The 57,671-nt window shown below is 45.1% G+C and carries 53 protein-coding genes (1 of these 53 running past the window's edge); 4 read left to right on the forward strand and 49 right to left on the reverse strand.

The window, feature by feature from the left end; translation table 11 throughout:
- Window positions 1-110: 110 nt before the first annotated feature.
- The 15 genes from G5B06_RS10335 to larE form a co-directional block, all read right to left on the reverse strand.
- Complete coding sequence (locus G5B06_RS10335; RefSeq protein ID WP_173762122.1) at window positions 111-461, reverse strand: hypothetical protein; 351 nt, start codon at window positions 459-461, stop codon at window positions 111-113.
- A 74-nt stretch (window positions 462-535) separates the two neighbouring features.
- Complete coding sequence (gene sigH / locus G5B06_RS10340) at window positions 536-1,129, reverse strand: RNA polymerase sporulation sigma factor SigH (RefSeq protein ID WP_173762121.1); 594 nt, start codon at window positions 1,127-1,129, stop codon at window positions 536-538.
- A gap of 30 nt (window positions 1,130-1,159) precedes the next feature.
- Window positions 1,160-1,885: a 23S rRNA (guanosine(2251)-2'-O)-methyltransferase RlmB gene (gene rlmB / locus G5B06_RS10345; protein WP_118064413.1), complete on the reverse strand. Its 726-nt coding sequence runs from the start codon at window positions 1,883-1,885 to the stop codon at window positions 1,160-1,162.
- Between the two features lie 10 nt (window positions 1,886-1,895).
- The gene (locus G5B06_RS10350) at window positions 1,896-2,321 is read right to left on the reverse strand and encodes a Mini-ribonuclease 3 (RefSeq protein ID WP_148447704.1); all 426 of its coding nucleotides are present in this window, start codon (window positions 2,319-2,321) and stop codon (window positions 1,896-1,898) included.
- On the reverse strand, window positions 2,306-3,715 hold the full coding sequence (gene cysS / locus G5B06_RS10355; RefSeq protein WP_148447702.1) for a cysteine--tRNA ligase: 1,410 nt from the start codon (window positions 3,713-3,715) through the stop codon (window positions 2,306-2,308). The genes G5B06_RS10350 and cysS overlap by 16 nt, the downstream gene beginning before the upstream one ends.
- A gap of 1 nt (window position 3,716) precedes the next feature.
- Window positions 3,717-4,208 carry a 2-C-methyl-D-erythritol 2,4-cyclodiphosphate synthase gene (ispF, locus tag G5B06_RS10360; RefSeq protein ID WP_148447700.1) on the reverse strand — a complete coding sequence of 164 codons (492 nt, stop codon included), beginning with the start codon at window positions 4,206-4,208 and terminating at the stop codon, window positions 3,717-3,719.
- A gap of 69 nt (window positions 4,209-4,277) precedes the next feature.
- A complete protein-coding gene (locus G5B06_RS10365) occupies window positions 4,278-5,543 on the reverse strand; it encodes a sn-glycerol-1-phosphate dehydrogenase (protein ID WP_173762119.1) in 1,266 nt (421 codons plus the stop codon).
- A 177-nt stretch (window positions 5,544-5,720) separates the two neighbouring features.
- A complete protein-coding gene (locus tag G5B06_RS10370; RefSeq protein WP_180215113.1) occupies window positions 5,721-6,092 on the reverse strand; it encodes a RidA family protein in 372 nt (123 codons plus the stop codon).
- A 93-nt stretch (window positions 6,093-6,185) separates the two neighbouring features.
- Window positions 6,186-7,652 (reverse strand): serine hydrolase, encoded by a 1,467-nt coding sequence (locus tag G5B06_RS10375; RefSeq protein ID WP_243278982.1) that lies wholly within the window; start codon window positions 7,650-7,652, stop codon window positions 6,186-6,188.
- A gap of 121 nt (window positions 7,653-7,773) precedes the next feature.
- Window positions 7,774-10,140, reverse strand: a complete 2,367-nt coding sequence (locus tag G5B06_RS10380) for an ATP-dependent DNA helicase (RefSeq protein ID WP_173762118.1) — start codon at window positions 10,138-10,140, stop codon at window positions 7,774-7,776.
- A gap of 184 nt (window positions 10,141-10,324) precedes the next feature.
- Window positions 10,325-10,546 carry an HPr family phosphocarrier protein gene (locus tag G5B06_RS10385; protein WP_021977558.1) on the reverse strand — a complete coding sequence of 74 codons (222 nt, stop codon included), beginning with the start codon at window positions 10,544-10,546 and terminating at the stop codon, window positions 10,325-10,327.
- A 263-nt stretch (window positions 10,547-10,809) separates the two neighbouring features.
- On the reverse strand, window positions 10,810-12,129 hold the full coding sequence (locus G5B06_RS10390) for an aspartate kinase (protein WP_173762117.1): 1,320 nt from the start codon (window positions 12,127-12,129) through the stop codon (window positions 10,810-10,812).
- Window positions 12,130-12,311: 182 nt separating this feature from the next.
- The gene (locus tag G5B06_RS10395; RefSeq protein WP_015525835.1) at window positions 12,312-12,593 is read right to left on the reverse strand and encodes a DUF2325 domain-containing protein; all 282 of its coding nucleotides are present in this window, start codon (window positions 12,591-12,593) and stop codon (window positions 12,312-12,314) included.
- A gap of 145 nt (window positions 12,594-12,738) precedes the next feature.
- Window positions 12,739-13,428 (reverse strand): tRNA (N6-threonylcarbamoyladenosine(37)-N6)-methyltransferase TrmO, encoded by a 690-nt coding sequence (gene tsaA / locus G5B06_RS10400; RefSeq protein WP_021977556.1) that lies wholly within the window; start codon window positions 13,426-13,428, stop codon window positions 12,739-12,741.
- 1 nt (window position 13,429) lies between these two features.
- Window positions 13,430-14,251, reverse strand: a complete 822-nt coding sequence (gene larE / locus G5B06_RS10405) for an ATP-dependent sacrificial sulfur transferase LarE (RefSeq protein ID WP_173762116.1) — start codon at window positions 14,249-14,251, stop codon at window positions 13,430-13,432.
- Between the two features lie 189 nt (window positions 14,252-14,440).
- On the opposite strand from larE, the gene G5B06_RS10410 reads away from it, so the two are divergent.
- On the forward strand, window positions 14,441-14,695 hold the full coding sequence (locus tag G5B06_RS10410; protein ID WP_173762115.1) for a hypothetical protein: 255 nt from the start codon (window positions 14,441-14,443) through the stop codon (window positions 14,693-14,695).
- A gap of 77 nt (window positions 14,696-14,772) precedes the next feature.
- Here the strand turns inward: G5B06_RS10410 and G5B06_RS10415 are convergent, their stop codons facing one another.
- The 17 genes from G5B06_RS10415 to ppdK all read right to left on the reverse strand — a co-directional run bounded on the left by G5B06_RS10415 (window position 14,773) and on the right by ppdK (window position 34,637).
- Window positions 14,773-15,516, reverse strand: a complete 744-nt coding sequence (locus G5B06_RS10415; RefSeq protein WP_173762114.1) for a DeoR/GlpR family DNA-binding transcription regulator — start codon at window positions 15,514-15,516, stop codon at window positions 14,773-14,775.
- Between the two features lie 70 nt (window positions 15,517-15,586).
- Entirely contained in the window at window positions 15,587-15,844 is a 258-nt protein-coding gene (locus tag G5B06_RS10420) for an HPr family phosphocarrier protein (protein WP_015525831.1), read from the reverse strand.
- 39 nt (window positions 15,845-15,883) lie between these two features.
- Entirely contained in the window at window positions 15,884-17,797 is a 1,914-nt protein-coding gene (locus G5B06_RS10425; protein ID WP_173762113.1) for a PTS fructose transporter subunit IIABC, read from the reverse strand.
- A 20-nt stretch (window positions 17,798-17,817) separates the two neighbouring features.
- On the reverse strand, window positions 17,818-18,729 hold the full coding sequence (pfkB, locus tag G5B06_RS10430; RefSeq protein WP_173762112.1) for a 1-phosphofructokinase: 912 nt from the start codon (window positions 18,727-18,729) through the stop codon (window positions 17,818-17,820).
- 267 nt (window positions 18,730-18,996) lie between these two features.
- A complete protein-coding gene (locus tag G5B06_RS10435; protein WP_173762111.1) occupies window positions 18,997-19,788 on the reverse strand; it encodes an aminotransferase class IV in 792 nt (263 codons plus the stop codon).
- Window positions 19,789-19,866: 78 nt separating this feature from the next.
- A complete protein-coding gene (pabB, locus tag G5B06_RS10440) occupies window positions 19,867-21,288 on the reverse strand; it encodes an aminodeoxychorismate synthase component I (protein ID WP_173772008.1) in 1,422 nt (473 codons plus the stop codon).
- A gap of 123 nt (window positions 21,289-21,411) precedes the next feature.
- Window positions 21,412-22,029, reverse strand: coding sequence for an anthranilate synthase component II (locus tag G5B06_RS10445; RefSeq protein WP_173772010.1), 618 nt, complete (start codon window positions 22,027-22,029; stop codon window positions 21,412-21,414).
- 123 nt (window positions 22,030-22,152) lie between these two features.
- Complete coding sequence (locus G5B06_RS10450; protein WP_021977547.1) at window positions 22,153-22,362, reverse strand: DUF1858 domain-containing protein; 210 nt, start codon at window positions 22,360-22,362, stop codon at window positions 22,153-22,155.
- A gap of 152 nt (window positions 22,363-22,514) precedes the next feature.
- Window positions 22,515-23,876: an MATE family efflux transporter gene (locus G5B06_RS10455; protein ID WP_118608273.1), complete on the reverse strand. Its 1,362-nt coding sequence runs from the start codon at window positions 23,874-23,876 to the stop codon at window positions 22,515-22,517.
- A gap of 39 nt (window positions 23,877-23,915) precedes the next feature.
- Window positions 23,916-24,380, reverse strand: coding sequence for a GtrA family protein (locus G5B06_RS10460; protein WP_173762108.1), 465 nt, complete (start codon window positions 24,378-24,380; stop codon window positions 23,916-23,918).
- Window positions 24,381-24,483: 103 nt separating this feature from the next.
- Entirely contained in the window at window positions 24,484-25,875 is a 1,392-nt protein-coding gene (gene pepV, locus G5B06_RS10465) for a dipeptidase PepV (RefSeq protein WP_021977544.1), read from the reverse strand.
- Window positions 25,876-27,141 (reverse strand): cytosine permease, encoded by a 1,266-nt coding sequence (locus G5B06_RS10470; RefSeq protein WP_059085206.1) that lies wholly within the window; start codon window positions 27,139-27,141, stop codon window positions 25,876-25,878.
- A 2-nt stretch (window positions 27,142-27,143) separates the two neighbouring features.
- A complete protein-coding gene (locus tag G5B06_RS10475; RefSeq protein WP_021977542.1) occupies window positions 27,144-28,301 on the reverse strand; it encodes a PucR family transcriptional regulator in 1,158 nt (385 codons plus the stop codon).
- A 5-nt stretch (window positions 28,302-28,306) separates the two neighbouring features.
- Window positions 28,307-29,338, reverse strand: coding sequence for a hypothetical protein (locus G5B06_RS10480; RefSeq protein ID WP_021977541.1), 1,032 nt, complete (start codon window positions 29,336-29,338; stop codon window positions 28,307-28,309).
- 203 nt (window positions 29,339-29,541) lie between these two features.
- Window positions 29,542-30,594: a 16S rRNA (cytosine(1402)-N(4))-methyltransferase RsmH gene (rsmH, locus tag G5B06_RS10485; RefSeq protein ID WP_173772011.1), complete on the reverse strand. Its 1,053-nt coding sequence runs from the start codon at window positions 30,592-30,594 to the stop codon at window positions 29,542-29,544.
- A 105-nt stretch (window positions 30,595-30,699) separates the two neighbouring features.
- Window positions 30,700-31,890, reverse strand: coding sequence for a hypothetical protein (locus G5B06_RS10490; protein ID WP_173772012.1), 1,191 nt, complete (start codon window positions 31,888-31,890; stop codon window positions 30,700-30,702).
- Between the two features lie 116 nt (window positions 31,891-32,006).
- Window positions 32,007-34,637, reverse strand: coding sequence for a pyruvate, phosphate dikinase (ppdK, locus tag G5B06_RS10495; RefSeq protein WP_059085207.1), 2,631 nt, complete (start codon window positions 34,635-34,637; stop codon window positions 32,007-32,009).
- 271 nt (window positions 34,638-34,908) lie between these two features.
- On the opposite strand from ppdK, the gene G5B06_RS10500 reads away from it, so the two are divergent.
- Window positions 34,909-35,787, forward strand: a complete 879-nt coding sequence (locus G5B06_RS10500; protein WP_015525818.1) for an aldose 1-epimerase family protein — start codon at window positions 34,909-34,911, stop codon at window positions 35,785-35,787.
- 89 nt (window positions 35,788-35,876) lie between these two features.
- Here the strand turns inward: G5B06_RS10500 and G5B06_RS10505 are convergent, their stop codons facing one another.
- The 4 genes from G5B06_RS10505 to G5B06_RS10520 are packed head-to-tail and all read right to left on the reverse strand — an operon-like array spanning window position 35,877 to window position 41,103.
- A complete protein-coding gene (locus G5B06_RS10505) occupies window positions 35,877-38,057 on the reverse strand; it encodes an alpha-galactosidase (protein ID WP_059085209.1) in 2,181 nt (726 codons plus the stop codon).
- 27 nt (window positions 38,058-38,084) lie between these two features.
- Window positions 38,085-38,927, reverse strand: a complete 843-nt coding sequence (locus G5B06_RS10510; RefSeq protein ID WP_021651004.1) for a carbohydrate ABC transporter permease — start codon at window positions 38,925-38,927, stop codon at window positions 38,085-38,087.
- Window positions 38,927-39,805, reverse strand: coding sequence for a carbohydrate ABC transporter permease (locus tag G5B06_RS10515; RefSeq protein ID WP_114001452.1), 879 nt, complete (start codon window positions 39,803-39,805; stop codon window positions 38,927-38,929). The genes G5B06_RS10510 and G5B06_RS10515 overlap by 1 nt, the downstream gene beginning before the upstream one ends.
- A gap of 2 nt (window positions 39,806-39,807) precedes the next feature.
- The gene (locus tag G5B06_RS10520; protein ID WP_173772016.1) at window positions 39,808-41,103 is read right to left on the reverse strand and encodes an ABC transporter substrate-binding protein; all 1,296 of its coding nucleotides are present in this window, start codon (window positions 41,101-41,103) and stop codon (window positions 39,808-39,810) included.
- Between the two features lie 461 nt (window positions 41,104-41,564).
- Here G5B06_RS10520 and G5B06_RS10525 point away from each other — a divergent pair, with 461 nt between their 5' ends.
- A complete protein-coding gene (locus G5B06_RS10525) occupies window positions 41,565-42,437 on the forward strand; it encodes an AraC family transcriptional regulator (RefSeq protein ID WP_022426301.1) in 873 nt (290 codons plus the stop codon).
- A 31-nt stretch (window positions 42,438-42,468) separates the two neighbouring features.
- On the opposite strand, the gene G5B06_RS10530 is transcribed toward G5B06_RS10525, so the two are convergent.
- The 8 genes from G5B06_RS10530 to G5B06_RS10565 form a co-directional block, all read right to left on the reverse strand.
- The gene (locus tag G5B06_RS10530) at window positions 42,469-43,863 is read right to left on the reverse strand and encodes a glycine--tRNA ligase (RefSeq protein WP_092069375.1); all 1,395 of its coding nucleotides are present in this window, start codon (window positions 43,861-43,863) and stop codon (window positions 42,469-42,471) included.
- A 193-nt stretch (window positions 43,864-44,056) separates the two neighbouring features.
- Window positions 44,057-44,815: a DNA repair protein RecO gene (recO, locus tag G5B06_RS10535; RefSeq protein WP_173722572.1), complete on the reverse strand. Its 759-nt coding sequence runs from the start codon at window positions 44,813-44,815 to the stop codon at window positions 44,057-44,059.
- Window positions 44,816-44,817: 2 nt separating this feature from the next.
- On the reverse strand, window positions 44,818-45,726 hold the full coding sequence (era, locus tag G5B06_RS10540; protein WP_173772018.1) for a GTPase Era: 909 nt from the start codon (window positions 45,724-45,726) through the stop codon (window positions 44,818-44,820).
- Between the two features lie 65 nt (window positions 45,727-45,791).
- Window positions 45,792-48,716 carry an insulinase family protein gene (locus G5B06_RS10545; protein WP_173772020.1) on the reverse strand — a complete coding sequence of 975 codons (2,925 nt, stop codon included), beginning with the start codon at window positions 48,714-48,716 and terminating at the stop codon, window positions 45,792-45,794.
- Window positions 48,717-48,857: 141 nt separating this feature from the next.
- Window positions 48,858-49,436, reverse strand: coding sequence for a DUF6553 family protein (locus tag G5B06_RS10550; RefSeq protein WP_173762103.1), 579 nt, complete (start codon window positions 49,434-49,436; stop codon window positions 48,858-48,860).
- A gap of 57 nt (window positions 49,437-49,493) precedes the next feature.
- Complete coding sequence (locus tag G5B06_RS10555; protein ID WP_330606448.1) at window positions 49,494-50,087, reverse strand: DUF5662 family protein; 594 nt, start codon at window positions 50,085-50,087, stop codon at window positions 49,494-49,496.
- Window positions 50,038-51,963 (reverse strand): Type II secretory pathway, pullulanase PulA and related glycosidase, encoded by a 1,926-nt coding sequence (locus G5B06_RS10560; protein WP_173772022.1) that lies wholly within the window; start codon window positions 51,961-51,963, stop codon window positions 50,038-50,040. Before G5B06_RS10560 ends, G5B06_RS10555 begins: the two co-directional genes overlap by 50 nt.
- Window positions 51,964-52,025: 62 nt before the next feature.
- A complete protein-coding gene (locus tag G5B06_RS10565; protein WP_148447671.1) occupies window positions 52,026-52,781 on the reverse strand; it encodes an exodeoxyribonuclease III in 756 nt (251 codons plus the stop codon).
- Window positions 52,782-52,982: 201 nt separating this feature from the next.
- On the opposite strand from G5B06_RS10565, the gene G5B06_RS10570 reads away from it, so the two are divergent.
- Window positions 52,983-53,357: a DUF1292 domain-containing protein gene (locus G5B06_RS10570; protein ID WP_173762101.1), complete on the forward strand. Its 375-nt coding sequence runs from the start codon at window positions 52,983-52,985 to the stop codon at window positions 53,355-53,357.
- Window positions 53,358-53,450: 93 nt separating this feature from the next.
- Here the strand turns inward: G5B06_RS10570 and G5B06_RS10575 are convergent, their stop codons facing one another.
- From G5B06_RS10575 to G5B06_RS10595, 5 genes are all read right to left on the reverse strand, one after another.
- Entirely contained in the window at window positions 53,451-53,963 is a 513-nt protein-coding gene (locus tag G5B06_RS10575) for a deoxyuridine 5'-triphosphate nucleotidohydrolase (RefSeq protein WP_021977113.1), read from the reverse strand.
- Window positions 53,964-54,007: 44 nt separating this feature from the next.
- Window positions 54,008-54,499, reverse strand: coding sequence for an anaerobic ribonucleoside-triphosphate reductase activating protein (nrdG, locus tag G5B06_RS10580; RefSeq protein WP_148447665.1), 492 nt, complete (start codon window positions 54,497-54,499; stop codon window positions 54,008-54,010).
- Between the two features lie 3 nt (window positions 54,500-54,502).
- On the reverse strand, window positions 54,503-56,596 hold the full coding sequence (locus tag G5B06_RS10585) for a polyribonucleotide nucleotidyltransferase (protein ID WP_114001447.1): 2,094 nt from the start codon (window positions 56,594-56,596) through the stop codon (window positions 54,503-54,505).
- A gap of 195 nt (window positions 56,597-56,791) precedes the next feature.
- Window positions 56,792-57,058 (reverse strand): 30S ribosomal protein S15, encoded by a 267-nt coding sequence (gene rpsO / locus G5B06_RS10590; RefSeq protein WP_114001446.1) that lies wholly within the window; start codon window positions 57,056-57,058, stop codon window positions 56,792-56,794.
- Window positions 57,059-57,213: 155 nt separating this feature from the next.
- Window positions 57,214-57,671, reverse strand: the 3' portion of a protein-coding gene (locus tag G5B06_RS10595) for a bifunctional riboflavin kinase/FAD synthetase (protein ID WP_173772024.1). The gene runs 442 nt beyond the window's last position; the window shows 458 of its 900 coding nt (coding positions 443-900); its start codon lies beyond the right edge, outside the window; it ends in the stop codon at window positions 57,214-57,216.

Genomic DNA, 57,671 nt, shown 5'->3' on the forward strand with positions numbered 1-57,671 from the left:
CTAAAGATCTTCCCTCCCCCTGCATAGCAGGGGGTTTATTTTTACTGTCACACAAAAAAGATCCCACAGAACTCGCTTTATCCGGCAATTCTGTGGGATTTCTCTATTCTTTATTCTTCCGTTGTCTCTTCTGCTTTTTCTTCTGCCTCATCAGCTGCAGTTTCCTCTGTTTCCGCTTCCGTCTCTTCTTCCTCAGCTGGCGCTTCTTTTGCATCTTCTTCTGTCTCTTTGGAAACTTCTACAGTCTCAGATGCGGTTTTGTCCCAGTCCTGGAAGACTTCTTTCTCTTCTTTTTCTTCTTTCTTCTCGTCCTCTTCAATATCATCGAGATCATCGAAGTCATCTTCAAAATCGTCTTCACATACAGATTTTCTGGATATAATCGCTGCAATAGCTCCTGCTGCTGCCGCGGTAAGAGCTCCTACTGCAACCAGTCCCCAGTATTTATTGATCTTTGCCATAATTGGTCTCCTTTCTTGTTCCGCTGTTTTTAACATCATTTTAATACTTTTATATCCAAAAGAAAAGAGGGGAATTAACTTTCTCCAAAACAGCGTTTCATTTTTTTGCGGATCCTTCGCAAGGCATTATCAACAGCCTTCGGCGTTTTGCCCAGGATTTCCGCGATCTCCACATAGCCGTTTCCTGCAGCATACAGCTGAAACACCTGATTTTCCAGAGAACTTAAGCTCTTTTTCATTTCTTCTTTCAGCGCTGTTACATTTTCCCGGTCAATCAGGATTGCTTCCGGATTATCATGTTCCGCACAGGAATCTCTGAGATTTTCTTCCATTTCCCTGTCACTTAAGGATATATACGTATTCAGCGGCTGGTGTTTCTGACGGTTTGAACTTTTGATCGCACTGTAGATCTGTCTGTCAATACACATATTCGCAAAGGACTGAAAGGATGATTCCCGGTCAGGCTGATAATCCCGGACTGCTTTAAACAGTCCGATCATACCTTCCTGGATCAGGTCATCGGTATCCCCGCCAATAAGGAACATGGCTCTTGCCTTTTTTCTGACCAGACCTTTGTACTTTTCCATCAGATAATCTGCAATCATGGATTCTCCGGCACGAAGTCTCTGGATGAGAACTTCGTCCTCTGTCTCATTATATCGGCACATTTTTTCTCCGAACAGCTTAAGCTGTATCTGTTATTTCGCCATTCTCTGTCTCACGATCTCAAATGCAAGTACTCCTGCTGCTACAGAAGCGTTGAGGGAATCAATGTCTCCATTCATCGGGATCGCGGTAGTAAAATCACATTTTTCCTTTACAAGACGGCTGACGCCATTTCCCTCATTTCCGATCACAAGGCCGATGGGTCCTGTCAGGTTCTGGCGGTACATCACTTCTCCGTCCATATCCGCGCACACAAACCAGATTCCTTTTTCTTTCAGCTCGTCAATGGTCTGTCCAAGATTGGCAACCTTGGCAACCGGTGTATAATTCAGGGCACCGGCAGAAGTCTTTGCAACGGTAGCTGTCAGACCTACTGCTCTGTGTTTCGGGATAATCACTCCATGGGCACCGGCAAGGTTGGCAGTACGGATGATTGCTCCCAGATTATGGGGATCTTCAATATTATCAAGAAGAATAATAAAAGGAGGCTCCCCTTTTTCTTCTGCTTTTTTCAGGATGTCTTCCACAGTAGAATAGTCGTAAGCCGCAACCTGTGCGATCACGCCCTGATGAGCACCTGTCTCACTCATGGAATCCAGACGTTCCTTCGGAACAAATTTCACAATGGTATCATGTTTTCTGGCTTCTCTTGCGATAGTACGGACCGGGCCGTCCTGGCAGCCATCCAGAATAAACAGTTTATCAACACATTTGCCGGAACGAAATGCCTCAAGTACCGCATTTCTTCCTTCTATCATTTCAGTCACTTTAAACTTCCTCCTTCTCAAGTCCTGCGTGGACCAGCTCCAGTATCCTTGAAAAATCCTCTTTCAGATAAAGATATCCCATCAACGCCTCAAAACCTGTAGCACGCCGGTAATCTGCCATGGTCGCATGTTTGGCCATGGTAGCGGAATGGGCGTTTCTTCCTCTCCGGTATACGCTTTTTTCTTCTTCTGTCAGAAGCGGTTCAATGATCTCCATCATACCCGACTGCGCGGACGCTTTTACAAGACTGCTGGCTTTTTTGTGGAGACGGTTTACCGGGCAGTTTGCTCTTTTTACGAGGATGGTACGGATCACCAGTTCATAAACACCATCCCCGATATAAGCCAGTGTCAGTGGTGAATAGGTACGAAGATCCGCGTCTTTGAGATCAAACAGCTCTTTAAGCTCCCTTAAGCTCTCTGCCATTTCACACCTTCTCTTGTATCTTTCAAAATGATACCTTTTTTCAGAAGCTCGTCACGGATCTCATCTGCTCTCTTGAAATCTTTAGCCTTTCTTGCAGCCTGACGCTCCTGGATCAGATCCTCGATCTCTTTATCAAGGATTTCCTCTTTCTTCTCGATCTTCAGTCCCAGCACATCACTGAGTTTGAAAAGTTCCTCATAAAGACCTGCCGCAAATTCTTTTGAGCTGTTTTCGTTTACATTCGTATTGGCAAATTTAACAAGCTCAAAGATGGCAGCAAGTGCATCTGCAGTGTTGAAATCATCATCCATGGCAGCTTCAAATTTGGTAACAAAGCCTTCTGCCTCTTTGAGAAGTGCAAGTTCTTCCTCTGTGATATTTTCTGCTGCCGCATTGTCTTTACGATCGCTGAGCTTGCCTGCAGCCTCCAAGATACGCTCCAGAGAATTCTTGGCTGCTTCCATCAGATCCGCACTGAAGTTCAGCGGGCTTCTGTAATGTGCGTTCAGCATAAAGAAACGGAGAACCTGAAGATCATACTGCTCACCGATCTGACGTACAGTACGGAAGTTTCCGAGAGATTTGGACATCTTGCGGTTGTCGATGTTCAGGAAACCGTTATGCATCCAGTATCTTGCAAAAATTTTGCCATTGCAGCACTCACTCTGTGCGATCTCATTCTCGTGATGTGGGAAGATCAGATCCTCTCCGCCTGCGTGGATATCGATCTCTTCTCCAAGATATTTTTTGGACATGACAGAGCACTCGATATGCCAGCCAGGACGTCCGTCGCACCACGGTGACGGCCAGGACGGCTCGCCCTCTTTCTTCGGTTTCCAGAGTACGAAGTCAAGCGGATCTTCCTTCTGATCCTCGCCGGATACCTTCAGGGAACGGAAACCAGACTGGAGATCATCCAGGTTCTTGTGGGAAAGCTTGCCGTACTCTTTGAATTTCTTTACACGGAAATATACGGTTCCGTCAGCTGCCGGATATGCGTATCCCTTGTCAATGAGGGTCTGGATCATGTCGATCATGCCCTGGATCTCCTGTGTTGCCTGAGGTGCGGTTGTGGCAGGTTTTACATTCATGTCTGCCATATCTTTCTTGCACTCTTTGATATAGCGGGTGGAAATTTCCTCTGCGGAAACACCCTCTTCAATGGCTTTTTTGATGATTTTGTCATCTACATCTGTAAAGTTGGATACATAATTAACCTCGTATCCTTTATATTCCATGTATCTTCGTACCGTATCAAAAATAATCATAGGACGGGCATTTCCGATATGGATCAGATTGTAAACTGTAGGTCCGCAAACATACATCTTTACCTTGCCCTCTTCCAGAGGTACGAATTCCTCTTTTCTTCTTGTGAGTGTGTTAAAAATCTTCATGTTACTCTTCCTCCAATTTCCCGATTCTATACAGGGAGCAGATCGCCTGAGAAGAAATCCCCTCTCCCTGTCCTGTAAAGCCAAGGCCTTCTTCTGTGGTTGCCTTGATATTCAGCTGTGATATTTCAATTCCAAGTGCTTTTGCAATGTTTTCTCTCATCTTCGGAATATGTGGTGCCATCTTTGGCTTCTGGGCAATGATCGTGGCATCAATATTTCCCACCGCATAACCGTTTTCTTTCAGAAGCCCGGCAACATGTACCAGAAGTTTCACACTGGAAATTCCCTTATATGCAGGATCTGTATCCGGAAAATGTTTCCCGATATCTCCAAGAGCCGCAGCTCCCAGAAGCGCATCCATGATCGCATGGATCAGTACATCCGCATCAGAATGGCCAAGAAGACCTTTTTCCCAGGGAATGTTTACCCCTCCAAGGATCAGATCTCTGCCTTCTGTCAGCTTATGTACATCATATCCCATTCCTACTCTCATCAAACCATTCCTCACTGCCTTTCCTGAAATTTATGCCAAGTCAACAGAACTTATTGTGATCTTTTCTGATCAGTATGTGAGCATCTTTCGAAGTCTTAAAAGACTCAGCCTTCTTCTTGTATACGGTGCAAGCAAAAGACTCTCTTCGATCACCTCGCCTGGCAGTCCGATATCCCGGACTCTACTTACACATCCGGCTGTATTCATCATCTCCTGCATATCTGTAACTGCCGGAAGCGCGTCAATGATCTTAAGGATCCGGGGAAGCGCATCGGAAAGTTCTCTCGTGCTCACATCATCCAGAGGTTCCGGAGTGTTTTCTTTTTCGAGTGCTCCGAGAATCCCTTTTTTTCCAAAAGTCTCCTTAAGGAGTTCCTGGTCTTCCTCTGTACAGGTATGGACTTTGCAGGTTCCTCTTCGGATGGCATCCGCAATTTTCTTGTACTCCAGAAGTACCAGCATGGTTCCCCCGGAAACTTTTTCACCGTGGAGCGCATCCAGATGCCCGTTCACAACTTCCATATCCCAGAGATGTACCAGATGATGTTCTGCTCCGGATGCAGGTCTGGAACTCCCGGTCATCTGCATGGCAAGCCCTGACAGCACCAGGGCGTACATCAGCTTCTCACATGCTTCTTCTTCGCCAGCCGCAATCTCCTTCAGATTATCCTTCACAGTCCGGACAGCTCTTGTTTCCAGATTTACCACCTCTGCACAGTAATACTCTTCCGAAAGAATACTGGCTATTTTCCAGTCTGCCAGAGCAATATATTTTCCCAGAATATCCGACACACCGGCAGCGGTAAGTCTCTTCGGTGCTTTTGCAAAAATGTCCGTATCCGCAAAAACAAAAAGTGGCGCAGATGCTGCTACTGTCTTTTTCACACCATTCCATGTCATATCTGCTACTGTAGAAGTAAATCCGTCTGAACTGGCTGCGGTGGGCACAGAGACAAAAGGAATCCGGTACTGATGGGCCACAAACCGACTGAGATCATGGATCGTACCTGCGCCTACCGCAAGAACGAGATCAATGTCCTCTTCCATATAATTCTCTACGATTTCCACGGCCCGGTCATCTGCCTCAAGGCCTTCGGCATCCAGGATCAGTACCTGGCACCGGTCGTAGATGTCTTCCATCAGTTCCTCTGTTGCCTTGTAACTGTTTGTGTCACAGATCAGAAGCGGGGAAATATATTCTCTCAGATCTCCGTCTGACATTTCTTCTTCCAGTTTCCCGATGGCTCCTGATTCAATCACAATTTCCTTAACGTCTATGTGGTGCTCCCTCCCGCAGCTGCAAGGTCGGGCAAAATCGTCCGCATCGACTCGCATGTATTTATATCCTCCTGACTTATCTTGATAATTCACAGCGTACGTTTCAATCCGCTGAATGATACAATATTACAGTTTGGTATTATACAGGATTTCTTTTTAAAAATCAATCACAGCAAAAAATCCCCTGCCGGAAGAGCGTCTCTTCCTGACAGGGGATTTACTGCCTGTTTTTTATTATACTGCTGCGATCACTTCTACTTCACAGAGAACATTCTTCGGGAGTGTTTTAACTGCGACGCAGGAGCGTGCCGGTTTGTTTACGAAATATTTCGCATATACTTCGTTAAATGCTGCAAAATCGTTCATATCTGCAAGGAAGCATACGGTCTTGACTGCGTTCTCATAGCTGGAACCTGCTGCCTCAAGAACTGCACCGAGATTCTTCATTACGCGGTCTGCCTGCTCCTCGATGGTTGTTCCCACAACTTCTCCTGTTGCCGGGTCAACCGGGATCTGACCGGATGTGTAAAGAGTATCTCCATGGATGATTGCCTGGGAATACGGTCCGATGGCTGCCGGTGCCTTGTCTGTATGTACTGTCTTCATAATAAAAATCTCCTTTCGTGAGCTTATAAAATCTTCCTGTTTCGGGTCAAACATTCAGATACTGCTCGGCTGATTTTCATTTTAGCTCACAAGTCAGTCCTGGTCAAGCTGCATATTCAGATAATTATAAACAATCCCGGAAATATCCCGAATGTGTGAAACTGCATCCCCGGATTTACAGTTCTCAGACATCACACAGAGAATGTAGGTTGTCTTCTCCCCGTATACAATAGCAATATCATGCTGGTCTGTATCTGTCTCCCCGGTCTTGTTGGCAATTTCCACAGAAGCGGAAATCCCACTTGGGATCTTGGTTGTCACCTGCTGGTTCAGAAGAAGGTTCAGCATAGCATCTGAAGCTTCCTTTGATACACATTCCCCTTTATAGATCCGGGAAAGAAGCTCCCCGCAGTCTTTTACAGAAGTGGTATTCCTTCCTCCCAGCCCCGCATCTTTGGATGCGGAAGGACTTAGGGTATGCTGTACCGATGTATCCGCGAACTGATTTTCCGCAAGGAAAGCATTCACTGCCTCCGCCCCGTCTTTAAAAACACCGGATGTCGTCTGCAGGCGTACCAGCTCATTAAAAGATTCATTATCACTGACTGTGATCATATTCCAGAGAAGATCATTAACTTTCGTTGCGACTGCCGGATCGGAAACATCTTTTTTCATTTTTGCGGCCTCACTCTGAAGAACGGTGTCCATACTGGCATAGGTCTGCGCCATGACAAACGCTTTGATCAGGCTGGCAGAATATAAGGACTGACTGCCAAGATCAAATTCTTGATCATTGGTAAGATCTTTTACATATACACTCCATGTACCGTCATAGGAACCAAGAAGTTCCGTAAGTCTGGTTTCCAGACCTTCCATGCCCAGATCCTTTGTTTCCACTTTTCCGGTTTCATCAACCGGAAAGCCCTCCGGTGTTGTTCCCTCTTCCTGTACCAGAACTCCGTTTTCTCCGCCAAAATAATAATAACCGTCAAACATCTGTCCTGCCGCGTTCATGTTAAGATAATGAATGCCGGGATCTGTAATCATCTTTCCATATCCGTCAAAATAATACAAACCATTGTAAGTGGTTTTATCCACCACCAGATTGTCCATATACCGTACCTGTGGCGACGCACTGAGTTTTCCAAGGTTATTTACCATATAACAGCCATCAAAGGAAACTTCCGCACCGCTTCCGTCTTCTGAAGGGGCACTCAGGTTTTTGATCTGAACCATGTGCGGATTCCCCGCCGCAAATTTACCATTTTCATCATGATAATAATATCCGTCAAACACCGTACCATCAATCACAAAATGATCAAAATAATGAACTGCCGGTGTATTTTCTCTAGTTCCATCTTCATTCAGGCAGTAAAAACCGCTGCTTTTTAAAATATATTTCCCACTTCCATCGGGAATCGGAAGTATCTGGGACTCCTCCGTAACAGAACCAAGGCTGCCCTGTGCACTCTGCTGCAGAGCCGCCGCTGATACCGGCTGAGTAAGCATTACTGTACTGAAACACACGGCCAGTACTTTTAATATTTTTTTCTGTCTCATATACTTCTTTCACTTTTCTTATCTTTGGATTTAACAGTTTCTGATTTTATTCCGGGAGTACTCTCCCCCTTTTTCCAGTGTGGATAAAGTCTCTATCAGTATACCGGATTTCTTCCGTCTGTCAAGTAAACGATCTCCAGAACCTGCTTACTGCCTCTTCCACGGTATTCAGCCTGCAGCTGCTCCGGTCTTTCCATTCCCTCGGAAAAATTCCTCCGTAATCCCGGCCCAGAAAACGGTCATCCAGAAGCAATATCACACCTTTGTCCTCTTTGGTGCGGATCACACGTCCGGCTGCCTGGAGAACCTTATTCATGCCAGGATAACGGTAGGCATAATCAAAACCGCTCTGTTTCTTTCTGTCATAATATTCTTTCAGAATCTCCCTCTCACTGCCGATCTGCGGAAGCCCGGTTCCCACTATGATCGCCCCGATCAGGCTTTCTCCGATAAGATCAACCCCTTCGGAAAAAATCCCTCCAAGTACACAAAAACCTACCAAAGTTCCTTCCCTGCTCTGAAATTCTTCCAGGAATTCCTCCCGTTCCCGTTCCGTCATATCAGAATTCTGTCGGATACAGCGCACCCAGTCTACCGAAAATTCCTCCTCATAAACCTGATATACATCCTCCATCAGGCGATAGGAGGGAAAAAACACCATATAATTCCCCTGGCGCTGCCATACACATCTGGAAATATATTCCGCAATCTTACGGTACTCTGTATGGTTTCTCCTTGTATACCGGCTGCTCACATCACTTCCGATAAGAATTCTTCTGTTTTCCGCCGAAAACGGAGACTGCACATAAATTCCATAGGCATCCGTTTCCGTTGTCAGAAGTTCCCGGTAATATAGCATGGGAAAAAGCGTTGCCGAAAAAAACACCGCACTTCTTCCCTTTTTCAGGTACTCTCCCAGGTTTGCAGCCGGATTCACACAGAAGAGGCGAAGCCGGAAATCATTTTCTCCAAAGCATTCTGTATAGACCACATAGTTCTCATCCACCAGTTCTGACACATTCAGAAAATCACGCACAACAAAATAAAATTCCAGAATCTCTTTTCGAAGCTCCTCATCCAGATTTTTTTCTTCCAGGATTTCTTCCAGCTCACCGGAAATGGTAAGGAACGTAATCGGCAACACCCCCGGATTTGAAAGCACCTGATACGGATTTTGGGATGCCTTAAGATCTTCCTCCAGTTCCAGCATCTGCCTGTTAGCTTTTTCCAGGACCCTGGCGAGTTTCGGAAAATGTTTCCGGATTTTTTTCCGCAGCGTAAGAAGTGTCTGTCTGGATACTTCCGCACTGTACATTTCTCTTCCGCGTTCCACCAGATTATGGGCCTCATCAATAAGAAAGATATAATCTCCGGAAATATTTTCCCCGAAAAAGCGTTTCAGATGGACATTGGGATCAAAGGCGTAATTATAGTCACAGATCACCCCGTCTACCCAGACGGAAAGATCCAGGCACATTTCAAAAGGACATACCTGCCATTTTTCTGCATGAGCACGGATCACTTCCCTGGAATATACCTCTTCGGTAGTCCAAAGTTCATAGACTGCATCATTCACCCGGTCAAAATGTCCTTTTGCATAGGGGCATTTCTCCGGTGTACATTCCGGTGAATCCAGGAAACAAAGCTTTTCTTTTGCGGTAATGGCTGTGACCTTAAATTTCAGTCCATTTTCACGCAAAGTATGGAACGCTTCCCAGGCAACTGTTCCTGTAATGGTTTTTGCGGTAAGGTAAAAAAGTGTTTCGCCTTTCCCCTCTCCGATGGCACGTACAGATGGAAAAATTGCAGACATAGTTTTTCCCACTCCGGTAGGTGCCTGGACAAACAGCGTTTTCTTACTGGAAACCGTATGATATACACCACTGACGATCTCTCTCTGCCCTTCTCTGTAAGGAAACGGAAACTGCAGATCTGTCATGGATGCATTCCGTTCTTTTTTCCAGGAAAGTGAATAAGCAATCCATTTATGGTAAGCATCCAGAAGTTCCTGGTACCACTTTTTCAGTTCCTCCATGGAAAAAATTTCCCGGAATCTTCTGGTATCCTCTGTATCCAGATGGGAATAGGTCATCTGGATCCCGATTTGGGAAAGGCCTTCTTTTTCTCCGTAAATCCACCCGTAACACATTGCCTGTGCACGGTGGACAGGTACCGGCATCTCCATTGCCTGGAGATTTCCATAGGTTCCTTTGATCTCATCGATCCAGACCTCCCCGTCCTCTGTAAAAATTCCATCTGCACGACCTTCCACCTGAATGATCGTATCCTCGTATTCACTTTCTCTTTTCAGGGAAACTTCCGCCTGATAATTGCCTTTCATGCTTCTCTGGATCTTCCGGTGAAGCCTTCCGCCTTTTAACATGGCTTCTTTATCTCCGGATGATCCACGGCTGTTATCCAGGTCTCCGCTACGTAATATAAATTCCACCAGGTTTCTGACAGAAATCCGTACTTTTGGTTTTTCCATAATTTCACTCCTGCAGCTTTCAGAGCTCTTCCTCCGAAAACTGTCCTTTTCTGCAATGCTGTATTTCAGATTATACCATAAAAACTACATACAAAAATCTTTTTGCAATCAAAAAAGACGCATGTTCTGCTTTGCTTCTCATGAACTGCGCCTTTTTATTACTTTTTTTCTTTATTCATATTTCTCAGCCTACCGCGTACTTGGAAAGAACCTGGTTAAAATTTTCATCCTCTCCGTAACACTTTACTGTCAGAGTCTTTGTCAGATCCAGACTAAGAAGTCCAAGGATCGACTTCGCGTCGATGATAATGCGGTTGTAAAATACATCAATATCAAAATTGCATCTGCTGGCTGCACTGACAAACTCCTGTGCGCTTTTTTCATCCAGTTTGATCTGTTTCTCCATTGCTGACCGCCTGCCTTTCTGAAGTTTTTGTATATGTCTGTTTTACACAAAAGTTAAGTTTTTGTCAATACTGTTTATTTCCTGTCAGACGTTTTTCGACACAATGTATAATATCTTTGTTTTTCTTTTAGAAATTTTGTCGAATTTATTTGGATTATTTTTAGGTAAACCATAGATTTTGGCCAAAAAATCCGCCACAGGACGGTATGTTACATGTCCTGCGGCGGATATAATACTTCCTGATTTAATTAAAATGGATATTTTTAGATCCGTGTCAGAACAAAAATATCATAGATCGCTCTGACAGCTTTTTCGAAATCGCGGTTCTCAACACCGATGATGATATTCAGCTCACTGGAACCCTGGTCGATCATTTTTACATTTACATTTGCATGAGCAAGAGCAGAGAAGATTCTTCCTGCGGTACCTCTCTGGGATTTCATTCCACGGCCTACGACTGCGATCAGTGCAAGGTCGGATTCCATCTCCACGAAGTCAGGCTGTACCAGACGGTGGATGCCTGCGATAACCTGCTGTTCTTTCTCCTCAAACTCATCCTGGTGAACATATACGGTCATGGTATCAATTCCGGACGGTACATGCTCAAAGCTGATTCCCTGATCCTCAAATACCTGAAGAACTTTACGGCCAAAACCAATCTCACTGTTCATCATGGATTTCTCGATATTAATGGAGCAGAAACCTTTCTTTCCGGCAATACCGGTAATTGTAAATTTCGGTTTTTTACAGGTACTCTCTACAATCAGTGTACCTTTGTCTTCCGGGCTGTTTGTATTGCGGATGTTGATCGGAATTCCCTCTTTACGAACCGGGAAGATCGCATCCTCATGAAGAACGGTTGCTCCCATGTAAGAAAGCTCACGAAGCTCTCTGTATGTAATTGCCTCGATGGGTTCCGGATTGTGTACGATACGCGGATCGGTTACAAGGAAACCGGAAACATCAGTCCAGTTCTCATAGATATCTGCATGGATCGCTTTTGCAACCAGGGATCCTGTTACATCAGAACCACCTCTGGAAAATGTCTTTACCGTACCATCTGCACATGCTCCGTAGAATCCCGGGATAACCGCATGCTGGGATTTGCTGAGTTTCTTGGAAAGGAGTTTGTTGGTCTCCTCAGCTTCCAGATTACCGTCTTTATCAAAACGGATTACAGTAGCCGCATCCACAAAATCGTATCCAAGATATGCAGCCATGATCTTACCATTGAGGAACTCACCTCTGGATGCCGCATACTGGATTCCTGCCTGTGCACGGAAATCCTCATCGATCTTCTTGAACTCGTCTTCAAGAGAAAGGCTCAGTCCAAGACCTTTGATAATCTCATAATATCTCTCTTTGATGGCATTAAGCTTCTCAGTGATATCCTCACCTTTGGATGCTGCGTCATAGCATCCGTAAAGCATATCGGTTACTTTGATATCTTCGTCAAATCTCTTTCCCGGAGCTGACGGAACTACATAACGGCGGCTCTCATCGCTGCGGATGATATCGCCCACTTTCTGGAACTGCTCCGCATTTGCAAGGGAACTTCCACCGAATTTTACAACTTTTTTCATGATAACACCTCTCACCTGTAATTTCGACTTCCAGCGCTGCATATTCACGATTCACTGCAACACTTTACCACAGAAACCTACGGCTATTTTATTGAATAATTTATAATTTTGCAAGTCTTTCCGTTACATTTCCGCAAAAAAAGTCAAATTATACAAGAGAAAAGTATCTCCTGACCTGTTTCTTATGCACAGTACTGTTTCAGAATGTTCTCAAGAGCTGCAGCGCTGCTTGTGTGACAGCGGCATACAGGGATGGATTTTTTCTTTGCTTCTTCTACCGCGCAGTTTACCATTTTGTGGGAAACGGTACTTGTAAACAGAATCATCAGATCCGGCACACCGATCTTTTTCTTCATAGCTCCTTTTTCCTTGGCAAAAACTTTCGCCTTACATCCGAACCCTTTACAGATATCCTCATACTGACATACCATTCTTTCATTACCGCCTACGATTACAACGCTCATAATTCACTCTCCTTTGATCTCTGAACTTTTTTTATATAACTGTTGCTGGTTATCTTTAACTAACTCTTGGTTTAAAATATTGAGTTAGCATTTGCTAACTCGTTTATTATAATACCATGCCTTAAAAAGTTTGTCAAAGGTAATTTTAAATTTTGTCAGATTTTTTATATTCTGTGATCCCGCATACAGTAAGTATGCCCTCTTTTACCTGGAAATGTACATCCATTCCTGCAAAAGGCATTCCATATATCCGCTCCGGATCTTTCTGGTATGCAGGTCTTGGGTCTTCTTTAAGCACCCCTTCCAGGGCAGAGATCTTATCTTCCGGGATCTTTGCCTTCCATTCTTCGGGGATCTCCACTTTCAGGAAATGCTGCTCCACTTTTGCCGCAAAGCCGCCCAGAGCTTCCGGATGGCAGTCTGCCGCCGGCAGATATGGCTTGATATCATAGATGGGGGTTCCGTCCATCAGATCCGCACCGGATACGATCAGTACAGGGGCTTCTTTGCTCTCCAGATCGATCTTTTCCAGTTTCACGCAGGACAGCCCTACCGGATTTGGACGGAAGGGGGATCTGGTAGCAAATACGCCCATTCTTTCATTTCCACCCAGACGCGGTGGACGTACCGTAGGTGACCAGTTCTCACGGATCGCCTGGGAAAACTCCCAGAGCAGCCAGATATGAGAAAAATCTTCCATTCCCTTTACCGCTTCCCGTACCCGGTATTCCGGTTCAAAAACAACACGGGCTGTCAGTTCTTCCACACGGCCGCTCTGGCGCGGGATTCCAAATTTTGTTGGAAAATCACTTCTGATCCTTGCAATTATTTTCATATTACTCTCCCAATGTTTCGTTCATGCTTCCTGTCCGGTAGCCTGTCAGATCCATTGTAACATAGGTAAAGCCATATGTCTTAAACTCTTTTGTGATCTTTTCCCGGTTTTCCAGAACTTTGGAAAATTCTCCCGGTTCCACTTCAATGCGGGCCATCATTCCGTGGATCCGCACACGAACCTGATGGAATCCCAGATCCAGAAGAAGCTGCTCTGCTTTATCCACCATGGAAAGTTTATCCCTTGTGATCTCTTCTCCGTAAACAAATCTGGAAGAAAGGCAGGCAAAAGACTGCTTATCCCAGGTAGGAAGTCCCAGATTTCTGGACAGGATACGGATTTCTTCTTTCGCAAGCTTGGAATGGCGCAGAGGACTTGTCACACCAAGTTCTGCCACTGCCTGAAGCCCTGGTCTGTAATCTCCGTTGTCATCCATATTGGAGCCTTCTGCGATATATTCGATCTTCTGCTCCTTTGCGATGTTGATGATCTTCTCAAACAGCTCGTGCTTACAGATATAACATCGGTTCTTCGGATTATGGGAAAAGCCTTCAATGTCCAGTTCCTCGGATTCACATACAAAGTGACGGATGCCTTCTTTTTCGCAGAAACGGATCGCTTCCATAAGTTCTCTCTCCGGAAAAGAGCAAGACTTTGCGGTCACGGCGATCACCTGATCTCCAAGGGTATCATGTGCTACCTTAAGAAGATAGGTGGAGTCCACACCTCCGGAAAAGGCAACGGCCACACTTTTTAACTGACGAAAATAATCTTTCAGATCTTCTTCTTTTTTTAATGCTTCCTGTAATTTTTTATCTTCCATTATTCTTTTCACCTCTTAAAATTCTGTTTCATTTTTATTTCCGATTTCTGTAAGACGAATACTTCGATTTATATTTTGATAAAATATCATACTTTCCCCACTAAGTCAATATGAAATATAATTGATAATTGTATTTTCAGACCTTTTATGCTATTGTATAAGTAATAATATTTTATCAGGAGGTTTTATATGGGACAGAGACGTACCAAAGTAGAAGTACTGAACGAAAAAATTTCCAAAGTAGAGTCCAAGATTGCTGCCTACACAGAGAAGATCGCAGCTCTGGAAGATGAGAAAACTGCTCTTGCAGCACAGCTGGAAGAAATTCATAAAGCAGCCAAGAAAGCAGAAGAAGCCGCAGAGCTGAAACGTCTTCTTAAACTGATGCGTAAGAAAGACATTTCTGTGGAAGATCTGGAATCCATGATTTCCAAAGAAGACTGATCACAAAAACCGGTTTCCGAAGAATTTTTTTCTTCCAAACCGGTTTTTTATTTATAATCTTTTTATTTTATATCTTTTTATGATACGATCTGAATATTTCTGCAGTCCTTATATTCTCTGGAACAGTTTTCTGTCAGGATCACCGCTCCGTCAAACGAAAAGAATGTCACCGCACTGATCTGTCCGAATTTGGAGCTGTCGGACACTACGTATCTTTCCAGGCACTGCTCCATGGCTGTTCGTTTTACCAGTGCCTCGTTGGCCTCCGGTGTAGTAAAACCTTCTCTTAGCGTCATTCCGTTTGTTCCAAAAAAACCCTTTGTAAAATGATAGTTCTTCAGCATCTGCATAGCCTGGCTTCCGATCACCGCTTCTGTGGAACCTTTCAGTTCTCCGCCGATCAGCAGCACATGGACTCCCATCTGAGCCAGAGTCCTGGCATGGGAAACACCGTTGGTCACAAACGTCGCCCTGGAGCCATTAAGATGTTCCAGCATATATCCGGTAGTCGTTCCCGCATCCAGATATACAAAATCTCCCGGCTGGATCAGAGATGCCGCATAGGCTGCGATCTTCTTTTTTTCCTCGATATTAAGCTCGGATTTTTGGGCTACGGTAGGCTCATAGGCATTGACTGTATGCTCCAGTGCCACTGCACCGCCAAAAACCCTGGTCAGTTTTCCTGCCTTGTAAAGCGCTGTGATATCCCTGCGGACCGTAGATTCTGATGCATCCAGGATATCTTTCAGTTCTGTTACTGTGACACTGTTTTTTTCTCTGAGAAGGCCGAGTATGATCTCATATCTCTGCTCCGTCAGCATAGTTTTCCTCCTTTAAAAAAGACACCCCGATCAGACGGACCGGGATGTCTTCTGTTTACTCATTCTGAGATTACAGGTTCTCCTGCATGAATTTGCTTACTGCCTCGTATGCTGCATCCTCGTCTGCACCATCGAATGTGAAAGTAACCTCATGGCCTTTCTTTACGCCAAGTCCCATAAGTGCAAGAAGCTTTCTACACTCTACAGTCTTACCGTCTTTCTCGATTGTGATCTTGGACTCGAAACCTTTTACAAGTTTCACAAGCTCTCCTGCCGGACGTGCATGGATTCCTTCGTTATCTGTTACTACATACTTGAATTCTTTCATTTTTTTATCCTCCAGGTTTTTATTTTTAATTTTAAAAATTTAAGCAACTTTTTTCTTCAGTACACCGAGAAGTACGGCTGAGATCAGAGTTCCCACAACCAGTGCAACCAGATACATCAGTGCGTTACCTACAACCGGGAATACGAAGATTCCGCCGTGCGGTGCCATCAGTGTACAGTTGAAAAACATGGAGATCGCTCCGGCTACTGCGGAACCGACGATACAGGACGGAAGTACATGGATCGGGTCAGATGCCGCAAAAGGAATGGCTCCTTCTGTGATAAATGCAAGTCCCATGATAAAGTTAGTCGGTCCTGCCTCACGCTCTTCTTTTGTAAATTTGTCTTTAAACAGCAGGGATGCAAGTGCAATAGCGCATGGAGGAGTCATACCTCCCACCATAACTGCTGCCATAATATCATAGTTACCTGCCGCAATGGCTGCTGTACCAAATACATATGCTGCTTTGTTGAACGGGCCTCCCATATCAATGGCCATCATGCCACCGAGAACCAGTCCTAAAATTACTTTACTTGAATTTCCCATGCCTGTCAAGGCATTATTTAATCCTGTATTGATGCCGCCCATGATCGGCTCTACAATGAATGTCATACAAAGTCCCATAAGAAGGACACCAACAACCGGATAGATCAGTACAGGTGCGATTTTTTCCAGAGCTTCCGGAAGTTTGTCACAGACTTTACGAAGTCCCAGGATCAGATATCCTGCAAGGAAACCTGCAAGAAGAGCTCCAAGGAAACCGGATTTTCCGTTTGCCGCGATCATACCGCCTACAAGACCAACTGCAAGGGCCGGTCTGTCACCGATGGCCATTGCGATAAAGCCGGCCAGTACAGGGAGCATAAAACCAAATGCGGTTCCACCAATGTTTTTCAGAACAGCCGCTACCGGTGTGATGGTACCAAAGTTTGCTCTCTGGTCTGCCGGAAGGGAACTTAAATCTACACTTAAACCATCGATCAGGAATGCAAGAGCGATCAGGATACCACCGCCAACAACCAGTGGAAGCATATGAGATACACCATTCATCAGCTGCATGTAGATTTTGTGGCCTGCCCCGCCGCCTGCTTTTGCGTTTGAGGAAGAGTTCTGGCTGCCTGCTGCCCCATGATATACCGGAACATCTCCGGAGATCGCACGTTCAACCAGCTGGTCTGCCTTGCTGATTCCATCGGAAACCTGGCATTCGATGACTTTCTTTCCATCGAAACGGTCCATAGGAACCTTGGCATCTGCTGCTACGATAATGCAGTCTGCTTCCTGGATCTCCTGATCCGTAAGTACATTTTTTGCTCCGCCGGAGCCTCTTGTCTCTATTTTAATGAAACAGTCTTTCGCCTTCGCTGCTTTTTCCAGTCCTTCTGCTGCCATGTAGGTGTGGGCAATACCTGTGGGGCATGAAGTAACTGCCAGCAGTTTGGCTCTGGCTCCTTCGGAACTTCCTGTATCTGCCAGTCTCTCGTCGATATCTTTTTTCTCATCATCTGCCTTGTCGATGATCTCCATAAATTCATCTACAGATTTCGCGTTACGTAAGGACTCTGTAAAATTATCATCCATCAGCATCACGGAAAGTTTGCTGAGTACATCCAGATGAATGTTGTCTTCTGTATTCGGTGCCGCGATCAGGAAAAGAAGGGTGACCGGTTCATCGTCCAGTGCCTCAAATTCCACGCCGTTTTTTACTACCATGGCAGCAAGTCCCGGTTTCTTTACCGCATCACATTTTCCATGAGGAATGGCGATTCCCTCACCGATTCCTGTTGTACTTTCTTCCTCTCTTAAATACACCTGTTTCCGATAAGCTTCCCGGTCGCTGATCTTTTCACTTTTTACCATAAGATCTACGGCCATATCCAGCGCTTCGGATTTGGTCTTCGGTGCTGCATCCAGCGATATGCTTCGTTTGTCAAGCAGATCTGTGATTCTCATCTTCCCTTCTCCTTTCTTATTTACCCCTCTGTTACCTGTTTATATACCGCCTGAATCTCTTCCCTCGTGGCAAGATTTTCAGAAAATGCACTTGCGCTTCCTGCGGAAATCCCCATGTGGAAAGCGTATTCGTAATCCTGTTTTTCCATCCAGCCTGCCATAAAGCCTGCTACCATGGAATCTCCGGCTCCCACACCGTTTACCAGTGTTCCCTTCGGTGCCGGTTTCTCAAATACCTGTCCGTCTTCTGCTACCAGGACAGCTCCTTCACCGGCCATGGAAATCAGTACATTTCTGGCACCTTTTTCCTGGAGTTTCTTTCCGTAAGGGATCACATCCTGACGGGTCTTAAGCTCGACTCCGAAGATTTCTCCCAGTTCATGGTTGTTGGGTTTCACAAGGAACGGATGATATTTCAAAACGTTTACAAGAAGATCTCTTGTTGCATCCACAACGATCATCACGCCTCTTCCGTCCAGTCTCGCCATGATCTTCTCGTACATGTCATCCGGCATGGATGATGGAATGCTTCCTGCCAGGAAAAGCACATCTCCTTCTTTCAGTGTGTCAAGTTTCTCCATCAGCTCCTGAACTTTTTCTGCGCTGATTTTAGGTCCCATTCCGTTGATCTCGGTTCCGTCAATGGATTTCAGCTTCAGGTTGATTCTGGAAACGCCTTCCGGGATCTTGATAAAATCGGATTTCACTCCCATCTCCTCAAGCTTTCTTACAATCTCATCTCCTACGAATCCTGCCATGAAACCAAGTGCTGTATTCTCAATTCCAAGGTTCATCAGCACGGTGGAAACGTTGATTCCTTTTCCACCCGGAAGCATCAGCTCAGAACTGGTACGGTTGGTAAGTCCAAGCTTGAAGTCCTCTACGGAAACGATATAGTCCAGAGATGGATTAAAAGTAACTGTGCAGATCATTTCTTTCTCCTCCCCATATCTTTTATTCTGCGGGTTTCTGACCGCTTTTTGTTGTTCCTCATTTGTTGAACTTAGTATACTTCCAATTTCGTTCAAAGTCAATCAAACTACTTCACAAAATTCATGACTGTTTTTGGTTGAGTTTGCACAAAAAAAGTGCATCAATCCTAGTTTTTCCAGGTTGATACACTTTTATCCCTGATTATCTCAGTCATTTTCATTCATTTCAGTCATGGTCATTCACAGAATCTGGCACTCCATATCATTTCATCTGTCTTTCCTCTTATTTATCGTCTCCTGTACCATGTCCTGATATTTTCTCATCAGCTTCTTTGTCACTCGGTCTTCCTCAAACCGAATTTCCCCGATCTGACGCACTGGCATGATTCCCATCAGGGAATTGGTAACAAAACATTCCTGATACCGCTTCAGGTCCTGAACATAGATGTCTGTCTCTTCCACATCTTCTGTTTCACAGAGATACTCCCGAAGGATCCCCGGAAGAAGGCCGCAACTGACTTGTGGCGTACAGATCACGCCGTTTCTCACAAAAAATACATTACTTACCGTACCTTCAGAAACCTGTTCTTTTGTATTGAGAAACAGCCGCTCATCCATTCCTGCTGCCGTGGCGTTTCTTTTTTCCAGGATACAGTCTCCGTAATTCATGGTTTTGTGATATACCAGCGGTGAGGTTTCATTTCGTTTTACCGCACTGATATCTATGAAAAAACCTTTCTCATATTTTTCCGGTGTATAGTGATTGGCACGAAGAGAATAAACCATGTTTTCCTTGGTAAGCATGATCTTTAATGCACAGTGCTCCAGGTTTCTAAATTCCTTTTGTACTTCTGTGCGCATTTTCTGTTCTTCCAGATATTTTTCAATCTTCCGTGCAGTGATCCCCCGTTCTGACAAGCTTCCCAGTTTCAGGAAATCTGCGGCACGTTCCAGTCTTTTCAGGTGTTTATCCAGCAGTATGGGAATTCCCTGTTCGATCCCTATGGTTTCAAATGCTCCCAGGCCAAACTGAAAACATTCATCTAATGTTACGTTCATCTCCATCCTCCCTTTTGCATCAGGTCTCCCGGCCCGTCTGCAGAATCTTTCTTAGTCTTCCGTTATTCCGTATGTCCCCTATTGCAGTGCGTCCAGGATTGCTTTCGCTTTCTGCAGTGTTTCCTCATACTCAAATTCCAGATCTGACTCTGCCGTGATCCCGCCGCCGACACCAAGATGATATTTCCCGTTTTTATGAAGGGCTGTACGGATCACGATGTTAAAATCGCAGCTGCCATCCAGTGTCAGATAGCCGATGGAACCGGTATAGAGATTTCTTTTTCCATGCTCCAGTTCATCAATGATCTCCATAGCGCGGTATTTCGGTGCACCGGTAATAGAACCACCGGGGAACGTAGCTTCCAGAAGGTCCATCACATTTTTTCCATCTTCCAGTGTTCCCTCAATATCCGACACCAGATGAAATACTGTGGCATATGCTTCCACTGTAAAAAGTTCAGTTACTTTCACGCTTCCCGGTGTACATACCCGGTTCAGATCATTTCGTTCCAGATCTACGATCATCAGAAGCTCACTTTTATCTTTTCCGGAATCTGCAAGTTCCTGGCGGAGCATTTCGTCTTCCTCAGGCGTTGCGCCACGTTTTCGTGTTCCTTTTATAGGACGGGTGTTTACATGGCGGTCTTTCATTTTCAGGAAGCGCTCCGGAGAGGCACAGACGATCTGATAATCTCCGAAATCCAGATATCCGCCAAAAGGAGAGGGATTGTTTTTCCGAAGATCATAAAAAACATCCAGCGGCTGTTTTTCGCTTTCAATTGTAAGCTGCTGTGTCATATTGGCAATGTAGATATCACCTTCTATAATATATTGGATCATCCGGTCCACTGCCTGCTTGTATTCCTCTTTCTCAAAATTTGGATGGACCTGAATCTTAAATTTCTCACGGTGAGAATTTTCCGTGATCATCCCATTTCCGAATTTCTTTTTTTCTCCGATTTCCGGTTCTTCCGGTTTGCCAGCCTCTGCAGATTCCAGGATTGCTTTTTCCATTGCGCCGATCTGCGCCGCGGCATTTCCGCTGATTCCATTTGACACAAGATACGTCCTTTTTTCCTGACAGTCTTCCACAACAAAACAGTCATAAAACGTCAGAACCGCTTCCGGAATCGTCACAAGATCTTTTTCCCCGGAGGGTACTCCCATCTGTTTCCTTCCGTAATCATAGGAAAAATATCCTACAGCTCCGGACACAAGGGGAAGTCTGCTGTCATTTTTGTCCTCATGGGTATTCAAATATTCCCGCATGTAGTCTTCAAAGGTTGTTTCTGTTTCCGGTTTTCCATTGATGGTAAAGGTCTTCCCGTCTTTTACCAGTTTCAGATAGGGGCACCTTCCGATCACGGAATAATGTCCCAGTTCATTCACAAGGGAGGAATCCAGAAATGCAGCTCCCGGCTCTCTCTCGTAGATCCGGAAAATCTCCACTGCCGGGATATATGGGGTCAGTTCTTTTATGATTCGCTGATTATTGTACATGTTTTTACTCCTGTGTGTTCCCGGTTTTATCTGTGCAGTGAGCGGATCAGGTATCCTCACTGCACCCTGTAATATTCTTATGAGTGCAGGCGAGCTGCATTCATCTCCGGGTTATTTTTTGATCTAAGCAGTTTTCTCTTCTGCCAGTTCTTCTTCCCTCTCCTGATGAAATTCCTCTGCGATCTTACAGAAATTCTCAAGAAGCTCATGGCCATATTCCGTAAGAACAGCTTCCGGATGGAACTGTACGCCATACAGAGGCAGTGTTTTATGGGAAATTCCCATAACTGCTCCGTCATCGGAAACAGCATCTACCTGATATTCTTCCGGGATGCTGTCTTCCCGTACGATCAGGGAATGATATCTTGTAACCTTATATTTCTCCGGCAGGCCTGCAAACACACCGGTTCCGTAATTGTGGATCTCTGTTACTTTTCCGTGCATGGGACGTGCTCCCTTTTCCACTACTGCTCCCGCGCAGTGGCCGATAACCTGATGGCCCAGACAGACACCCAGGATCGGAATCCTTCCCTGAAATTTTTTTACCGTATCTACACAGAGCTTCGCATCCCAGGGACGTTTCGGTCCCGGCGAAAGAATAATCCCTTCCGGATTCATCGCTTCCAGCTCGTCCAGAGTAATCTCATCGCAGCGTTTAACCAGGATATCTCTCCCCAGTTCCTGAAAATATGCCTTCAGATTATATACAAATGAATCAAAATTGTCGATCATGACATACATGTTTTTTCCTCCATATATAAAAAAAGGGATAACGCCGGCATGCCAAAAAGGCATGCACAGTCGTTATCCCTTACGGTCCGTAATCTGTACGTTATAACGTTATAAGATCAGTGATAGTACTGATTATTTCTGTTTCTTGGTTTCCTCATAGTGATGGATGTCTGCCAGTACTACGTTTACGTCAAGTCCGTGTACCATACATGCCTCCTCAAGAGACTCACCGATAGAAGACGGACAGCCGATGCAGTGCATTCCTTCCTGCATAAGGATGTATGCGATCTTCTCATCGTATGCAAGCATCTCGCCCATTGTTGTTTCCTTTGTGATTTCCATGATCTATATTCTCCCTTCTGGATTTGTAATCTTACCCGGAATCCCGGTTTCCTGGTTTCCTGGTTTTTTCCGCAGTTATAATATCATTATAACTGTATCTTCCATAATTGCAAGCCTAAATTTATTCTTTTCATTTTCTGTATTATACCCACTCAGGCAGCAGTTTCCTTTTTTCCCCTGCTCCACTTTTTCATCACATAAATATAATACGGGATCAGAGGGATCAGCGCTGCGATCCATGCGGCAGGATCTGCCAGACATACACCTGCAAAACTTGTTTTTCCTGCAACAAACATAACGATCGCACTTCTTGCCGCCAGTTCAAACACACCGCCCAGCATGGGAACCAAGCCATATCCCAGTCCCTGAAGTCCGTTTCGGTAGAGGAAGATACTTCCAAGGAACGGATATGCCCAGAATACCGTATGAAAATAAGTAACAGAAACATTAATAACATCCGTCTGGGATTTGTCAATAAATAGCCAGGTCATGTACTTTCCGAAAAAGAACATAATGATCATAGTGATCACACTCCAGATCAAGACCATGATCTGGGTATATTTCATTCCTGCTTTTACACGGTCCATCTTTCCGGCGCCCCGGTTCTGTCCTACATAGGTTGCCATCGTCGCACCAAAAGCTACAAATACAGTTGCAATGATATTCTGTATTTTTCCCGCAGCGGAAAATCCTGCCATATATACAGAACCGTAAATATTTACCGCACCCTGCACAATAATGGTTCCGATCGCTGTGATGGAAAACTGAAGTCCCATGGGAATACCAAGGGCCAGCAGATAACGGAAGCTGGTAAAAGAAACTTCAAAGTTTTCTTTCTTCAGATGCAGGATCGGGAACTTTTTGATAATATAGATCAGGCAGCAGACTGCGGAAATTGCCTGCGCGATAACCGTAGCATAGGCACAGCCTTCCACTCCCATCCCGATTTTTACAATAAACAGAATATCCAGGAACACATTGATCACTGCCGAAATGATCAGAAAATACAGCGGAGATTTTGAATCTCCAAGTGCACGGAGAAACGCTGCCAGTGAATTATATGCCGCTGTTACGATCAGGCCTGCATAAATAATTCCCATATATCCCTTCACAGATCCCATCAGATCCTCCGGTGAATTCATCAGCCGCAGAATCGGTTCATTCAAAGCCTCAAAGCCAATGGTCATCACAATGGCAAAGGCTGCTGCCAGATAAATGGACATAGCTACGTAATGACGCATCTTATCATATTGCTTCGCCCCGAACCACTGGGATACCAGAATGGCAAAGCCACTGCTCAGTCCGTTAAGCCATCCGGTAACAAAAAACATCAGTGAACCGGTGCTTCCGATTGCAGCCAGCGCATCTACTCCCAGGAACTGACCCGCAACAATGGAATCCGCAATGTTATAAAACTGCTGAAAAATATTTCCAAGACACATGGGAATCATAAACCGGATGATCAGGCTCACCGGATTTCCCACAGTCATATCATTGGTCTTATCTTTTGCCATTTTTTAACTCAACTCCTTTCTCGTAAATATAAACATTTTTTATTTTTTAAAAACAATTAATTTACTGATTATATAATTCAATACGATCACAACCACCTGAGCGATCAGCTTCACTGCCATGCTGTTAAATCCAAGCCAGGTAATGAATACTGCAAGGATCGCTTCTTCCACAACCAGAGTAAAGAGTCTTCCTCCGAAAAACGAAGCCATCTGCTTTAAAAATCCGGCTGCCGAATCTACCTGACCGTCGAATACCCAGGTCCTGTTTGTAAAATACTGAAACAGTACACAGACTACCCAGCAGATCACATTGGCGATCAGCGCATTTATTCCGAGCATGCCATCCAGCCATGCATACAGTGCTATGTTCAGAAAAAATGTGATCCCGCCAAAGAACAGATACATCAGAACTTCCTTATGTTTTTTATAAAAAGGTTCAAATATGTTCAATACAGGAAGATGCATCAGTCTGTCAAAAATGTCTTTCTTTTCCTCCATATCCATATCCTTTCTTCTTTGTCATATGTAAACTTGTATACCATAGCAAAAAATATCCTGGATGTCAACGCATTCCAGGATATTTCTATAGTTTGTTTCTTTAATGTTTTTATCTATATTCTGTCATCAGTTTGTAAAGACCTTTTACAAAAATTTCGGTCATTTTCTGCAGACTCTCAATGCTTAAAAATTCATTTGCTTCATGAGCCAGTTCTTCCTCATACGGAAACAGCGGCCCAAATGCCACAGCATTAGGAAGTGCCCTTGCATAGGTAGCTCCGCCAATAGCCATTGGCTCTGTATCCATATCCCCTGTCACTTCCTGATAGGCCTCCATCAGACACCGGATCAGTGCTGAGTCCTTTTTATGGTACACCGGAGCCAGATAATCTACTTCATTATAAAAGAAGCCATATTTTTTCAGCTGTCTCTCCAGCAACTCCCGAATATCATTATACTCCACAGATGCAGGATAACGAATATTACACTGCAGAAAAATCCTTCCATTTTCATCCATATTCACAGTTCCCACATTAAACGTCAGTGCCCCTGCGGAATCCTCCATGGCACAGCCCAGACGCTCTCCGTCATAATCCATTCCTATGGCCTGATGAAAACATTTCATATAAGAAGCATGAGAAAGTTTTTCGCCAAATTGTCCCAGCGTTTCCAGAAGACAGGAAACTGCATTAAACCCTTTTTCCGGACTCATACAATGTGTACTGATCCCTCTGACTGACAATTTCAAAAATCCATCTGTGATCTTTGCTGTAACCTGTTCCGGAAGCGCAATGCTTTTTACTGCCGCCTTCGGATCTTCACATTTCAGAAGACAGGACGCCTCGTCCGGAACAATATTTCTGCTACGTCCACCTTTTAATTCCACAATTTGTATCTCTGCTCTTTCATCCACAGATTCCACAGAAGAAAGATCAAAGTCAAGAAGTCCTTTTTCGCAGTATAAAAGTGGAAAATTAGCATCTGGTACGATAGATACCTGTGGAAGTATTTCTGCATGATCCAGATAATAACGAATACATTGCCAGCTCTCTTCCTCATCGGTTCCCACAATCATGCGAAGACAGGTATCTTTTGGAATCAACTGATTATCTGCAAGATATTTCATAGCAAAAAGTGAAGACACCAGAGGGCCTTTATCATCTGAAGTTCCTCTTCCATAAAGCTTTCCATCTTTTTCCACAGGATCAAACGGATCTGTGTTCCATCCCTCTCCTGCACTGACCACATCTGTATGGCAGAGGATTCCGATCATCCTGTTTCCCTCTCCGGCAGTGATCTCTCCGGCATAACCATCATAATTTTTTACCTGAAATCCCATTTGCTGTCCCATTCTAAGGACGTACTCCAGAGATTTTTGGATATTTTTTCCAAAAGGTGCTCCTTTAGATGGTGCATCCTCAAAAATCCCGGGAATAGCTACCAGTTCTTTTAGACATCTGACCATTTCCGCTGTATTTTTTTCTACATATTCTCTAGCCATTTATTTATCACCTTTTTTTACCAGTCTCCACACCAGATACAGGATTCCGGAAACCAGCATTCCATTGATAAAAGAAATTCCCACAGTCAAAAACGTAGCTGCAAAACCAAGAGCCCAGGTCACGATTCCAGCCACTGACCATCCTTCACGTAATGTAAAGTTCTCTGCTTTTCCTTTCCCAAGGCTCCAGTATTCCACAATAAACAGAGCAATGATCGGCATAAACGCATTTCCAAGAAGTGTAAGAAATCCCTCAAAATTTCCGGCTACACCAACAGCTGCCAGAACTGTTCCCACAGCTCCAAGTATAACCGTTGCCATAGAACGGCCGCTTTCTTTCAGATTGAATACCATAACTGCATTTAAGCCTGCACTGTAGGCATTGGTAGTATTCGTTGTCCAGGTTGCCAGGATCAGTACGACCATTCCAAGGAACGGAAGGCCAATATTAGAAAATACAAGTGAAATGTCATACTGCTGGGCAATTCTCGTCATTACCGCTCCGAGAATAAGCATAGCCATTCCTGCCGGCATCACACCGATAGCAGAAGAAAGGACTGTATCTTTTCTTGTTCTCTGATATCTGGTAAAATCAGGTGCATTCAAGGCGCCGGTGGCCATAAAACTGATAGTAAGTACAACTCCATCTGCAAAGCTCATGGCCGGATCTTCGATAGTCATACTTAAATTTCCGGTTCCGAAACGCTGGATTGCTACCACACACCCGATCACAGTTACGATCACAAGTGCAGGAATGGCAATCTTATTCAGTTTATCCAGAGCATTGATTCCATATACAGCTGTAACCAGCATGATTATTCCCCACACAACCGTTGATACCGGAATCGGGATTTTTACTCCTGTGCTTGCTTCGATCAGATTGGAAAATGCAGAGCCACAGACACCGTTCTGCACTGCAAACCAACCGATCATGGAGATCATAAATAATGCAGAGATCAGCTTTGATGATCCCTGTTTTCCAAAAACGCCAGATGCAACAACACATGTCGGTACACCAAGATCACTTCCCATGATTCCACAAAATATCATCAACGCCACGATCACTGCATATCCGATTACCCCTGACCAGATGGCCTGAGACATCGGCATAGACTCTGCCAGGATTCCTCCCAGCATCAGACTGGGCACACAGATCATAATTCCCGCCTGGATCATGGCAACATCTGCCCAGCTTTTTCTCTCTTCCATCGGAACCTGTTCCAATGTGACAGATTCCACATTTCCTGTTTTCTTTTCCTGTTCCACTCTCATACCTCTTTATTCTTTTTTATCTCCAGCATAGATTCGATCCGCACAGCCAGAGAAATGATCTCATGAAAAAGCAACGGCTGTTCTTCCACATCAAGATAATTTCTCAGACGGTTAATACGATAACGGATCGTATTCTCGTGCTGTTTCAGTTTTTTGGCAGTTTTTTTAAAATCTCCATTGCACTGTACATACGCCCTTGTTGTAAGAAGCATGTCCTCCATGCCTTCTTCCGTTGTTTTCGCCGCAATCTCTCGACAAAATTCGTCATAAAATTCCTGCATTTCCCGACTTCCCCTGATAGGCAAAAGAAGCTGCTGCGGAGACAATGGATCATAGACCTGCTGCCTCCGGTCCGATGCCTGTGCCATGTCCAGGGCGTCTCCTGCTTCAAGAAGTGTTCGTTCTACTCTGTATCTGGCATAAGGTCTGCCAATTCCAAGTCTGCGGTTATGATAGCTTCTCAAAAGCTGTTCACACACTACATTTTTATGCTGTTCCAGTTCCTTCCTGGAATCTGCACTCAAAATACAGATATCATAGTTATCCGCCGGAATAAATATATCAAAAGATGAACAGACTTCTCCTGTTTTTTTTCTTTGTGTGATCTTCCGCCGTTCATCCCGGATATAAACAGCCTGTACGTACTCCCTGATCCCCGGATTAATGCTAAAAAGGATCTTCATTCGCTCCTGGGGCAGAGTCCTCGATGCTAGGATCTTATCCAGTTTCAGCTGATTAAGCACATTTGTCTGTTCTTCCAGGATACATTGATTAATAACTCCAAGGACCTCTGCATAAGAAATATCTTCCCTCATACAGATCACAGGAAACTGCTTCTCTTCACAGAAAGCAAGCATTTCTTTCGAAAAAAGCTCTGCTCTCTCCTCCATCATCACACAGAGCCCACTGCAGTTTCCTTTTACAAGAAGCGCCAGAACCTGCATCAGTTCTTCTGATTTCGGCTGAAACTGCAAAAGAGATGTGATAAAAAAATCTCCAGGTGCCAGAATATCTTTCTCCAGCACATCCTCTTTAAATGGCGCATCAAAAACAGATGCCCGCTTTACGATCCGGCCAAGTCCGGCCCGTCCTGACAAAATTTTTACATTCTCAAACAAAGGTGCATTTAAAACCTGCAATAAAGATATGTTCATATTATTTATTCTCTGAATGCAGCCAGCTCTTTCAGATATGGATCTGTTATTCTCCCTTCATCCATGATCTGTACACCATCAAGCCATACAGAAGAATTCAGGCAAATGCCATCACAGTGGGATTTTGCATCCTGTCCGTGCGGCGGAGCGTCAAATGGGCTGACATAACCAATTCCCCACTCTGTGGATCCCCATACACGCTCATCCTCCACAATATTGCCGGTAAGAACCGCTCCTGGATTAAACCCATACGCAATATGTGCAAGCTTGAACATTCCCTCATCTTCAAAGCTTTTCAAATGCTCTTCAAAAATGGCTGCATCACGGCCTCCTTCAATTTTTACGATTTTACTGTTTTCAATTGTAAGACGGATCGGCGCATCCGGTGTGGTTCCAAAAGGTGGGGTTACAGATCCGTCAAAAACGATCACGCCATTGATGCTTCCAAATCGCGGCACAACATTGATCTGTCCTGTAAGCATATGGATTCCTGGTACTGTTGCGTTTCCGCAGTCACATGCTGTATAATGGCCAGGATCGATTTCAAATGATATATCACATCCAGCCGGAGTTGTGACACGCATGTTCTTTGCATTTTTTGTTTTTTCAGTGATCGCAAGCATAAATTTTTTGAGCTGCTCTGTCTCCACATTGCCGATGGTACGGATCATGAGGTCAGGGTTAAAATCTACCAGACACATGTAACGCATTTTTTTGTTCTCTGCTTCTGCACGCTCAAATGGTGTGGAATAAAGAAGCCACTGATGATTAAATTCGATCCATACATCTGCACAGAGAAGTGCTGCACTTAACGCATCGACCGGAAGATCCGGATCTGCTGCTTTTCCTACTCCCCCTGGTGTGGGAACTGAAATTACCATTGCATGTGCTCCTGCATTTTTTGCACTGTTTTTTACTGCTTCTACAACCGATGCATCCGAATCATCATCTGCTGTGATGATCACAGTTTCTTCAGGCTTCACGCCAAAAATTTCTTTTACCAGCTTATCTGCTGCTGTTTCAAGTGTGATATCCATGTTTTTTCCTTTCCAATTCGTGGTGTCCCGAAAAATATTTATCTGATCTTTAACTTTTCCAGGTCACTGTAATTGTTTAACATGATAGCACAGTGATTTTTTAATTTGTATGGAATTATTCCAAAATACAGAACAGAAATTTGTAATTTTTTCAAAAAATAAGCCATGGCTTATTTTTTGCCATGGCTTATGGAGATCATCATTTATGCTTTTATCGCCCAGCGCATCTTCGTTGATCTGGCACGTCCATTCTGAGCGCATTCCTGAGCAGACGGTCGGATCACATCTTTGGAATAATCAGAATAAATTCCTTCTTTGTATCCCTGTTTCAGTGCTTTCTTTACCAGTTTGTCTTCTCCGGAATGGAAGGTAAGGATTGCCACACGTCCGCCTGGTTTCAAAGCTCCGGGGAGTTTTTCCATAAAATCATAGAGAACCTCGAATTCCCGGTTTACATCGATACGCAACGCCTGGAAAACCCTCTGGCATGTTTTTTTGACCGTGTCTTTTTTCTCTTTTTCCGGAAGAAAATCCAGAGTCTTCTCGATCACTTCCCGAAGTTTCGTGGTGGTATCTATGCGGTTGCCCTTACGGATCTCATCGGTAATGGCTCTGGCGATTTCCTCACAGTACGGCTCATCGGAATTCTCATCCAGCATTCCGGCAAGTTCTTCTCTGGAAATGGTATCCAGACGCTCCGCCGCACTGATCCCGGACTCCTGGTTCAGTCTTAGATCCAGAGGTCCGTCCACTTTAAAAGAAAAACCTCTCTTTGGATTGTCGATCTGCATGGAAGATACCCCAAGATCCGCCAGGATAAAATCAAAGCCCCCGATTTCTTTCGCGATCTCATCAATGGTACAGAAATTCTGGAGTTTAATTGTCAGGATATCTTCCCCGAAACCCTGCTCTGCCAGACGTTTTCTGGTCTTGGCGGATTCTTCCGGGTCCACATCTGTCGCATACATATGACCCTGGCCTTTCAGACATTCCAGCATGGCTCTGGTATGTCCACCATATCCAAGTGTGGCATCAAATCCAACCTGCCCCGGTTTGATCTCCAGAAAATCAATGATCTCCTTCACCATAATGGAAATGTGCATTCCCGCCGGTGTATTCCCCTTGCTGATCACATGTTCAATGGTATCTTTATATTTCTCAGGCTGAAGCTCTTTATATTTCTCCTCAAATTTCTTCGGATATTTTCCTTTATATCGTACCCGCCTCTTATGCGGTGTCTGTGATTCCTGGTTCATAAAATTCTCCTTATCCTCTGGCATTCTCTGCCCTGTTTCTTTCATGATACCATGAATCCCTTTTTTCGTAAACTGTCGGAATCATCGCAAACGGAAAACTTCCAGCTATGCGGCAGAAAATCTCTCTGTATAATACTTCTTCAGATACTCATAAAAATGATCTCTATCTATATGATATTCCTCCGGGACGTCAAAGAGGAGTTTTTCCAGCATCTCATCCATAATCCCTCTGGCTTCTTCCAGGCTCATCCCTGCGTTCAGATGTTTTCCCAGATACATGTTGGAAATATAATCATAGATCGGGTAATATTTTTCCGGGTTCTCCGATGTCTTTTCATCGTAGTAATCGTAGTACTGCTCATCCATCAGCGTCAGGATCGTTGTTGCATAGTTGTCATCCTGATTATATTCATCCAGCTGTTTTGCGTAATATCCAAGACTGTGATTCACATAATCATCCAGAGAATAATTGTCCATACATTCGATCATTATTTTATGGGCATTGCTCTGCATCTGATAGGCAATATCGTTTTCCTCATAATCAAAAAGGCTGACCGCAAACAGGGAATTGATTGCCTCCGCATTGGGAACATCATAATAATTCAGTCCGGCAAATTGAATGTATACTTTGTTTCCGTCTTCATCTGTATAATGGCTGTCCCGCAGACAATGGCTCAGTTCATGGAAGATCACCTGATAATCCCAGGTTCCTTCTTCGTATTCTTTATCTTTCAGCACATAAATCTTATTCTCTGATTTCACGTAACATCCGCAGGAATAAACATCCCAGCTGACTTTTAACAGTTCATCCTCTGTACATTCCACAACTTCCAGGCTCTGAAGATTCTGATAAAAAGGACGAAGTTCCACATCCGGATATTTTTCAAACACACATTTGCAGTATTCTTCCATAAGTGGTTTGAATTTATCCGGGATTTTCGGATTCTGCCTGATCACCTCCTCAAAATCCTGAAGGCTTTTTTTCTCAAAGGAAATGGCCTTTTCAATATAATCCATGTCGTAAATATACAACCGGTGAGTCATATCTCTGTGATCCAAATACGTATCCAGCTCAAACGCTTTCTTCTCTTCTTCCTCTGAAACTTCTTCGTTCTTTGCTGCCGGTTCATCTTCAGAATCTGTTCCTGCAGAATCTGTCCCGGAATTGGCGGATGCATGAAAATCTTTTTCAAATTCTTTTACTGCCTGTCTGGTTCTGATCACGGAAGGCACGATAACTATTCCTGCCAGGATACACAGAATCATTCCTGTGATAATAAAAATTTTCTTTTTCATGGTTCTTTCCCCTGTATAAAAAAAGCTCCTGACAATCTGTATTTCTACAGACTGCCAGAAGCTTTCTATGCTTGATCAGGCTGAAGTTTCAGCCTTGAAGCAATATGAAGTTCTGCTTAGGCGTTCTTCTTAGCGATTGCTGCCTGTGCTGCTGCAAGACGAGCGATCGGTACACGGAACGGTGAGCAGGATACATAGTCAAGTCCGATCTCGTTGCAGAACTCTACGGAAGACGGATCTCCGCCGTGCTCACCGCAGATACCTACGTGAAGTTTCGGGTTAACCGGTTTTCCAAGCTGGATTGCCATCTTCATAAGTTTACCAACGCCAACCTGATCAAGTTTAGCGAATGGATCGTTCTCGAAGATCTTAGCATCATAGTATGCGTTAAGGAACTTACCAGCATCATCACGGGAGAATCCGTATGTCATCTGTGTAAGGTCGTTTGTACCGAAGCAGAAGAAGTCAGCCTCTTTAGCGATATCATCAGCTGTAAGAGCTGCTCTCGGGATCTCGATCATAGTACCAACCTCGTACTCAAGGTCAGAACCAGCTGCTTTGATCTCAGCATCTGCTGTCTCTACAACGAATTTCTTAACATATTTAAGCTCTTTGATGTCACCAACAAGCGGAATCATGATCTCCGGTTTGATGTTCCAATCCGGATGATTCTTCTTAACGTTGATAGCTGCACGGATAACAGCGCTTGTCTGCATCTTAGCGATCTCTGGGTAAGTAACAGCAAGACGGCATCCACGATGTCCCATCATCGGGTTGAACTCGTGAAGGGAAGCGATGATTGTCTTGATCTGCTCAACAGTCTTGCCCTGAGCGTCAGCCAGTTTCTTGATGTCCTCTTCCTCTGTAGGAACGAACTCATGAAGTGGCGGATCAAGGAAACGGATTGTTACAGGATTTCCTTCAAGTGCCTCATAGAGTTTCTCGAAGTCTCCCTGCTGCTCCGGAAGGATCTTAGCAAGTGCTGCTTCTCTCTCCTCTACTGTCTCAGAGCAGATCATCTCACGGAATGCATCGATTCTGTTGCCCTCGAAGAACATATGCTCTGTACGGCAAAGACCGATTCCCTCTGCACCAAGCTCACGAGCTTTCTTAGCATCAGCAGGAGTATCAGCGTTTGTACGAACTTTCATTGTTCTGTACTTGTCAGCCCATCCCATGATACGTCCGAACTCACCGGCGATCTTAGCATCTACAGTCGGGATAAGTCCGTCATAGATGTTACCTGTTGTACCATCGATGGAGATTGCATCTCCCTCATGGAACTCTTTACCAGCAAGTGTAAATTTCTTGTTCTCCTCATCCATAGCGATGTCGCCACATCCGGATACACAGCAGGATCCCATACCACGAGCAACTACGGCTGCGTGAGATGTCATACCACCACGAACTGTCAGGATACCCTGAGCAGCTTTCATACCTGTGATATCCTCTGGGGATGTCTCAAGACGAACAAGAACAACTTTCTCTCCTCTTGCAGCCCACTCAACAGCGTCCTCTGCAGAGAATACGATCTTACCGCAAGCAGCTCCTGGAGAAGCACCAAGACCTTTGCCCATCGGTGTAGCAGCTTTAAGAGCAGCTGCATCGAACTGCGGATGAAGAAGTGTATCAAGGTTACGAGGATCGATCATTGCAACAGCCTCTTCCTCAGTTCTCATTCCCTCATCAACGAGGTCACAAGCAATCTTAAGGGCAGCCTGTGCAGTTCTCTTACCATTACGTGTCTGAAGCATATACAGTTTACCATGCTCTACAGTAAACTCCATATCCTGCATGTCTCTGTAATGTTTCTCAAGAGTCTCGCAAACCTGTTTGAACTGTACGAATGCTTCCGGGAACTTCTGCTCCATCTCGGAGATGTGCATAGGTGTACGAACACCTGCAACTACGTCCTCACCCTGTGCATTGGTAAGGAACTCACCGAACAGACCGTTAGCACCTGTAGCAGGGTCACGTGTGAAGGCAACACCTGTACCACAGTCGTCACCCATGTTACCGAATGCCATCATCTGTACGTTAACAGCTGTACCCCAGGAATATGGGATATCGTTGTCACGACGATATACGTTCGCACGTGGGTTGTCCCAGGAACGGAATACGGCTTTGATCGCACCTACCAGCTGCTCCTTCGGATCAGTTGGGAAATCAGAACCGATTTTGGATTTATACTCAGCTTTGAACTGGTCAGCAAGCTCATGCAGGTCAGCAGCTGTAAGCTCAACGTCCTGCTTAACACCTCTCTTAGCTTTCATCTCATCGATGAGCTCCTCGAAGTATTTCTTACCAACTTCCATAACTACGTCAGAATACATCTGGATGAATCTTCTGTAGCAGTCCCAAGCCCAACGCTCATTGCCGGATTTCTCAGCAAGAGTGTTAACAACTTCTTCATTTAAACCAAGGTTGAGGATTGTGTCCATCATACCAGGCATAGATGCTCTCGCACCAGAACGAACGGATACAAGCAGAGGATTTTCTTTGTCACCGAATTTCTTACCGGTAACTCCTTCCATCTTGGTAATTGCTTCCATGATCTGAGCCATGATCTCATCGTTGATGGATCTGCCATCCTCGTAGTACTGTGTGCAGGCCTCTGTTGTGATTGTGAAGCCCTGCGGTACAGGAAGACCGAGGTTTGTCATCTCAGCAAGGTTGGCACCTTTGCCGCCCAGAAGATTTCTCATAGTAGCATTACCTTCTGTAAACATGTAAACCCATTTTGCCATTTTACATTTTCCTCCTAATTATTGTTCTTTAAAACATAAAAAATGTATGTTTTCTACGCACATAATTATTTTATAGATTTATCCTTCATTAGTCAAGGTTATTCTTCCAAAAAACAGCAATTTCTCTTGTGAAATATGACAGATTTTCCAGTTATATTTTTCACAGATTGTATTTTTCTCGTTATCATCTGAAAAATGTGCTAAAATAGAAAAAAACATGCAGCAATTCCGAGGTAATATTACCCGAATGCTGTCATACAGGAGGTTTATCATGACACGAACGATTGAAAACAGCTTTCTTAAGATTTCCGTTTCCGATCACGGTGCTGAACTCACCGGCATCTATGACAAGACTAATGACAGGGAGATCCTCTGGCAGGCAGATCCGGCTTACTGGAAACGCCATGCGCCTGTACTTTTTCCCAACGTGGGACGTAACTACAAAGATATCTGGCGTCTGAACGGAAAGGAATATCCTTCCAGCCAGCACGGCTTTGCAAGGGACAGCGATTTTATCTGCACGGATATCACCGATACTTCCCTTTCCTTTGTCCTTAAGTCCTCTGAAGAAACCTTGAATGTTTATCCGTTTGCTTTCGCTCTGAAGATCACCTACACTCTGAAGAAGCACGACCTGGAAGTATGCTGGGAAGTAGTTAATAATGATTCTGAAACTATGTATTTTACCATCGGCGGCCATCCGGCATTCCGTGTTCCGGTACGTGAAGGCGAATCCCAGAGTGATTACCGTCTTGCTTTTGAAGGCCTGGACACTCTTACCTATCTCCTTATCGATACGTCTGTAGGAACAGTCCTTGCTGACGAACCACATACACTTTCCCTTGAAAACGGAACCTGTTCCATTGCTCCTCATATGTTTGATAAAGACGCTCTTGTTTTTGATAACGGCCAGATCCAAAAGGCCGGTATCCTCTTCCCGGACGGAACTCCATATCTGACACTTACCAGTGAGGGCTTCCCGAATTTCGGTATCTGGTCCGTACCCGGTGCTCCCTTCGTATGCCTGGAGCCGTGGATGGGACGCTGTGATGACTGTGGTTTTGAAAAGCCTCTTTCCGAAAAAGCAAATATCAATGTGCTGAAACCGGATGAGGAATTTATCAAGAGCTATCAGATCACCGTACACTGAGCTATGATAAAAAAGATCCGCCATACATCGGCTTTTTCAGCTGTCTGTATGACGGATCCTTTTATTTATCTTACTGTCTCAATACGCTCTTATTCTCTCACAAAATGATACTGATAAGCTCTGTACTCCCCAAACTCTGCAGGAAGCGGCATTCCACCATGCATCAGAGCAGCTCCGGAATAGATCCTGCCGGTAGTCTGTTCCTTATAAAGTGCACTCTCATCAAGGCCGCGAAGCTGCACATAATTCACAGTCATATTTCCATGGATCTCCTCCATGACAACATTGAGCAGAACTTCTTCCTGAGAATTTCCAACGATCTCCCATGCACAGACCTCACTCTTAAACGGATCTGTCAGGCGATAGTACCGTCCGTTCTGGATCAGTGGCGCATATTTACGGAATTCCCCGATCTGGCTGCGGACCTCATCTTTTTCTTCCTCAGTCAGCTTCAGAAGATCCAGCTCGTAGCCGAAGGTTCCGGACATGGCAACCACACCTCTGGTATGTAACGGAGTGATCCTTCCTGTCTGATGGTTCGGCACTGCAGATACATGTGCTCCCATGGCCGATACCGGATATCCGAAGGAAGTGCCATACTGGATCCGAAGCCTGTCAATAGCATCGGAGTTGTCGCTGCACCAGATCTGCGGTGTATAATACAGCATACCTGCGTCAAATCTTCCGCCGCCGCCGCTACAGCCCTCGATCAGAAGATCCGGATAACGGTTCACCATACGGTCCAGAAAATCGTACAATCCCAGAACATAATCATACATTACACGTCCCTGATCCTTGGTCATTACGGAAAATACATCCATCAGGCTTCGATTCATGTCCCATTTAACGTACTCAATATTGGCATTATCCAATACCGCACTGATCTGTCCGAAGATTCCGTCTACAACTTCTTTTCTGGAAAAATCAAGTACCAGCTGATTTCTGGATCTCACTGGTTTTCTTCCCGGAATCGTAAGTGCCCAGTCCGGATGCTCGCGGTAAAGATCACTGTCCTCAGAGATCATCTCAGGCTCGATCCAGATACCGAATTTCACTCCGAGGTCATTGACTCTTTTTACCAGTCCGCCGAGAGTCTCTCCAAGCTTCTTCTCATTGACATACCAGTCCCCAAGACCACTGTTGTCATCGTCACGTTTTCCAAACCAGCCGTCATCCAGAACCAGCATATCGATACCAAGGCTCCTTGCCTCTTTTGCCAGATTATATAAAGTCTCCCCTGTAAAATCAAAATATGCTGCCTCCCAGCTGTTTACCAGCACCGGACGGACCTCTGTCTTATATTTACCACGGCAGATATGATGACGGATGCAGCTGTGCAGATTCTGGGAAAGACAGTTCATTCCCTGATCTGTGTAGCTTAAGATCACCTCAGGTGCATAGAAGGTCTCCCCGGCTTCCAGCGGATACCGGAAGCACTCCTCCTGTACACCAAGGAGCATTCTTGTCTGATTGTACTGATCTTTAAGAACCTCACCCTGGAAATTTCCGCTGTATACAAAGGACATAGCATAGCAGCCTCCATGATCCTCTGTTGTGTCCTTCTCTGCCAGGATCATCATCGGATTATACTGATGGCTGGATGTGCCACGGACACTGCCGATCATCTGACTTCCATGAGCCACCGGTACTCTCTGCAGATTCCGCTCCATGGCATGTCTTCCGTAAAAAGTAAGCAGGTCATAATCTCCGTAAAGAAAATCCAGTTCTGCGGACATCACCTTGTTCACATAGATCTTCTCACTGCTCTGATTGCGGATATAGACGCTTCTTGTAATGATATCCAGTTCCGGAAGTACACCGTAAAGAAGCATGGCCTCCACGCCGGTAGCCGGATCCTCCAGTACGATCTCCAGAGTCTGTGCCTCATCATTATCTGCATAAACCGCCGGAAGCCCCGGAAGGCTGTATTTACCGTCACGGATAGTATAGTTCTTGTAACGCATATCACAGCTCATGCTTCCGTCACCGTTTTCCAGCATCAGTGATGCACTGCGGAAATCTCCGTTTCCGTAGCAGGAAAGCTCCTGTGGAAGAGAGTCCATGGAATAGGTTCTGTCTGTTCCCGCATCATAGGGATTTCCGGAAAATCCTCTGTCATAGTAGGTCAGAAGATAATCCATGCAGCCTTCTGCCTTTTTACCATAATAGAGATGAAGAAGAAATCCGTACTGATCCACCTGCATCTGATATGTAGTTTCTTTTGTCTGCAGGGTAAACGTTCTGTCTTTCTCGCAGTAGATGATTCCCATATGTGAATCCTCCTTTTTCTTGTGTTTTTATTTTACGGCACCGTTTACAACACCATTTAAAATGTGCTTCTGGCAGATCAGATAAAACAGAAGGATCGGAAGCAGTGCCAGCAGATAAGAGGCAAACGCAAGGTTATAGTTTGTTCCGAACTGAGTCTGGAAATTCAGCTGTGCCAGGGGCAATGTGGTTCCACCCGTAGATCCGGACATGATAACCAGTGGAGTCATAACATCATTCCAGGTTCCAAGTGCTGTCAGAACTGCCACTGTGGCATGCATCGGCTTCATGATCGGAAAGATGATCTTCCAATATGTTTTCCAGGTGCTGGCTCCATCCACACAGGCCGCCTCCTCAAGGGCCATTGGAATGTTTGTCAGATATCCGGAATAAAGAAGCACGTTCATAGGCATATAAAATACCGTATAAAGAATGATCACACCGACTTTGTTATCAAGGCCCATCTCAGCAGTCTGCTTTACAAGCGGCATCATCAGGATAGCAAACGGAACAAACATACCGCTCACTACATAGAGATAGATAAATTTATAAAATTTACTTCTCTTGTTTCTGGCTATAGCATAACCTAAAAGTGAATGAATTACAATAGCAAGAACCACTGTGATCACAGTGATCAATACACTGTTTCCAAGAGAATGCCAGAAGTCTGTTACCTCCATAGCTTCCCTGAAATTGGCAAGACTGAATTTCTCTGGCAGAGACAGGATCCCGGCTACACTGTTGGTCATCTCTGTCGGCTGCTTGAATGCGATCACAATTGTCATATAAAGCGGAAATACCACTGTGATAAGGCCAAGGATCAGAAGGATCGTTATCGGCCAGTTCGCTTTTTCTCTTACTTTCGTTTTCATTACAGCTGCTCCTCCTTTTTCCCTGTGATAGTCAACTGCATTGCAGAAATGATCACGATCACAATAAAGAATATAACCGCATTGGCACTCTGGAATCCAAACTGTCCTCCACTCATACCATTGTTATAGATCAGGTAAGAAATAGATTCTGTACTCTGTGCAGGACCACCCTTTGTCAAAGCCATGATCTGATCAAATACCATCAGGAAGTTTTTCACACAGAGAACCATGTTGATGCTGAAAAACGGAACGATCAGCGGGAATGTCAGGTAACGGAACTTGCTGAATCCGGTAGCACCATCAATAGCGCCTGCTTCGTATACATCCTCCGGCACTGTCTGAAGACCGGAAATGTAGATGATCGTATTCATTGCAATGGACTGCCATGCACACACGATCACGATGGCAACCCATGCCAGGCTCGTACTGGAAAGCATGCTGGAAGACAATGTTTTATTTCCGATCATCTTTCCGAATGCAGGCAGGATATATGTAAAGAAATAATTGAAAATATATCCTACGACCAGTGCGCCAAGTACATTAGGAATAAAATAAGCTCCACGCAGTGCACTCTTGAAACGGATCTTGCTATTCAGTCCAAGTGCCAGGATCAGGCTGAGTACATTCGTTACGATAGTTGCCACGATGGCCAGCTTAAAGGTAAACAGATAGGAACCGCCAACACGGCTGTCTGTAAAAAGATCCTTATAGTTTCGAAGTCCTACCCAGTCATAGCTTCCATAGCCTTTAAAGTTCGTAAAGCTGTAGATCACACCCTTGATCAGAGGCAGTGTGTTAAAGCAGAAAAATAATGCCACGATCGGAATGGTGATCAGAAGAAAGGTCAGCTTTCTTCCACTCATAGATTTTTTTCCCATGATCAGTTCTCTCCTTCCCCGTTCTTCTCCTCATAGTCCTGTACTTTACGGATAATGTCACGGTTATATCTTGTCCAGTCTGTATCAAATTTTTTCAGGAATGCATCTTTATCCTTTTTCATCAGGAAGGTCTGGATCTGTGCATCCACAGCCATCTCTGTAGGATAATAATGATCCTGGTAGTCGGCCATCCTTCCCTCTTCTATATATTCCTTCATACCATCCAGAGTAGAGGGAAGTGTGAAATCACCCTCTTTACAGGGAACTGCCTTCTGGTCATCCAGATATGTCTGTATATTCTCATCCTCAAGAAGGAAATCCAGCACTTCATATGCAGCTTCCTTATTCTCACAGTTATCCATCACACAGAACTGAAGGTCAACTCCGGAATTCAGTTTGTTTTCTGACGGATCATTGCTTGCCGGTGTTACAAAAGAATCAATATCCATATCCGGATTTACACTCTGGATCTGCGGGATCGCATAGCTTCCGATGGGATACATGGCAGCCTCCCCTTTTGCAAAAGCGGTGCAGGCTCCATTGTAATCATAGGCAAAGGGATCATCCGGTCCATACTGGATAAGCTCCAGCATACGGTCTGCTACTTCCTTATACTCTTTTGCAAAAGTAGTGTTTCCCTGGTTTACCTGGCGGCATACATCGGCTGGTGCAAGATCTACCGCAATAGAATTCCACGGTGCAAGACAGGTCCAGGTATCTTTAAATCCGAAATAAAGCGGCTGGATACCTGCATCCTGAATTTCCTGGCAAAGGCTCATAAATTCATCCCATGTAGTCGGGATCTGCCAGCCATGCTCCTTGAAAAGCTCACGATTGTAAAGGATTCCGGCGGCATTGGCCACGTAAGGAACCGCATAGACTCCGTCTTCCGGAACGAATTCCAGCGCTTTATCAATTTCTTTATATGCATCTTTGATCGAATCCAGTCCCTGATAATCGGAAATATCCATCAGCATATCAGAATCAATAAAATTGGAAAAGTTAACATCGCCTCCGATTCCAATGATATCCGGATTATCCTCACGGATAAATCTTGTCTTCAATACAGTCATAGCATCGTTTGGTGATTCGATGGTAAGATGGATATCATCATGAGTGGCATTGAATTTTTCTTCCAGTTTTTCAAATGCCTTAACCGCTTCCGGTTTATACTGCACAAGTTCGATCTCTGTCTTTCCGCTGTCCTTTTTACCTGTGCCGCATCCGCTCAATGTAACGGAAGCTGCCATGGTAAAGGCAAGTCCCATACAGAGGATCCATTTACTTCTGTTGCGCATCTTGTAATGCTCCTTCCTTTTCCTTTTATTTGATAAGTCGGATATCACCCATTTAACTGATATGGCTATCCGGGTTCTCCAATACTTATTCTCTGGTTTCTTTTTTCTGAAAGCTATTTTAACATAGCTTTATGCTTGCATAAATAGCAGTGTTTTTCTTGTTTTATACCAAAATGCAATTTTTCTCTGTCTTCATTAAAGTCATCTAGCATTTTGATATATTCTATACCTATATCACTACTTTTATCTAAAATTAGTATATTCCTGATTCATCGAAAATCAATAGGTTTCTCGCAAAACTTAATTTTCTCACAAAGTTTTCTCGATTATTTTTCTCTTTTTTGTATATTTTACAGGCTGTTTTTGTAATTGCATTTTTATACATATGTTGAAGTTCCCTGCTGTTTTAATATATAATGTTACTGAAACCAGACAAAATCATGCGCCTAAAGGATAAAAATATGAATGACCTTCTCTTCTCCGTTTTTCCAAATGAAAACTTTGTTGATATCGGACTATACCAATATGGCTGGGAGCACTGCGCTCCGGCACATTCATTCGGCCCGGCCGCACGAAACCATTATATTTTTCATTATGTGATCTCCGGTACAGGAACTCTGATGGCAGACAATTCCGCAGGAGAGACCATCACCTATCAGGTAAAAAGCGGCCAGGGTTTCATGCTTTTTCCCGGTCAGATCAACACCTACATTGCAGATACCGACTTTCCATGGGAGTACACCTGGGTGGAATTTGACGGGCTCCGGGCAAAAGAGATCGTGGAAACTGCAGGTTTAAGTCCGGACCATCCGGTCTATCACAGCCACTCTGCAGATCTCCGCCAGAAAATGATGGAGGAAATGCTTTATATCAGCCATAATTCCCAGGAATCACCCTTTCATCTTATCGGACATACCTGGCTTTTTCTGGATTACTTTATGCGCTCTACTGAAACTGTCCGCATGAAACAGGATGGAAGTATCCGTGATTTTTATATCAAGGAGGCGCTCTCTTTTATTGAACAGAATTTCCAGAATGATATTTCCATTGAGGATATCGCAGCCTGCTGCGGCCTGAACCGAAGCTACTTCGGTAAGATCTTCCACGACACCATCGGACGTTCTCCCCAGGAATTCCTGATCAGCTATCGCATGACCAAAGCTGCAGAACTTCTTAAGATCACAGCCCTGTCTATCGCAGATATCGGAAATGCAGTCGGATATCCCAATCAGCTGCATTTTTCCCGGGCTTTCAAAAATGTATACGGAATGTCGCCAAGAAACTGGCGGATGAAAAACAGACTTATTGAAAAAAAGCCTCCGGCCAGAAAATAGCCGGAGGTTTTTTATTAAAAAATTTATTTACTTAAAATGTAAATTTATCAGCAAAGTATGCATCAAGCTCATCGATCTTCACACGTACCTGCTCCATAGTGTCACGGTCACGGACTGTAACTGCACCGTCATTCTCAGACTCGAAGTCATAAGTGATACAGAACGGAGTACCGATCTCATCCTGTCTGCGGTAACGTTTACCGATATTTCCACGGTCATCGTACTCACAGTTGTACTTCTTGGAAAGCTGCTGGTAGATCTTCTCAGCACCCTCGTTAAGCTTCTTGGAAAGCGGAAGCACACCGATCTTAACCGGTGCAAGTACCGGATGGAAATGAAGGACTGTACGGACATCGTTCTTCTCTTCATCCAGAACTTCCTCATCGTAAGCGCTGCAGAGGAAAGCAAGTACCATACGGTCTGCTCCAAGTGATGGCTCGATAACATATGGGATATATTTCTGTTTCTTCTCATCATCAAAGTATGTGAGATCCTGGCCGGATACATTCTGATGCTGTGTCAGGTCATAATCTGTTCTGTCAGCGATTCCCCAGAGCTCACCCCATCCGAATGGGAAAAGGAATTCCACATCTGTGGTAGCCTTGCTGTAGAAGCTCAGCTCTTCCTTATCATGGTCACGGTAACGAACCTCATCATCCTTAAGTCCGAGAGCACTCAGCCAGTCAAGGCAGAACTTCTTCCAGTATGCAAACCACTCAAGATCTGTATCCGGCTCGCAGAAGAACTCAAGCTCCATCTGCTCGAACTCACGGGTACGGAATGTGAAGTTACCCGGTGTGATCTCGTTACGGAAGGATTTACCAATCTGGCCGATACCAAACGGGATCTTTTTACGGGATGTTCTCTGTACGTTTTTGAAGTTTACGAAAATACCCTGTGCAGTCTCCGGTCTTAAATATACAGTATTCTTGGCATCTTCGGTAACACCCTGGAATGTCTTGAACATCAGATTGAACTGACGGATATCTGTGAAGTTGTGTTTACCACAGCTCGGACATCCTACCTCGTGTTCTTTGATGAAGTCCATCATCTTCTCCTGGGACCATGCATCTACGCTTCCCTCAATGGCAATGTCATGCTCTGCACAAAAGTCCTCAATGAGCTTATCTGCACGGAAACGCTCGTGGCACTCTTTACAGTCCATAAGAGGATCAGAAAATCCGCCAAGATGTCCGGAAGCGATCCATGTCTGCGGGTTCATAAGGATCGCACAGTCAACACCTACATTGTACGGAGACTCCTGAATGAATTTCTGCCACCATGCACGTTTTACGTTATTTTTAAGCTCTACACCGAGATTTCCATAATCCCATGTGTTTGCCAGGCCGCCGTAGATCTCGGAACCCGGGTAAACAAATCCTCTGGCTTTTGCAAGAGCTACGATCTTTTCCATTGTTTTTTCCATGATTTCTCTCCTCTTGACTTGCAGCTGTTCCGCCAAATGCGTCCGAAAAGCTCCGGAAAAAGCTGCTTTTTTACATTTTTGGTCTTATTATACTAGTATCCTCATGATTTTTCAAGGATATTTCCATTTGCATTGCATCCTGTCCTGCTTTTGAAAAATAAATCGTTACGGTTATTCCGCAGCCGGCAGTGATCTATCTCATCAATTCCAGGATCTCCAGACTTTTAAACCGCTTGTCTGTATTCAGCTCCGTATACCGGTAAATGTGGCGTTCCAGTTCCCGCAGCACATCATCCCGCACTGTAAACGTATACAGCTTTGCCAGGGGGGACACGGCTATGTAGCGCATGGCATACAGGGCAGCCGCTGAGATCCGTTTCCTGTCCATGGCCATCCTGCTGCAGTCCGCACACAGGATTCCATGCTCGTCCTGGGAGAAAAAAAGCTCTCCATTTTCTTCTTCCGTAAGCTCTCTCCCGCAGCCTGCACACTGAAACAGCTGCGGCATCACGCCCTGGATCACCATGGTCCGCAGTTCATAGATACAGCGCACCAGCCGGTCTTCAATATGGGGATTCAAAATGGCTTTGATGGTCACATAGAGAAGATTCATCATCTCCTTCTCGTCTGTTCCCTCTTTACCAAAATAATCCGCCAGTTCCAGGAAATAATATCCGTAGTAAACTCCCGGCTGCTGGGTGGCCAGTTCCACAAAATGATGCTGTACGCTGACCTGGTTGAGATTATAACTTGTCCTTCCCTCATAAAGGGTAAAACTTCCGAATACAAACGGATTGGCTGCTGCCATAAACGGACTGTTCTGCCGCCTTGCTCCCTTGGCAAAGGCGGAAATCTTTCCCCTCTCTCTTGTGAGAAGGACGATCCGCTTGTCATAGTCGCCTACCGGCATGGCAGAAAGCACCACTCCCTGTACGGTAATCAGATCACTCATTTTCAGATTTCTTTCTTATCATATCCAAAGTTCTTGATCAGGAAATCACTGTCTCTCCAGTTCTTAGTCACCTTGACCCAGAGCTTCAGGTTTACCTTTGCTTCCAGCATACGCTCCAGCTCATAGCGGGCATTGCTTCCGATCTTTTTCAGCATGGCACCCTGTTTTCCGATGATGATGCCTTTGTGGGAATTACGCTCGCAGATGATGGTCGCATCAATATCTATGATGTTGCTTCTTCCCGGACGTTTCTTCATCCGGTCGATGGCAACGGCGATCCCGTGAGGGATCTCCTCATCCAGTGCATGCAGAGCCTTCTCACGGATGATCTCTGCGGCGATCTGGCGCTGAGGCTGATCGGTAACTGTATCCTCATCATAGAACATCGGTCCGTACGGAAGATATTTGAAAATACTGGGGATGATATCCTGCGTATTTTTTCCACGGAGGGCTGAACACGGAATGATCTCAGCGAAATCGCAGATCTTGCGGTAAGTATCGATGGCAGGAAGAAGTTCTTCTTTCTTTACGGTATCAATCTTGTTGATGATAAGGATCACAGGAACTCCCACTTTCTGCAGCTGCTCGGCAATGTGGCGCTCTCCTGCACCTACAAATGTGGACGGCTCCACCAGCCACATAATAGCATCTACTTCCTTCAGCGTTCTCTCCGCAACCTGCACCATGTATTCTCCAAGCTTGTTTTTTGCCTTGTGGATACCTGGTGTATCCAGAAATACGATCTGTCCCTGATCACAGGTGTATACGGTCTGTATCTTGTTTCTGGTTGTCTGTGGCTTGTTTGATGTGATGGCGATCTTCTGTCCGATAAGATGGTTCATCAGTGTGGATTTTCCAACGTTGGGTCTTCCGATGATCGCAACAAAACCTGATTTAAAATTGTTATCCATTCTTTATCCTCTCATAATTCTATTACAGCCTGCTGTCCCATTTAACGGACAGCAGACTTTGTTTCTCAGCAGCCGATCAGCGGCTTCACTTCCATAAATACATCTTCTGCCTTCTCGATGGCAGTCTCACTTCCCACTACGCAGATCTGCTCATCAGAAAGTACTGCTTCTACAAGAGCTGCCAATTTCTGGATATCCTCCTTCTGCGCTCCGAGGATCTGATTTCTTTCCTTCTGGAGCATATCCTCTGTAACATTGGAGAAATATGCGGTTTTTGAGATACTTCCCTGCATCTGCGGAGTTCTCGGCACATCCTTGTTGCTGATCGTTCCGATGATATATTTTGTCATCTCACGCTCGTCTGCCTCAAAGGCACGGATATAATCCGGCACTCCCTGGTATACTTCCAGGGTTCTCTTTAGATGGGGGTCACGGTAGGATACCAGGAAGCTCTCTCCGTTTCTCTTAAAGCCACTCATGCAGCCATACGCTCCACCCTTTACACGAAGGTTGATCCAGAGATAATCGTAGCTTAAGATCACTTTCAGGATCTCCAGTGCACCGGTATACTCCAGGCCTTTTTTGCGGAAGTTTCCATTCTGTGCCACATACTGGACCTGGCCGGAGGTCTTGAAGGCTTCGTTTTTCTTTATGCAGGGGGCCTGCTTCACAGGCTCCGGCTTCTGTCCGTTAAACAAGACTTTCTTAATTTCGGCAGCCTGTGTTTTCACTGTATCCAGGGACTCTCTCTCTCCGGTGTAGCTTACACAGAAATTCTCCGGACGAAGAACCTCCTCCATCACTTTGCGGAGATTTTTTACGATCTCGTCCTTGCAGCTGTCAAAATCTTTTTCCAGTTTTTCGATAAACTGATAATATCCGATCCCTGCCATCTCATCCTGGAAGGCAGCCATCGGGGATGCATAGGAAGCACCGCGGAGAACGGCGGTGGAATGGCCTGCACTTGCAAGGCTGGCCTGGGCTCTGGATTTCACTCTGGCAATGATCTCATAGAGACGTTTGGTGTCTGTAAGTTTGGAAGTTGTAAGAACTTCACGGATCATGGAGAACATGAAATCCATCTCCGGATACAAAGCTTTGCCTCTTACAGCAAACATGGCACGGAATGCATCGGTATCCTGGGCATCATCAAAAACCTCGATTCCATAGGAAATGCCGCCGGTTCTTGCATTCACCTCATTGAACAGTTCACCATAACTGTAGTTTTCTGTATCCACTGCTCCAAGCACAGATTTTAAAAGTCCCAGATAATGGACAGTATTTACATCAAAGTCATGGATCTCAAAAAGAAGATCTGCATAACCGATTCCATTGGTGCATACATCATGATACAGAAACAGGCTGTCATCTACGTAATGTTCCTCATTTGTCAGTCCTGTGATCTCTTTTTTGATATCTTCTCTGGAAAGCATCGGGATACAGGTCAGTGCTTCCGGATCTTCCTCGGATTCCTGATAAGCTTCCAGGGCTTTTGTATTCTCTACCATCCGGGTAAGCTCTTCATCAGAAAGGCTCTTTCTGTAATTCTCCAGTTTTTCTTCCAGTTCTTTGTCTCTCTTAGCAGCAAGGCCTTTCTCCGGTACCAGGGAAAGGATCGCGCCATGGGTATTATCCAGAAGATATTTACGGATCAGATCCTCAAAATATCCCTCTTCCAGAGCTTTTTTGAGGAACTCAAATCCCTCAAGAAGCTGTACTTCACAGAACGGCTTTGTATCGTCATAAAGCCAGCTGCTTAAAATATCCAGGCCATACATCAGTCCCTTCGGATAGGAAGAGAAATCTGCCTCACGGAAACGGAATTCGTAGTAGTTGATTCCGGCTGTTACTGCCTTCTTGTCGATACCTTCCTCCATGATCTTTGTGAGGGTGTCACGGATCACTTTGACAAATTCCTCTTTCTGGCTTAAGTTGGCTCCCTTTGCCACGATGGAGAAATAGGTCTGTTTGATTCCATCCTCAAAGGAGCCATAGATATCCTTGCCGATCTTTGCATCCAGAAGTGCCTGTTTCAGCGGTGCACCCGGTGCGCTTAAAAGTGCGTAATCCAGGACTTCGAAAGCAAGACTTAAGTTGATATCTGCTGCCTCGCCCACAACCATATTGTAGGAAAGATAAGTGTTATCCTCTTCTCCTTCGTCCTCTGACACCGGATAATTTTTCTGGATATCTTTTACCTGGGCAAAAGCTTCCTGATCCCGGATCTGGGAATCAATGGCAAGGGAATCAAAGGCAGACAGATAATGGCTGTCAATAAACTCCAGTTTCTCCTCCATATCCATGTTTCCATAGAGATAGATAAAGCTGTTGGACGGATGATAGTACTGTCTGTGGAAATCCAGGAATTCCTCGTAACTGAGATCCGGGATATTTACAGGATCTCCGCCGGACTCACAGCCATAGGTGGTATCCGGGAACAGGGAATTCATGATCTCACGCTCCAGAACATCGTCCGGTGAGGAAAAAGCACCTTTCATTTCGTTGTAAACAACACCATTGTACTTCAGCGGTCCTTCTTTCTGTTCCAGATGATAGTTCCAGCCCTCCTGGCGGAAAATCTCCTCTTTTTTGTAAATGTTCGGATAGAACACCGCATCCAGATACACATGCATCAGATTCTGGAAATCCCGGTCATTACAGCTGGCTACAGGGTAGCAGGTTTTGTCCGGGTAGGTCATGGCATTGAGGAAGGTATTGAGAGATCCTTTTACCAGCTCTACAAAAGGATCCTTCAGCGGAAATTCCCTGGAGCCGCACAGTACGCTGTGTTCCAGGATATGAGCAACACCTGTGCTGTTTTTGGGCGGTGTGCGGAATGCAATATTAAAAACCTTATTCTCATCACTGTTCTCGATGAGCATCACTCTGGCTCCTGTTTTTTTGTGTCTCAGAAGCCATCCTTTTGAATGAATATCCTGAAGCTCCTCTTCCTTCAGGACTTCATATGCGTTCAGATGATTGGGATTCATAAAATAGTAACCTCCTGAATGTTTCTCTTCACACCCGACATGGATCTTCGTTGAAAAAATCTCAGAATATTTTATCGGATGCATGGCAACAAAAGGCTGCCTGAGTATTCAGACAGCCTGAAACGGAAAGCTCATTGCCTCCTAAATGTTTCCTTCATTGGGATAATACTGCCTGTAGATCTCTCTGGCAGCTCTTGTGATGATTCCAAGCTCAGCTTCCATTCCAAGATTAGCCGGAAGCTCCACAGCTGTTTCCCTGATGTCTCTCTGGACCTTGGCCTTCGCACTGTCCTCCTTGATGTGGATCAGTCCGAAAATCGTTGTGTTATAGGATTTATCTGTCTGACAGAGATCCATGTAGACCAGAACCAGATGACAGCATTCCCGGTAAAGAAGCTCCTCATAAAGGCCGCCCTTTTCCTGGAGTTCCTGAAATTTCAACTTCTTAAGATACTTACCTATCTCTTTCTTCGCACTTCTTGTGCCAAAGAATCTGGAAGCGGAATTCCGGTTAAACTCCATGGTCATCCAGAGACCGAGATAACCGTCTGCCCTGGTATCACCAGTCTCGGATTTATCGCTGTAACGGATATCCCAGAGTTCCTTACGGATCTTATTTTCTTCCGGTTCTTCTCCTGCTGCAATGGACTGCTCCAGAAGCTTCAGACGCTCCATGGGATCTTTCTCTCTATAGTATTTCGCAATTGTTGGTGTATCCATTCATTCTTCCTCCTGATATCTGAATATTATATCAGACAACCTGCCAAAAATACACCCCTATCTGTGATTTCGAAGCTTTTTCCCAGGGCTTTTCACTTTTTTTCCGTGGTTATCACATAGATATACATTGCGGATATACCACAGGGTCTTATCCTCTCCGTATTTATCCAGGATCCGGAGAAGTCCCTCCAGCTCTTTCTTTGTCTGTGGGTGGATAAACCACAGCTTCTCCTTGCTTTTCAGAAAATACTGCAATGGTTCATGATAGGTATATTCCTCTCCCAGATAGTTTCTGGATGCACTGATCCGGTCCATGACCATTTCCGCCACATATTTTCTGGGCATTCTGGCTCCCATGATCACATGCTCACCGTCAAGGGAATAGTCTACCCAATGTTCAAAATGGTGTCTGTTTCTTCCCTTATGGTGCAGCCAGGACATGGATACGCCGGTTGCCTCACGTTCTGCGTTGTTGGGGCTTCTTGTCCCCTGATAATATTTACAGCCTACCAGAAATTCCGTCGGGGAATATTTGGACAGGTCATGAAGCAATCCCTGCTTATATAACCCGATACGAAAACAATATTTCATCACCAGAAGCTTATGCCTCGTGATGGTCCTGAAGTGCAGCCACGGGTGCCATGATCGCATCTTTCTCCGCCTCCTGTCTGCCCAGCAATACCACAATGGCGCGGGGGCCTATTTCGATTGATTTTTTATATTCTTCTTTCTCTTCCAGATGGAATCCTGTTCCGTGAAGAGAGGTATCTGCGATTTTTTTCCAGCACATGCCTTCCGGGAGATTGGGCAGAGCAAGGCTCCGGTTTTCCCAGTGGAAATTATAGCCGATGTAAATAAAATCATCCTCTGCAGCTTCCAGATCCTCTTTTTCCCTTGCATAGGCTCCGTAGTACATCATACCGAGAAGCCTGCTGGTATTCTCATAGCTCAGATACCAGGCACGTTCCCCGTGAAGAGACACGTCCGGGAACCCCTTGGTCAGATAATCTACCCCTTTCAGTTCCACCGGCATATGAAGAACGGGATGGGCTTTACGAAAAGCAATGGCATCCTTTATGAATTCCCTCAGTCCCTGGTTTCTGGAAAGGCCCTTCCAGTCTGTCCAGCCGGTAGCATTATCCTGACAGTAGGCATTATTGTTTCCACTCTGGGAATTGCCGAATTCATCGCCGTGATAGATCATGGGCACACCCTGACTCAACAGCATCATCAAAAAGGCATTTTTAATCTGGCGCTCCCTCATCTGACGGACGGAAACCTTACGGGTAGGGCCTTCCACACCACAGTTCCAGGAATAATTATAGCTGCTTCCGTCCTGATTGCCCTCGCCATTGGCCTCGTTATGTTTATAATTGTAGCTCACCAGGTCATTCATGGTAAATCCGTCCTGGCACACCATGTAATTGATTACTCCATGATTCTCGCTGTTATGACGGATATGCCATGCTGCAGCCTCCACCATACCTTCATCGCTTTTCAGGAAACGGCGCATATCCTGGAGAAAATTCATATTGCTCTCTGCTCCGCAACGTCTGGCCGGAAGCTTTCCTCTGTAAAAATGATCAAAATCAAAGCCCTGGAAGATCAGTTTTGCTCCGGAAAGGATTCCGTCCCTGAGAAGCATCTCCCGGTTAAAGCCCTCTCCCAACACATGAAATCCATCTACATGGTAAAAATCTCTCCAGAACTGCAGGGCCCGAAGAGCCATCAGGCTGTCTGTTTCCTCCGGAAAATAGAATTCCATGATACAGGCAATGCCGTTCCTGTGCAGCTCCCGGATCAGATACCGGAACTCCTGCTCCGGTTCTCTGGTACTGCAGTAAGCACTCTTCGGGCTGAAATAAAAGCCGGAAGCATAGCCCCAGTAATTCACTACATTTTCCTTTCGGCGGGTCTTGATGTGTTCACTGCCTTCCTTCGGTTTACTGATCGGAACCTCACAGAATTCATAGGCAGGCATCAGTTCAATGGCATTGATCCCCAGCTCTTTCCAGTAAGAGATCATCTCTGTCAGGCCAAGGAAAGTTCCCTTATGGGAAACCATCTTTCTGGCAAGCTTCGTATAACCACGGACATGAAGCTTGTACAGGATCATATTTTCGTATTCTACTGCCGGCGCAGTTTCATTTTCCCAGCCGGAAACATTCTCATTAAGGAAGCGACAGCGAACCTCCTTTTCCGGATCGTAAGGTACTCCGAAATGTTCTCTCCCGTGAAGTCCGTATGCATACGGATCCTGCACGATCTCACCGTCTATTTTATAATTATATTCAAAATCCTTCAGAGAAGCACTGCACAGTTTCAGTGCCCACACACGTCCTGTATGGAAATCCTTCGGAAAAACGATCTCCACCGGTGCGGCAGCTCCTCTTTTTTTATATAAAAGCAGGGACACTTCGGAATCTTCCGATGCCTCCACTGCAAAATTATAACCGCCCTCCAATTTATTGGCTCCAAGTATCAGCGGCTGACCTTTTTCCACTCGACCTAATCTGCGGCTTGCCAAGGCAACTCCTCCTTTTCTCTTTTTATTATTGAAATCCATGGAAATCCGTTTCGCCAGATCCGTCACAGATCAATATCCAGCTCAATCGGGCAATGATCGGATCCCATGATCTCTCCGTGGATCTTCGCATCCTGAAGCTTTTCTTTCAGGGAAGGGGAAACAAGGAAATAGTCGATACGCCAGCCGGCGTTCTTCTCTCGTGCACGGAAACGGTAGGACCACCAGGAGTAAACACCCTCTTTATCCGGATAAAAATAGCGGAATGTATCAATAAAGCCACTCTCAAGAGCTCTGGTAAAGCAGGCTCTCTCTTCATCCGTAAAGCCTGCATTTTTGCGGTTGGTCTTCGGGTTCTTGAGATCGATCTCCTGATGTGCCACATTAAGGTCGCCACAGCAGATCACCGGTTTCTTCTCCTGCAGTTTCAGGAGATAAGCCAGAAAATCCTCTTCCCATTTCATACGGTATTCCAGACGGCGGAGCTCGCTCTGGGAGTTGGGAGTATATACAGTCACAAAATAATACTCTTCAAATTCCAGCGTGATGACACGTCCTTCTTTGTCATGCTCCTCTATCCCGATCCCGTAAGCCGCAGACAACGGCTCCCTCTTCGTAAAAATGGCTGTACCTGAATAGCCTCTGCGATTTGCGTAGTTCCAGTACTGATGATATCCGGGAAGCTCCAGCTTCACCTGTCCCTGCTGGCATTTCGTCTCCTGCAGACAGAAAATATCCGCATCCAGCTCATGAAAGCGTTCCTCAAAGCCCTTGGTGATACAGGCCCGGATCCCATTTACATTCCAGGAAATAAATTTCATATTTTTATATTTTCTCCTCATTTTTTCGTCATATTTTTATTATATCTCACATTGTCGGATTAAGCAAAAAATATTTTGAAAGTTTTCTCAGGCTCTCAAATATTTTGTTGCTGTTCTACGTCATATCTGTTAAAATGTTCTTTATATCATGCAGAGCTGCCTTCTTATTCACAGGCAGTAGCAGAACGGAGGATTTCTTTTATGAGTGATGAATTTAACAAAAGCGGATGCACACCAAGTGACTGCGCTTCCTGCACAGCCAACTGTGAAAGTAAGGTAGACGAGGCACACCATACTATTACCCTGACTATGGATGATGATACAGAGGTAGAATGTGCCATCCTTACTATTTTCCCTGTAGAGAACAAAGAATATATCGCACTTCTCCCACTGGATGAGAACGGCCAGAATGAGACCGGTGAGGTTTATCTCTACAGCTTCTCCCGCACAGCAGACGGCGATCCGATGCTGGCAAACATCGAAGATGATGAAGAGTACGACGCTGCCGCAAATGCCTTTAACGCAGTCGTGGAAAAAGCACGTGCAGACGAGGAATCCGACGCACCTCTCAGCTAAACAAGGCATTTACCAAAAACAGTACTTACAAAAAACAAGCCCGGAAAATCGGATGTATGTGGTCTTCACACCTCCGCCTTCCGGGCTTTTGTTTTATTTTGTGGTGCTTCCGAAACCACCGTTTCTTACTGCATCTGCATCATCATCCACGGTAATTCCGTACTCCACGAAGATTCCCTGCATGAATCCGGTTCCTGCCGGGATCTGGATGGTCTTATCTTCTCTGGTATCGTTGGTCAGCTTGGCAAAGATATGGCCTTCGTTGTCAGAGAAGAAATAATCGCTGTCAATGATCCCTACTGTATTATTCAGCTGCAGACGGAATTTGAATCCCAGTCCGCTTCTCGGATAACATTTCAGGACCCAGCCTTCTTCCATCTCCACACGGATGCCAGTGGGGATCTTAACGATCTCGCCCGGTTTCATGGTCACATCCACCGGTGCATAAAAATCGTATCCCGCACTTCCGGTTGTGGCTCTCTTCGGAAGTTTCAGGCTGTCGTAGATATTACAGATCTCTTCTTCTGAATACTGTTCAAAAGTATCCTTCCAGTCCTTTGCAAACTGTTCAAAACTTACCTTGTGAAATTTCGCAATTCTTTTCATTTTTCGTTCCACTCCCAATGGGTAATTTGGAGAAATCCCTCCGGTCACTCCACATACAGAACCACACGGTTCTCACGGAGTGATGCCCGTACATCGATCACACGCTGGTTTGAGGAACCTTTCCATTTCAGGAGGACTTCTTTCTTATCGACCTGAAATTCTCCGTCCACACAGACATCCAGATAATGGATGATCTCGTACTGCTGGATCTCTTCCCAGAGAGAACCGGTATATAACCAGATGGTCTTATCCGGATACTTCTCTCTGATCTCTCTTGCAAGAGCTGTTACCTCAGCGATATTGGAAGGATGCAGGGGATCTCCTCCTGAGAATGTGATCCCGCTGATATAATCCTTGTCCAGCTCTGCAAATATCTCAGCTCGCTCGCTGTCCGTAAATGGGAGACCTCCGTTCGGATCCCAGGTAATGGGATTCTGGCACTCCCGGCAGCCATGTGAACAGCCGGCCACCCAGAGTACTACACGAAGTCCGTCTCCGTTTAACATATCGTCCTTGGTAATATTGTGATATCTCATAACTTATGCTTCTTCCGGTACATCCTTCATGCTGAAGCTGATTCTTCCCATCTTGTCCTTGCCAAGGCAGATAACTTTAACCTTGTCACCAAGTGTGAGAACATCCTCAACACGGTTGATTCTCTGTTTGGAGATCTTGGAAATGTGTACCATTCCCTCCTTGCCCGGTGCAAACTCAAGGAACGCACCAAACTCTTTGATGCTGACTACGCGTCCTGTAAAGATCTGTCCTGCCTCAAACTCGGTAGTGATGATCTCGATCATACGTTTCGCCTCATCCATACCCTTCTGGTCTGTTCCGCAGATGGAAACTGCACCGTCATCTGTGATGTCGATCTTCACACCTGTACGCTCGATGATGGTGTTGATGGTCTTTCCTCTCTGACCAACTACGTCACCGATCTTCTGCGGGTCGATCTGGATCTGGATGATCTTCGGAGCAAACTCGCCAACGCTTGTACGAGGCTTGTCGATGCATTTCTCCATAACTTCTGTGAGGATATACTCTCTTGCCTCTTTTGTTCTGCGGATTGCTTCCTCAACGATCGGTCTTGTAAGACCATGGATCTTGATATCCATCTGGATCGCTGTGATTCCATCATGTGTTCCGGCTACCTTGAAGTCCATATCTCCGAAGAAGTCCTCAAGGCCCTGGATATCTGTAAGAACGATGTAATCATCGTCTGTCTCGCCTGTAACAAGTCCGCAGGAGATACCTGCAACCGGTTTCTTGATCGGTACACCTGCAGCCATCAGTGACATGGTAGATGCACAGATACTTGCCTGGGATGTGGAACCGTTGGACTCAAATGTCTCAGATACGGTACGGATTGCATACGGGAACTCCTCTTCTGTAGGAAGTACCGGTACCAGTGCTCTCTCAGCAAGTGCTCCGTGGCCGATCTCACGACGTCCCGGTCCTCTGGAAGGCTTGGTCTCACCTACGGAGTAGGACGGGAAGTTGTAGTGATGCATATATCTCTTAGATGTCTCAAACTCATCCAGTCCGTCAAGACGCTGTGCCTCTGTAAGAGGAGCCAGTGTGGTAACGGTACAGATCTGAGTCTGTCCTCTTGTGAACATGGCAGAACCGTGAACTCTCGGAATGATGTCTGTCTCTGCAGCCAGCGGACGGATCTGTCTGATCTCACGGCCATCCGGACGTTTGTGATCTTTGAGGATCATCTTGCGGACAGTCTTCTTCTGGTACTGATATACAGCCTCACCAAGAACGGCAAGCCACTCTTCGTTATCTGCAAAAGCTTCTTTCAGCTTGTCTGTGATCTCGCTGATGTTATTCTCACGTGTCTGTTTGTCATCGGAGAATACGGCAACCTCCATCTCTTCCGGAGGAACGATCTTCTTGATCTCATCAAAGAGTTCCTGCGGTACTGCACAGGACTCGTAGGAATGTTTCTCTTTTCCGCACTCTGCTACGATCTGGTCGATGAATTTGATGATCTCCTGGTTTACTTCGTGAGCCTTGTAGATGGCTTCGATCATCTTGTCTTCCGGAATCTCGTTGGCTCCGGCCTCGATCATGATAACTTTCTCTCTTGTGGAAGCTACGGTAAGCTGAAGGTCAGAAACTGCCTTCTGTGCAAGTGTCGGGTTGATGATGAACTCGCCGTCGATCATACCAACCTGTGTGGTTGCACATGGGCCGTCGAACGGAATATCTGAAATACAGGTAGCAATGGAAGAACCAAGCATAGCCGGGATCTCCGGGTTGCACTCCGGATCAACAGACATAACCATGTCTACCAGTGTTACGTCATTTCTGTAGTCCTTCGGGAACAGCGGACGCATCGGACGGTCGATAACACGGGATGTAAGGATCGCATGCTCGCTTGCCTTACCCTCTCTCTTGTTGAATCCTCCCGGGATCTTTCCTACTGCGTACATTTTCTCCTCATACTCAACGCTTAACGGGAAGAAATCGATTCCTTCTCTTGGCTCTTTGGATGCGGTAGCAGTAGCAAGAACTGTGGTATCACCGTAGTGCATAAGAGCGGCACCGTTGGCCTGTTTTGCAACACGTCCGATATCTACAGTCAGTGTTCTTCCTGCAAGTTCCATGGAATAACTTTTGTACATGTTCGTTCTCCTTTTCTATATATTGAATTTGACAGGAGCCCGAAACAACTGAAAAGACCACTTCCTTTGGGAAAAGATCTCGACCGGAAATGGGCTTTTCAGTAGTCTCGGAAATCACTCCTGCGGTAATTCCGTCTGTGTTTGTCACACATGTTAAAATGGGGCGGATGGAATCATCCGCCCCTCCCGTAGCAATTATTTTCTTAAACCTAATTTCTCAATCAGTGCACGGTATCTTTCGATGTCTGTTTTCTTAAGATAAGCAAGAAGGCCACGTCTCTGACCTACCATTTTCAGAAGACCTCTTCTGGAATGATGATCTTTGTGGTGTGTTTTAAGGTGCTCTGTAAGCTCCTGGATTCTTGCTGTAAGAACTGCAACCTGAACCTCCGGTGAACCTGTGTCACCCTCTGTTCTTGCATACTCTTTCATGATTGCTGCTTTCTTCTCTTTAGAAATCATTGTTGTTTCCTCCTTGAATTTTTAATTAAACGCCGGGTATTAAGAAGTGGTCGGAGTCTCCGGCTTCTGAATACTGGCTTTTTTCACCTCGAACAGTATAGCACACGGTTCCTGACCTGTAAACTGTTTTTTTGAAAAGTTTTTACCGGAAATTTTTACTTTTCGAAGCTTTGAAAATAAGCCTTGCCTTTTTCCGCGTCTTTCATAAGCTGTTCTTTCAGAGCTTCTATGGAAGAAAAACGTTTCTCCGGTCTGGAATAATGAAAGAATTCCACTCTGCAGGGTTCCCCGTAAAGGTCTTCCTCACAGTCAAAGAGATACGTCTCAACACCCAGGAATTTCTCCCCCACCGTAGGTTTGTATCCTACATTGGTGATTCCTTTAAGGCTTCTGTCCTTAAAATGGGACACTGTATCGTAGACCCCGTTTGGAGGCATCAGCTTTTCTTTTGCCGGAATAATATTGGTTGTCGGAAGAAGAAATTTATGTCCCATTCCTCTTCCATGTTCGATCACTCCATCCACAAAAAATGGAAAGCCCAGAAGATCATTGACCTTTTCCATATTGCCTCTTTTCAGTTCCTCACGGATAAAGGTACTGCTGATCTTTCGTT

The organism is Blautia luti (genome assembly GCF_013304735.1).
GTDB lineage: Bacteria > Bacillota > Clostridia > Lachnospirales > Lachnospiraceae > Blautia_A.

Bases quoted from the DNA above. Each gene is read 5' to 3' on its own strand.
- G5B06_RS10335 (WP_173762122.1), bottom strand. From the start codon at position 461: ATGGCAAAGATCAATAAATACTGGGGACTGGTTGCAGTAGGAGCTCTT.
- sigH (WP_173762121.1), bottom strand. From the start codon at position 1,129: ATGTGCCGATATAATGAGACAGAGGACGAAGTTCTCATCCAGAGACTT.
- rlmB (WP_118064413.1), bottom strand. From the start codon at position 1,885: ATGATAGAAGGAAGAAATGCGGTACTTGAGGCATTTCGTTCCGGCAAA.
- G5B06_RS10350 (WP_148447704.1), bottom strand. From the start codon at position 2,321: ATGGCAGAGAGCTTAAGGGAGCTTAAAGAGCTGTTTGATCTCAAAGAC.
- cysS (WP_148447702.1), bottom strand. From the start codon at position 3,715: ATGAAGATTTTTAACACACTCACAAGAAGAAAAGAGGAATTCGTACCT.
- ispF (WP_148447700.1), bottom strand. From the start codon at position 4,208: ATGAGAGTAGGAATGGGATATGATGTACATAAGCTGACAGAAGGCAGA.
- G5B06_RS10365 (WP_173762119.1), bottom strand. From the start codon at position 5,543: ATGCGAGTCGATGCGGACGATTTTGCCCGACCTTGCAGCTGCGGGAGG.
- G5B06_RS10370 (WP_180215113.1), bottom strand. From the start codon at position 6,092: ATGAAGACAGTACATACAGACAAGGCACCGGCAGCCATCGGACCGTAT.
- G5B06_RS10375 (WP_243278982.1), bottom strand. From the start codon at position 7,652: ATGAGACAGAAAAAAATATTAAAAGTACTGGCCGTGTGTTTCAGTACA.
- G5B06_RS10380 (WP_173762118.1), bottom strand. From the start codon at position 10,140: ATGGAAAAACCAAAAGTACGGATTTCTGTCAGAAACCTGGTGGAATTT.
- G5B06_RS10385 (WP_021977558.1), bottom strand. From the start codon at position 10,546: ATGGAGAAACAGATCAAACTGGATGAAAAAAGCGCACAGGAGTTTGTC.
- G5B06_RS10390 (WP_173762117.1), bottom strand. From the start codon at position 12,129: ATGAAAAAAGTTGTAAAATTCGGTGGAAGTTCCCTTGCAAATGCGGAG.
- G5B06_RS10395 (WP_015525835.1), bottom strand. From the start codon at position 12,593: ATGAGCGTTGTAATCGTAGGCGGTAATGAAAGAATGGTATGTCAGTAT.
- tsaA (WP_021977556.1), bottom strand. From the start codon at position 13,428: ATGAAAATAATTGCAAGGATCAGAAGTGATTTTCCAACAAAATTTGGA.
- larE (WP_173762116.1), bottom strand. From the start codon at position 14,251: ATGGAAGATAAAAAATTACAGGAAGCATTAAAAAAAGAAGAAGATCTG.
- G5B06_RS10410 (WP_173762115.1), top strand. From the start codon at position 14,441: ATGGGACAGAGACGTACCAAAGTAGAAGTACTGAACGAAAAAATTTCC.
- G5B06_RS10415 (WP_173762114.1), bottom strand. From the start codon at position 15,516: ATGCTGACGGAGCAGAGATATGAGATCATACTCGGCCTTCTCAGAGAA.
- G5B06_RS10420 (WP_015525831.1), bottom strand. From the start codon at position 15,844: ATGAAAGAATTCAAGTATGTAGTAACAGATAACGAAGGAATCCATGCA.
- G5B06_RS10425 (WP_173762113.1), bottom strand. From the start codon at position 17,797: ATGAGAATCACAGATCTGCTTGACAAACGAAGCATATCGCTGGATGCA.
- pfkB (WP_173762112.1), bottom strand. From the start codon at position 18,729: ATGATCTGCACAGTTACTTTTAATCCATCTCTGGACTATATCGTTTCC.
- G5B06_RS10435 (WP_173762111.1), bottom strand. From the start codon at position 19,788: ATGAACGTAACATTAGATGAATGTTTTCAGTTTGGCCTGGGAGCATTT.
- pabB (WP_173772008.1), bottom strand. From the start codon at position 21,288: ATGTACAATAATCAGCGAATCATAAAAGAACTGACCCCATATATCCCG.
- G5B06_RS10445 (WP_173772010.1), bottom strand. From the start codon at position 22,029: ATGTATGTCATGATCGACAATTTTGATTCATTTGTATATAATCTGAAG.
- G5B06_RS10450 (WP_021977547.1), bottom strand. From the start codon at position 22,362: ATGGAAATCACAAAGGAAACAACAATGGGCGAGATGCTTGCATACGAT.
- G5B06_RS10455 (WP_118608273.1), bottom strand. From the start codon at position 23,876: ATGGCAAAAGATAAGACCAATGATATGACTGTGGGAAATCCGGTGAGC.
- G5B06_RS10460 (WP_173762108.1), bottom strand. From the start codon at position 24,380: ATGGATATGGAGGAAAAGAAAGACATTTTTGACAGACTGATGCATCTT.
- pepV (WP_021977544.1), bottom strand. From the start codon at position 25,875: ATGGCTAGAGAATATGTAGAAAAAAATACAGCGGAAATGGTCAGATGT.
- G5B06_RS10475 (WP_021977542.1), bottom strand. From the start codon at position 28,301: ATGAACATATCTTTATTGCAGGTTTTAAATGCACCTTTGTTTGAGAAT.
- G5B06_RS10480 (WP_021977541.1), bottom strand. From the start codon at position 29,338: ATGGATATCACACTTGAAACAGCAGCAGATAAGCTGGTAAAAGAAATT.
- rsmH (WP_173772011.1), bottom strand. From the start codon at position 30,594: ATGAACCAGGAATCACAGACACCGCATAAGAGGCGGGTACGATATAAA.
- G5B06_RS10490 (WP_173772012.1), bottom strand. From the start codon at position 31,890: ATGAAAAAGAAAATTTTTATTATCACAGGAATGATTCTGTGTATCCTG.
- ppdK (WP_059085207.1), bottom strand. From the start codon at position 34,637: ATGGCAAAATGGGTTTACATGTTTACAGAAGGTAATGCTACTATGAGA.
- G5B06_RS10500 (WP_015525818.1), top strand. From the start codon at position 34,909: ATGACACGAACGATTGAAAACAGCTTTCTTAAGATTTCCGTTTCCGAT.
- G5B06_RS10505 (WP_059085209.1), bottom strand. From the start codon at position 38,057: ATGGGAATCATCTACTGCGAGAAAGACAGAACGTTTACCCTGCAGACA.
- G5B06_RS10510 (WP_021651004.1), bottom strand. From the start codon at position 38,927: ATGAAAACGAAAGTAAGAGAAAAAGCGAACTGGCCGATAACGATCCTT.
- G5B06_RS10515 (WP_114001452.1), bottom strand. From the start codon at position 39,805: ATGGGAAAAAAATCTATGAGTGGAAGAAAGCTGACCTTTCTTCTGATC.
- G5B06_RS10520 (WP_173772016.1), bottom strand. From the start codon at position 41,103: ATGCGCAACAGAAGTAAATGGATCCTCTGTATGGGACTTGCCTTTACC.
- G5B06_RS10525 (WP_022426301.1), top strand. From the start codon at position 41,565: ATGAATGACCTTCTCTTCTCCGTTTTTCCAAATGAAAACTTTGTTGAT.
- G5B06_RS10530 (WP_092069375.1), bottom strand. From the start codon at position 43,863: ATGGAAAAAACAATGGAAAAGATCGTAGCTCTTGCAAAAGCCAGAGGA.
- recO (WP_173722572.1), bottom strand. From the start codon at position 44,815: ATGAGTGATCTGATTACCGTACAGGGAGTGGTGCTTTCTGCCATGCCG.
- era (WP_173772018.1), bottom strand. From the start codon at position 45,726: ATGGATAACAATTTTAAATCAGGTTTTGTTGCGATCATCGGAAGACCC.
- G5B06_RS10545 (WP_173772020.1), bottom strand. From the start codon at position 48,716: ATGAATCCCAATCATCTGAACGCATATGAAGTCCTGAAGGAAGAGGAG.
- G5B06_RS10550 (WP_173762103.1), bottom strand. From the start codon at position 49,436: ATGGATACACCAACAATTGCGAAATACTATAGAGAGAAAGATCCCATG.
- G5B06_RS10555 (WP_330606448.1), bottom strand. From the start codon at position 50,087: ATGCGATCATGGCACCCGTGGCTGCACTTCAGGACCATCACGAGGCAT.
- G5B06_RS10565 (WP_148447671.1), bottom strand. From the start codon at position 52,781: ATGAAATTTATTTCCTGGAATGTAAATGGGATCCGGGCCTGTATCACC.
- G5B06_RS10570 (WP_173762101.1), top strand. From the start codon at position 52,983: ATGAGTGATGAATTTAACAAAAGCGGATGCACACCAAGTGACTGCGCT.
- G5B06_RS10575 (WP_021977113.1), bottom strand. From the start codon at position 53,963: ATGAAAAGAATTGCGAAATTTCACAAGGTAAGTTTTGAACAGTTTGCA.
- nrdG (WP_148447665.1), bottom strand. From the start codon at position 54,499: ATGAGATATCACAATATTACCAAGGACGATATGTTAAACGGAGACGGA.
- G5B06_RS10585 (WP_114001447.1), bottom strand. From the start codon at position 56,596: ATGTACAAAAGTTATTCCATGGAACTTGCAGGAAGAACACTGACTGTA.
- rpsO (WP_114001446.1), bottom strand. From the start codon at position 57,058: ATGATTTCTAAAGAGAAGAAAGCAGCAATCATGAAAGAGTATGCAAGA.